The organism is Microbacterium sp. NPDC087868 (assembly GCF_044900755.1).
GTDB lineage: Bacteria > Actinomycetota > Actinomycetes > Actinomycetales > Microbacteriaceae > Microbacterium > Microbacterium galbinum.
On sequence record NZ_JBJDNO010000006.1, the window covers coordinates 1 to 56,164 of the forward strand.

54 protein-coding genes and 1 tRNA gene (1 of these 55 cut by a window edge) are annotated in these 56,164 nt (G+C 61.9%); 32 read left to right on the plus strand and 23 right to left on the minus strand.

Annotation, left to right across the window (positions count from 1 at the left end):
* Positions 1-218 precede the first annotated feature (218 nt).
* On the minus strand, positions 219-983 hold the full coding sequence (locus ACI2JZ_RS16990) for a hypothetical protein (RefSeq protein WP_105658967.1): 765 nt from the start codon (positions 981-983) through the stop codon (positions 219-221).
* A 113-nt stretch (positions 984-1,096) separates the two neighbouring features.
* Here ACI2JZ_RS16990 and ACI2JZ_RS16995 point away from each other — a divergent pair, with 113 nt between their 5' ends.
* Together ACI2JZ_RS16995 and ACI2JZ_RS17000 are read left to right on the plus strand one after the other, a co-directional pair.
* Positions 1,097-2,287, plus strand: a complete 1,191-nt coding sequence (locus ACI2JZ_RS16995) for an alanine racemase (protein WP_105658968.1) — start codon at positions 1,097-1,099, stop codon at positions 2,285-2,287.
* On the plus strand, positions 2,284-3,585 hold the full coding sequence (locus ACI2JZ_RS17000; RefSeq protein ID WP_404598664.1) for a D-arabinono-1,4-lactone oxidase: 1,302 nt from the start codon (positions 2,284-2,286) through the stop codon (positions 3,583-3,585). The genes ACI2JZ_RS16995 and ACI2JZ_RS17000 overlap by 4 nt, the downstream gene beginning before the upstream one ends.
* Here ACI2JZ_RS17000 and ACI2JZ_RS17005 read toward each other — a convergent pair.
* Both ACI2JZ_RS17005 and ACI2JZ_RS17010 read right to left on the minus strand, forming a co-directional pair.
* Positions 3,582-4,526: an endonuclease/exonuclease/phosphatase family protein gene (locus tag ACI2JZ_RS17005; protein WP_404598665.1), complete on the minus strand. Its 945-nt coding sequence runs from the start codon at positions 4,524-4,526 to the stop codon at positions 3,582-3,584. The genes ACI2JZ_RS17000 and ACI2JZ_RS17005 overlap by 4 nt on opposite strands.
* 166 nt (positions 4,527-4,692) lie before the next feature.
* The gene (locus tag ACI2JZ_RS17010) at positions 4,693-6,363 is read right to left on the minus strand and encodes a thiamine pyrophosphate-binding protein (RefSeq protein WP_404598667.1); all 1,671 of its coding nucleotides are present in this window, start codon (positions 6,361-6,363) and stop codon (positions 4,693-4,695) included.
* Positions 6,364-6,816: 453 nt separating this feature from the next.
* Here ACI2JZ_RS17010 and ACI2JZ_RS17015 point away from each other — a divergent pair, with 453 nt between their 5' ends.
* A complete protein-coding gene (locus ACI2JZ_RS17015) occupies positions 6,817-7,098 on the plus strand; it encodes a hypothetical protein (protein WP_105658972.1) in 282 nt (93 codons plus the stop codon).
* A 362-nt stretch (positions 7,099-7,460) separates the two neighbouring features.
* Here the strand turns inward: ACI2JZ_RS17015 and ACI2JZ_RS17020 are convergent, their stop codons facing one another.
* Genes ACI2JZ_RS17020 through ACI2JZ_RS17030 form a run of 3 tightly spaced genes read right to left on the minus strand, consistent with a single transcriptional unit; the run spans position 7,461 to position 10,464 of the window.
* On the minus strand, positions 7,461-8,456 hold the full coding sequence (locus ACI2JZ_RS17020; protein WP_133835099.1) for a tripartite tricarboxylate transporter substrate binding protein: 996 nt from the start codon (positions 8,454-8,456) through the stop codon (positions 7,461-7,463).
* A 39-nt stretch (positions 8,457-8,495) separates the two neighbouring features.
* Positions 8,496-10,001: a tripartite tricarboxylate transporter permease gene (locus ACI2JZ_RS17025; RefSeq protein ID WP_133835098.1), complete on the minus strand. Its 1,506-nt coding sequence runs from the start codon at positions 9,999-10,001 to the stop codon at positions 8,496-8,498.
* Between the two features lies 1 nt (position 10,002).
* Positions 10,003-10,464: a tripartite tricarboxylate transporter TctB family protein gene (locus ACI2JZ_RS17030; RefSeq protein ID WP_133835103.1), complete on the minus strand. Its 462-nt coding sequence runs from the start codon at positions 10,462-10,464 to the stop codon at positions 10,003-10,005.
* Between the two features lie 177 nt (positions 10,465-10,641).
* Here ACI2JZ_RS17030 and ACI2JZ_RS17035 point away from each other — a divergent pair, with 177 nt between their 5' ends.
* The 6 genes from ACI2JZ_RS17035 to ACI2JZ_RS17060 all read left to right on the plus strand — a co-directional run bounded on the left by ACI2JZ_RS17035 (position 10,642) and on the right by ACI2JZ_RS17060 (position 15,774).
* Positions 10,642-11,421, plus strand: a complete 780-nt coding sequence (locus ACI2JZ_RS17035) for an IclR family transcriptional regulator (protein ID WP_133835097.1) — start codon at positions 10,642-10,644, stop codon at positions 11,419-11,421.
* 318 nt (positions 11,422-11,739) lie between these two features.
* Positions 11,740-12,363, plus strand: coding sequence for a methyltransferase (locus tag ACI2JZ_RS17040; RefSeq protein ID WP_286172351.1), 624 nt, complete (start codon positions 11,740-11,742; stop codon positions 12,361-12,363).
* A 20-nt stretch (positions 12,364-12,383) separates the two neighbouring features.
* Positions 12,384-13,160, plus strand: coding sequence for an NAD(P)-dependent oxidoreductase (locus ACI2JZ_RS17045; protein WP_133835096.1), 777 nt, complete (start codon positions 12,384-12,386; stop codon positions 13,158-13,160).
* A gap of 33 nt (positions 13,161-13,193) precedes the next feature.
* Complete coding sequence (locus tag ACI2JZ_RS17050) at positions 13,194-14,531, plus strand: TRAP transporter large permease subunit (RefSeq protein ID WP_133835095.1); 1,338 nt, start codon at positions 13,194-13,196, stop codon at positions 14,529-14,531.
* Between the two features lie 17 nt (positions 14,532-14,548).
* On the plus strand, positions 14,549-14,797 hold the full coding sequence (locus ACI2JZ_RS17055) for a hypothetical protein (RefSeq protein ID WP_133835094.1): 249 nt from the start codon (positions 14,549-14,551) through the stop codon (positions 14,795-14,797).
* Positions 14,794-15,774, plus strand: a complete 981-nt coding sequence (locus tag ACI2JZ_RS17060) for a cyclase family protein (protein ID WP_404598671.1) — start codon at positions 14,794-14,796, stop codon at positions 15,772-15,774. Before ACI2JZ_RS17055 ends, ACI2JZ_RS17060 begins: the two co-directional genes overlap by 4 nt.
* Positions 15,775-16,373: 599 nt before the next feature.
* Here the strand turns inward: ACI2JZ_RS17060 and ACI2JZ_RS17065 are convergent.
* Complete coding sequence (locus ACI2JZ_RS17065) at positions 16,374-17,855, minus strand: amino acid permease (RefSeq protein WP_402741994.1); 1,482 nt, start codon at positions 17,853-17,855, stop codon at positions 16,374-16,376.
* A 333-nt stretch (positions 17,856-18,188) separates the two neighbouring features.
* On the opposite strand from ACI2JZ_RS17065, the gene ACI2JZ_RS17070 reads away from it, so the two are divergent.
* Complete coding sequence (locus ACI2JZ_RS17070) at positions 18,189-19,649, plus strand: HNH endonuclease (protein WP_404598674.1); 1,461 nt, start codon at positions 18,189-18,191, stop codon at positions 19,647-19,649.
* Between the two features lie 71 nt (positions 19,650-19,720).
* Here the strand turns inward: ACI2JZ_RS17070 and ACI2JZ_RS17075 are convergent, their stop codons facing one another.
* Complete coding sequence (locus tag ACI2JZ_RS17075; protein ID WP_404598675.1) at positions 19,721-22,552, minus strand: FAD-binding and (Fe-S)-binding domain-containing protein; 2,832 nt, start codon at positions 22,550-22,552, stop codon at positions 19,721-19,723.
* A gap of 156 nt (positions 22,553-22,708) precedes the next feature.
* Here ACI2JZ_RS17075 and ACI2JZ_RS17080 point away from each other — a divergent pair, with 156 nt between their 5' ends.
* The 8 genes from ACI2JZ_RS17080 to ACI2JZ_RS17115 all read left to right on the plus strand — a co-directional run bounded on the left by ACI2JZ_RS17080 (position 22,709) and on the right by ACI2JZ_RS17115 (position 28,683).
* The gene (locus tag ACI2JZ_RS17080) at positions 22,709-23,350 is read left to right on the plus strand and encodes a GntR family transcriptional regulator (RefSeq protein ID WP_404598676.1); all 642 of its coding nucleotides are present in this window, start codon (positions 22,709-22,711) and stop codon (positions 23,348-23,350) included.
* Positions 23,351-23,354: 4 nt separating this feature from the next.
* Positions 23,355-23,807: a hypothetical protein gene (locus ACI2JZ_RS17085; RefSeq protein WP_105658975.1), complete on the plus strand. Its 453-nt coding sequence runs from the start codon at positions 23,355-23,357 to the stop codon at positions 23,805-23,807.
* Positions 23,808-23,926: 119 nt separating this feature from the next.
* Complete coding sequence (locus tag ACI2JZ_RS17090; protein WP_105658976.1) at positions 23,927-25,312, plus strand: MBL fold metallo-hydrolase; 1,386 nt, start codon at positions 23,927-23,929, stop codon at positions 25,310-25,312.
* 53 nt (positions 25,313-25,365) lie between these two features.
* A complete protein-coding gene (locus ACI2JZ_RS17095; RefSeq protein WP_404598699.1) occupies positions 25,366-25,884 on the plus strand; it encodes a rhodanese-like domain-containing protein in 519 nt (172 codons plus the stop codon).
* A 3-nt stretch (positions 25,885-25,887) separates the two neighbouring features.
* On the plus strand, positions 25,888-26,757 hold the full coding sequence (locus tag ACI2JZ_RS17100; protein WP_133835054.1) for a sulfite exporter TauE/SafE family protein: 870 nt from the start codon (positions 25,888-25,890) through the stop codon (positions 26,755-26,757).
* On the plus strand, positions 26,754-27,098 hold the full coding sequence (trxA, locus tag ACI2JZ_RS17105) for a thioredoxin (protein WP_105658979.1): 345 nt from the start codon (positions 26,754-26,756) through the stop codon (positions 27,096-27,098). The genes ACI2JZ_RS17100 and trxA overlap by 4 nt, the downstream gene beginning before the upstream one ends.
* Before the next feature lie 27 nt (positions 27,099-27,125).
* Positions 27,126-27,404, plus strand: coding sequence for a metal-sensitive transcriptional regulator (locus tag ACI2JZ_RS17110; protein ID WP_105658980.1), 279 nt, complete (start codon positions 27,126-27,128; stop codon positions 27,402-27,404).
* Between the two features lie 295 nt (positions 27,405-27,699).
* Entirely contained in the window at positions 27,700-28,683 is a 984-nt protein-coding gene (locus ACI2JZ_RS17115; protein ID WP_332595311.1) for a diaminopimelate dehydrogenase, read from the plus strand.
* A gap of 20 nt (positions 28,684-28,703) precedes the next feature.
* Here the strand turns inward: ACI2JZ_RS17115 and ACI2JZ_RS17120 are convergent, their stop codons facing one another.
* The 7 genes from ACI2JZ_RS17120 to ACI2JZ_RS17150 form a co-directional block, all read right to left on the minus strand.
* Positions 28,704-29,156, minus strand: coding sequence for a pyrimidine dimer DNA glycosylase/endonuclease V (locus tag ACI2JZ_RS17120; protein WP_105658982.1), 453 nt, complete (start codon positions 29,154-29,156; stop codon positions 28,704-28,706).
* A 9-nt stretch (positions 29,157-29,165) separates the two neighbouring features.
* Complete coding sequence (locus ACI2JZ_RS17125; protein ID WP_013347532.1) at positions 29,166-29,591, minus strand: DUF779 domain-containing protein; 426 nt, start codon at positions 29,589-29,591, stop codon at positions 29,166-29,168.
* A 168-nt stretch (positions 29,592-29,759) separates the two neighbouring features.
* Positions 29,760-30,791, minus strand: a complete 1,032-nt coding sequence (gene adhP, locus ACI2JZ_RS17130) for an alcohol dehydrogenase AdhP (protein ID WP_105658983.1) — start codon at positions 30,789-30,791, stop codon at positions 29,760-29,762.
* Positions 30,792-30,940: 149 nt separating this feature from the next.
* A complete protein-coding gene (gene adh, locus ACI2JZ_RS17135) occupies positions 30,941-32,464 on the minus strand; it encodes an aldehyde dehydrogenase (protein WP_404598679.1) in 1,524 nt (507 codons plus the stop codon).
* 164 nt (positions 32,465-32,628) lie between these two features.
* The gene (locus ACI2JZ_RS17140) at positions 32,629-33,849 is read right to left on the minus strand and encodes a GAF domain-containing protein (protein WP_404598680.1); all 1,221 of its coding nucleotides are present in this window, start codon (positions 33,847-33,849) and stop codon (positions 32,629-32,631) included.
* A gap of 93 nt (positions 33,850-33,942) precedes the next feature.
* Complete coding sequence (locus tag ACI2JZ_RS17145; protein WP_404598681.1) at positions 33,943-35,721, minus strand: alpha/beta fold hydrolase; 1,779 nt, start codon at positions 35,719-35,721, stop codon at positions 33,943-33,945.
* Positions 35,721-36,320, minus strand: coding sequence for a TetR/AcrR family transcriptional regulator (locus tag ACI2JZ_RS17150; protein WP_105658987.1), 600 nt, complete (start codon positions 36,318-36,320; stop codon positions 35,721-35,723). Before ACI2JZ_RS17150 ends, ACI2JZ_RS17145 begins: the two co-directional genes overlap by 1 nt.
* A gap of 503 nt (positions 36,321-36,823) precedes the next feature.
* Between ACI2JZ_RS17150 and ACI2JZ_RS17155 the strand changes: the two genes are divergently transcribed.
* The 7 genes from ACI2JZ_RS17155 (at position 36,824) to ACI2JZ_RS17185 (ending at position 42,604) form a co-directional block, all read left to right on the plus strand.
* The gene (locus ACI2JZ_RS17155) at positions 36,824-37,162 is read left to right on the plus strand and encodes a helix-turn-helix transcriptional regulator (protein ID WP_105658988.1); all 339 of its coding nucleotides are present in this window, start codon (positions 36,824-36,826) and stop codon (positions 37,160-37,162) included.
* A gap of 11 nt (positions 37,163-37,173) precedes the next feature.
* Positions 37,174-38,145 (plus strand): SRPBCC domain-containing protein, encoded by a 972-nt coding sequence (locus tag ACI2JZ_RS17160; protein WP_404598683.1) that lies wholly within the window; start codon positions 37,174-37,176, stop codon positions 38,143-38,145.
* A gap of 59 nt (positions 38,146-38,204) precedes the next feature.
* Positions 38,205-38,906, plus strand: a complete 702-nt coding sequence (locus ACI2JZ_RS17165; RefSeq protein ID WP_105658990.1) for a demethylmenaquinone methyltransferase — start codon at positions 38,205-38,207, stop codon at positions 38,904-38,906.
* A 162-nt stretch (positions 38,907-39,068) separates the two neighbouring features.
* Complete coding sequence (locus ACI2JZ_RS17170; protein WP_332488541.1) at positions 39,069-39,851, plus strand: CPBP family intramembrane glutamic endopeptidase; 783 nt, start codon at positions 39,069-39,071, stop codon at positions 39,849-39,851.
* A gap of 212 nt (positions 39,852-40,063) precedes the next feature.
* Positions 40,064-41,671 carry an ABC-F family ATP-binding cassette domain-containing protein gene (locus ACI2JZ_RS17175; RefSeq protein ID WP_404598685.1) on the plus strand — a complete coding sequence of 536 codons (1,608 nt, stop codon included), beginning with the start codon at positions 40,064-40,066 and terminating at the stop codon, positions 41,669-41,671.
* A gap of 72 nt (positions 41,672-41,743) precedes the next feature.
* On the plus strand, positions 41,744-41,995 hold the full coding sequence (locus ACI2JZ_RS17180) for a hypothetical protein (protein WP_105658992.1): 252 nt from the start codon (positions 41,744-41,746) through the stop codon (positions 41,993-41,995).
* Between the two features lie 18 nt (positions 41,996-42,013).
* Complete coding sequence (locus ACI2JZ_RS17185) at positions 42,014-42,604, plus strand: dienelactone hydrolase family protein (RefSeq protein WP_404598687.1); 591 nt, start codon at positions 42,014-42,016, stop codon at positions 42,602-42,604.
* A 90-nt stretch (positions 42,605-42,694) separates the two neighbouring features.
* Here the strand turns inward: ACI2JZ_RS17185 and ACI2JZ_RS17190 are convergent.
* A tRNA-Lys gene (locus tag ACI2JZ_RS17190) sits at positions 42,695-42,767 on the minus strand.
* Between the two features lie 160 nt (positions 42,768-42,927).
* Between ACI2JZ_RS17190 and ACI2JZ_RS17195 the strand changes: the two genes are divergently transcribed.
* The 4 genes from ACI2JZ_RS17195 (at position 42,928) to ACI2JZ_RS17210 (ending at position 46,754) form a co-directional block, all read left to right on the plus strand.
* Positions 42,928-43,593, plus strand: a complete 666-nt coding sequence (locus ACI2JZ_RS17195; protein WP_105658994.1) for a hypothetical protein — start codon at positions 42,928-42,930, stop codon at positions 43,591-43,593.
* A gap of 63 nt (positions 43,594-43,656) precedes the next feature.
* Positions 43,657-44,868 carry an MFS transporter gene (locus tag ACI2JZ_RS17200; protein ID WP_400344123.1) on the plus strand — a complete coding sequence of 404 codons (1,212 nt, stop codon included), beginning with the start codon at positions 43,657-43,659 and terminating at the stop codon, positions 44,866-44,868.
* 237 nt (positions 44,869-45,105) lie between these two features.
* Positions 45,106-45,720 (plus strand): hypothetical protein, encoded by a 615-nt coding sequence (locus tag ACI2JZ_RS17205; RefSeq protein WP_286134404.1) that lies wholly within the window; start codon positions 45,106-45,108, stop codon positions 45,718-45,720.
* Positions 45,721-45,725: 5 nt separating this feature from the next.
* Positions 45,726-46,754 carry an inorganic phosphate transporter gene (locus tag ACI2JZ_RS17210; RefSeq protein WP_105658997.1) on the plus strand — a complete coding sequence of 343 codons (1,029 nt, stop codon included), beginning with the start codon at positions 45,726-45,728 and terminating at the stop codon, positions 46,752-46,754.
* Here ACI2JZ_RS17210 and ACI2JZ_RS17215 read toward each other — a convergent pair.
* The 6 genes from ACI2JZ_RS17215 to pstS all read right to left on the minus strand — a co-directional run bounded on the left by ACI2JZ_RS17215 (position 46,751) and on the right by pstS (position 51,752).
* Entirely contained in the window at positions 46,751-46,948 is a 198-nt protein-coding gene (locus tag ACI2JZ_RS17215; protein ID WP_105658998.1) for a helix-turn-helix transcriptional regulator, read from the minus strand. The genes ACI2JZ_RS17210 and ACI2JZ_RS17215 overlap by 4 nt on opposite strands.
* Entirely contained in the window at positions 46,948-47,412 is a 465-nt protein-coding gene (locus tag ACI2JZ_RS17220) for a hypothetical protein (RefSeq protein WP_404598688.1), read from the minus strand. The genes ACI2JZ_RS17215 and ACI2JZ_RS17220 overlap by 1 nt, the downstream gene beginning before the upstream one ends.
* Before the next feature lie 203 nt (positions 47,413-47,615).
* Positions 47,616-48,395, minus strand: a complete 780-nt coding sequence (gene pstB / locus ACI2JZ_RS17225) for a phosphate ABC transporter ATP-binding protein PstB (RefSeq protein ID WP_105659000.1) — start codon at positions 48,393-48,395, stop codon at positions 47,616-47,618.
* 47 nt (positions 48,396-48,442) lie between these two features.
* Complete coding sequence (gene pstA / locus ACI2JZ_RS17230; protein ID WP_105659001.1) at positions 48,443-49,582, minus strand: phosphate ABC transporter permease PstA; 1,140 nt, start codon at positions 49,580-49,582, stop codon at positions 48,443-48,445.
* Positions 49,582-50,517: a phosphate ABC transporter permease subunit PstC gene (pstC, locus tag ACI2JZ_RS17235; protein ID WP_105659002.1), complete on the minus strand. Its 936-nt coding sequence runs from the start codon at positions 50,515-50,517 to the stop codon at positions 49,582-49,584. The genes pstA and pstC overlap by 1 nt, the downstream gene beginning before the upstream one ends.
* Positions 50,518-50,636: 119 nt before the next feature.
* Positions 50,637-51,752 (minus strand): phosphate ABC transporter substrate-binding protein PstS, encoded by a 1,116-nt coding sequence (pstS, locus tag ACI2JZ_RS17240; protein ID WP_105659003.1) that lies wholly within the window; start codon positions 51,750-51,752, stop codon positions 50,637-50,639.
* 326 nt (positions 51,753-52,078) lie between these two features.
* Between pstS and ACI2JZ_RS17245 the strand changes: the two genes are divergently transcribed.
* From ACI2JZ_RS17245 to disA, 3 genes are read left to right on the plus strand one after another with little or no spacing between them, the layout of a single operon-like run.
* On the plus strand, positions 52,079-53,107 hold the full coding sequence (locus tag ACI2JZ_RS17245) for an aromatic acid exporter family protein (RefSeq protein ID WP_286134711.1): 1,029 nt from the start codon (positions 52,079-52,081) through the stop codon (positions 53,105-53,107).
* 35 nt (positions 53,108-53,142) lie between these two features.
* A complete protein-coding gene (gene radA / locus ACI2JZ_RS17250) occupies positions 53,143-54,537 on the plus strand; it encodes a DNA repair protein RadA (RefSeq protein WP_105659005.1) in 1,395 nt (464 codons plus the stop codon).
* Positions 54,538-54,571: 34 nt separating this feature from the next.
* Complete coding sequence (gene disA, locus ACI2JZ_RS17255) at positions 54,572-55,645, plus strand: DNA integrity scanning diadenylate cyclase DisA (protein WP_105659006.1); 1,074 nt, start codon at positions 54,572-54,574, stop codon at positions 55,643-55,645.
* A 6-nt stretch (positions 55,646-55,651) separates the two neighbouring features.
* Here disA and ACI2JZ_RS17260 read toward each other — a convergent pair whose 3' ends face one another.
* Positions 55,652-56,164 carry the 3' portion of a hypothetical protein gene (locus ACI2JZ_RS17260; RefSeq protein WP_105659007.1) on the minus strand. The gene runs 105 nt beyond the window's last position, so only the last 513 of its 618 coding nucleotides appear in the window; its start codon lies off the right edge, out of view — the gene reads right to left on this strand; its stop codon occupies positions 55,652-55,654.

Below are 56,164 nucleotides of genomic sequence, written 5' to 3' on the forward strand. Positions count from 1 at the left end.
TTTTGTTCTCGGCGACAAGGAAAAACTATACACAGGTTTTGGGGGTCCTGCAAATCGGGTGGGTGGTTTTTGACGGTGACCGTGCACACTTAATTTCGGAGCGCCGATTAAAGCCCGGGTTCATGCGGTTCGGTGCTCGCAAAAATCTGTAAAACGCATAAAAATTCGTCTTAAAAGCCGGTAGCCGACCACCTCAGTGGCCGGCTACCGCGATTCAGCTAGTCCTCGACGATCTCTGCGTCAATGACTCTAGGATCATCCAGGGGCAGAGAGCTTGGCGCCACCGTGGGGATGCCGGCGAAGGCCACTGCCGCATTCTCGATCACGCGCTTGGCCATATATCGATTGCCTACGCCACCGATGGCCGCGCCGACCCCAAACGGAACCAAACGGCCGATGGTGCTAGCCGCTTGGGTGCCAATGATCTTGCGCAGGAACTTCTTCTGCATGGTGCGCTGCATTGCAGAGTAGATGCTCGTGGACTTGCTGGCACCGAAGGACTTGGCCCATCCCTGGATTGGACCCCCACCGCGACCTGCGGCCTGGGAAGTCAATCCGGCAATCATCGAGCTGCCCTCATCGCCCATCATGATGCCCATAACCAGGACTCGTGAACGATCCGGATCGTCGATGGCTATGCCGTGCAGCTCTGCCAGGCTTTGCGCATACAGCGCCGAGGCTTCCAGGAAGCCCAGGGTCGCAGCTATGGATAGGCCCAGGGCGATACCGGTACCAACAGCGGGAACGGCTGCGGTTCCACCCACGGCTGCACCGGAACCGGTAACTACGCGCAGGTAATCGCGCTCGACAATAGCTGCCAGCTGGGCAGTAGTAGCGTCAGGGTGCTTTTTGCGCAGCCGCTTGATGTAGGCAAGCACCAGCGGGCGCTGCACGCCGATGCCCTTCATGATGGCGTCCTGCACGCCGGAGCGCGGCTTTCCATCTTTGCCAATCAAAGTCATTGAAATCGGATCGTTTTTCATGATGGCTCCAGCTTAACCGCAAGACCCTGAGAGTTACCTTGGTCTTTGCGCTTTCAAGCAAGCGTCTTGAAAAATTCCTTGAAACTCCCCGACGCTGGTGCAAGAGTTGGCCTATGAAGAACGCTCAGGCCAAACGGTATAACCACGCCTTGAAAAGCGCCGGGATCTCGGAGCATCCGGTCGCGCTGCTCGATCTGGATGCCTTCGATTCCAACGTGATCGCCCTGCGCGAACGGGCCGGAGGTCTGCCGATTCGCATCGCGTCCAAATCCCTGCGTGTACGCAAGGCATTGGAACGGGTCCTGGATGAGCCCGGTTTCCGCGGCGTTCTCTGCTTCACCTTGGCCGAAGCATTATGGCTGGCCAGCCATGGCTTGAAGGACTTGGTGGTTGCCTACCCGCAAACCGATGCCGAAGCGATCAGCCGGTGGGCCGCCAGCGAACAGGCACGCGAAGAGGTAACGCTCATGGTGGATACCCAAGAGCAGTTGGATTTGATCGACAGGATCGCACCGGGGCACGGGCCGCTGAAGGTCGCCCTGGAACTGGATGCTGCCTATTACCCCAGCAGCAACCTCCGTATCGGCGCCGCGCGTTCCCCGCTGACCCGGCCGGAACAGGTCGCCGAACTGGCCGCCCAGGTGCACCGCCGGCGCAACTTCATCTTGGACGGGCTGATGGGCTACGAATCCCAAATCGCTTCGGTCCCCGATGGGGGTTTCAGCCCCAGGGCACTGATCGCCCGCAAGCTGCGCCAAGCCAGCGCCGCCGAACTGGCGGACCGCCGGGCCGAAACCGTGGAATTGGTACGGGAGCTCGGCGACCTGCGGTTTGTAAATGCCGGAGGTACCGGTTCGGTAGAAAGCACCATCCAAGAACCAGCGGTAACCGAAATCGCCGCGGGCTCAGGATTATTCGCGCCCGCGCTCTTCGATTCCTACCGCGCATTCCGCCCCACCCCTGCCCTGTACCTGGGATTCCCGGTAGTACGCCGTCCCGATGAGCGAACGGTCACCATCCTTGGTGGCGGATGGGCCGCATCGGGCCCAGCCGGCAAGGACCGCTTGCCCACCATCGAGCATCCCAAGAAGCTTCGCTACCTGGCCATGGAAGGCGCCGGCGAAGTGCAGACTCCGCTCACTGGCCCCTCGGCGCATCGCATTGCCATTGGCGATACCGTGTGGCTGCGCCATGCCAAGTCCGGCGAACCGGCCGAACGCGTTAATAAGGCGGCGGTGTACTCCAAGGGCAGGATCGTCGAACAATGGCCTACTTACCGTGGAGAAGGGAAAGCATTCCTGTGAGTACTTTCAGGAATTTCGCACGCACCGTGGTCTCCCACCCAGCAGCTGTCCATTCTCCGCGCAGCATCGCAGAATTAGCACAGAGCCTGGAGCAGGCCGCCGACCAGCACCAGCCGGTGCGCACCGTCGGCGCAGGCCATTCCTTCACTCCGCTGGCAGATACCGACGGGATCTTGCTGAATCTGGATGGCTTTCGCGGCATCGAGGAAGTCGACGCTCGCACCCACGAGGTGACGTTCCGCGCCGGAACCCGGCTCTGGCAGATCCCCGCCCTGCTCAGGCCCTTCAACCTCGCGTTGGAGAATATGGGAGATATCGACAAGCAGTCGGTCGCTGGAGCAATCAGCACCGGCACCCACGGCACGGGCCTGGAATTCAGCGGATTCAGCGCAACGGTCACCGGAGTGCAGCTCATGCTGGCCGATGGGACCCATCTGCGCGCCAGCGCGCAGGAGAATAGCGAATTGTTCGAGGCGTCCCGGCTTGGCCTGGGAGTACTGGGGGTACTCACCCACGTCCGGCTGCGGTGCGTTCCCTACTACATGATGCGTGCGGCCGAATCCATCGAACCCATCGGGCAGATCGCCGAAAGCTTTGTTGATCGTGCCCGGCAAGAAGACCATCTGGAATTCTTCTGGTTCCCGGGCACCAGCAAAGCCCAGGTGAAGATCAATACCCGGCTCGACGGCCAGGTCCCTGCCGATCAGCCGCCTGCGGCGGCCCGCTGGCTGAACGATGAACTGCTTTCCAATGGCGCGTTGCAGCTGCTCAGCTCGCTGAGCGCAGCGGTCCCCCGGACCACTGCCAAATTGAATGAGGTGGCTTGCGCGGCCCTGCCGGAGCGCAGCAGCATCGCGCCATGGAATGAAGCTTTCACCAGTGCGCGACGGGTGCGCTTCACCGAGATGGAGTATGCGCTGCCGCTAGCTGGCTTCGATGAAGCTTTCGCGAAGGTGCGAGCGTACTTCAGGCGTTCGGGAGTTGGAGTTTCCTTCCCTGTCGAGGTGCGTACCGCGGCCGGGGACTCCACCTGGTTGGGTACCGCCAGCGGCAGGCAGACAGCGTACATTGCCGTGCACCGCTACATTCGGGATAAGGCTCCGGGATACTTCCCGGCCATGGAAGAGATCTTCCGTTCTTTGGGCGGCCGGCCGCATTGGGGCAAGGAACATAGCCTGCAAGCAGCGGATTTGGCGCAGCTCTACCCGAAATTCAGCGATTTCACGAGGGTGCGCCAAACTGCCGATCCGGAGGGACGATTCCTCAATCCTTATCTGCGGGGTTTGCTCGGCATCTAGAACTGGACATCGGTCCAGATCAGCGGGCTTGATGCTTTCACCAAGTCCGGCACCGTTCCTGGCAGGGGCTGGGAACTGCTTGGCGGATGCTCCTGGATGCGGCCCTGGCCCAATACCTGCCAAGTTGCGCTGGGGACCAGGTAGCTTCCGGAATCATTCAAAGCGTTCGCGCGCTTGAGCCCCTGGAGGAATGGTTCAACGCGATCTGCCGCGTTCTCCTGCAAGCCAAGTGCGCCGGCGATGACATAGCGGTCTTCGCCGACTCCTTCTGCTTGCTCGCCCTCATCGGTGCGAACGTAGTCCTCTCCGGACAGGTAGCCGGTGAGAACCTTCAACTCATCAGCCTGGCGTGCCTTGGCGAATTCCTGGTCCTGCGCATCTGGCTGGGTTTGGGTCGCAAGAATATGCACCGGCTCGCCACGGTATTGGATGGGAATGTCCCACAGCCCGGTGCTCATCACCGGAATGGAGGCGGCCAGCACACCAGAGAAGTCGGTGTGGTGCATCATGTCGTTGGCAACGTCCTGCCACTTGAGCTGGGAAACGCTGGTGACCTGGTCTTGTGCAATCGGGTACTTCGATAGCACGACAATCGAACCCTGCTCGGCGAATGCAGCCTGGCCCCACGCATCCTCGGCGCCGCCGATGACGCCATCAGCGTTCAGATCGGCACCGCTTTGCAGGCCCTTGGAGCCCACGGCCAGGTAGGAATACCCGTATTCCACATCGGCGCGGGCATCGTCGGGATTGTTCAGATACTGGTCGTTCAGTGCATCAACCGCGTCCTGGGTGGCGTCCATATCTGTCAGCACCACCACGTCCGCATTGGCGCTGCTGATCTTGTCTGCAACCTGCGCCGCCTGGCGGTCGGATCCGCGCATCAGGTTCGCGGGCAGCTCCTGGGGGGTTTCGCCGCTGAGATTTGCCTGAATGGTTGCCACGCGAAGCGAGGTTTCGGAAAGCTGCGCTGCGCTGGCACCCGCCGAGTCGCCAGGGCCAGTGGGTGCAGCAAAAGCGCCGGTTGAGGGGAACATCAAAAGTGCCCCTAGACCCAGACTTGCTGTTCCGACTAATAACTTGCGCACTCAACCACCCTACGACGTTCGGCTACCGCTTGCCACCACCTTTACCGGATTGTAATGCCGCAGCCGCGGCGGCCTTCTTGTTCGCAGAAAGGACCTCGTCCATATAAGGAGCACGCACATGCATCGAGACACGGGCATCCACCAGGCACACACCACGGGCTCCGGCATCCACCCACTGCTGGACCCTGGCGAGGTCTTCGAGCGTGTCAACGCGGATTCCAGTGGCTCCCATGGCCTTGGCGATACCGGCGAAATCCACCGTCGGGATCAGCATCGGGTCTTCGTGCAGGCCGACGGATCCGTACTGGTGGATTTCCGCTCCGTACGCGGAGTCGTTGTAGATGACGATTACGCCACTCTCCACGGTGCGAACGATCGATTCGAGGTCCGCCAGGCCCATCAGGAAGCCGCCATCGCCGGCGGCCAGCACGACCGTGCGCCCCTGCGCCGCTGGGCCTGCGCCCACCATGGAAGCGATGCCCAGGCCGATGGACTGGTACGCGGTGCCCACGCAGCTCAAGGAGCGTGCACCGGAGGTCGACCAGTACATGGGCCCCCAGCCGATGAAGTGGCCGCCGTCTTGCACCAGCACGCGATTGGCCGGCAGGATCTTCTCCAGTTCGCTGGCCACGCGGCGCGGATCAAGCTGCCCGTCGGCGGCCAGGTCGTCACCGGCCGGACGGGTGCGCAGATTGGACAGGTCCAGGCCTGAACGCCATCCGCCCTGCGCCTGCTCCACCGCACCGAGCAGGTCCGCGGCGGCCAAGGCCGCATCGGCGGTGGCGAAATAGTCCACGCGCGGGTTGGTGGCGGCGCACCCCAGGTCGATCTGGATCAAGCTGGCATCCTGCGCGACCAGATCGCCAAAACGCATGGTGAACTGGTTCAACGAGGCGCCGAGTACCAATACCGTATCGGCCTGCGCGATGATGCGGGCGTTGGCCTCGGTGGAGAAGCCTCCGGTGATGCCCAAATCGAACTCGTAGTCCAGCAGGTCGCGGGCCAGCAACGTACCCGAGGTGGTGGCGTCCAGCTTCTGCGCCAGCGACTGGACCTGCGCGGCGGCATCGATCGCGCCGCGGCCATAGAGGATGTGGGTGCGCTGCGAGGCGTTGAGCTTTCCAGCGATCTGCTCCAGCTGGGTGGAGTTCAGCTGCGGTGCCGGAGGGGTGCTGCGCAGGGAGGCGAAATCAGGCAGCTGCTCTTCGAGCGAATCCACCGCGGCCAAATCATAAGGGATCGCCAAAACAACCGGCATCTGTTCGCGCAACGCCCGGGCGGCCGCCTCCAGAGCAGTGGCACCCGGGTTGTCGCGGTCAACGACGTAGCGCGGCGCTCGCACTGCTGTGTCGATCGCGGCCTGGTCGACGTCCCAGCCACGCAGGCCGGAAGTTGGCGCGTCGCCGGTGACGAACAGCAGCGGGGTCCGGGCCGCGGCGGCTTCAGCCAGTGCGGTGATGGTGTTGGTGTAGCCGGCACCGTAAGTGGTGGAGGCGATGGCCAGCTTATTGGAGATGCGGAAGTAGGCGTCGGCGGCCGAAACGGCGGCCGATTCGTGGCGCACGGCGGTGTAGTCGAAGCCTGCACGCACTGCGGCGTCGAGGAAGTGGGCATTGCCGTTGCCCATCAATCCGAAGATCCGCGGGGCCAGCGGCTTGAGGGCGTGGGCAATGGCAGCTGAAACGCTAGACATTATGGACTCTTTTCAAGAAATCGTGCTGAAGAAATTCCATATATGTCTGCCGTTACCGGTTGCTGGACCGCAACGGGTATCGCCCCTTTTGAGAGCGCCGGAACCTGGCGGGGCCATGTTCCTGACTCACTGATGATAAGGCAGGAACCGCGCCTGGCGCTAGGCCGCTAGTGCGCCTTCCCATTAACACTTCCCCCGGGGGCGATCTCGCAGCGTTCCGAGCGATGCGTCCACGCACCTCGGTCCTGTCCCCGCGCTTGGCTGCACCGGACGCCGAATGGCGCCACGGCGCCGTGCACGGGGCCAAAAGTTTCACCCGGGCTCGGTGTTCGAGGTCGAAGTGTCATCCGAAAGTACCATGTACAGCAATTTTCAGATTCGATACTATCGAAATAACACTTAGTTGACTTGATCTTTATATGACAACTACCGGACATTATCGAGAAGGAACGCATGCTGAAGTTCTTGGGAATCACCTCTGAAGCACCTGCCGACGGATCAATCCCCGCGTGGCAGGGCGTCTCCAAGAAACACCGGGGCATCGCATTCGCCATTTCGCTTGCGCTGGGATTGGCCACGTTCCTGGTAACCCGCTGGCTGCTTTCCGACCTGCCGCCAGAAGGCTACTTGCCGCTCGTTCCCTGGAACGCGGCCGCCGCCATTCTGCTCATCAGCACGCTGGTGGCCGAGCGCGGATTGATCCGCAACGCGCCCGCCGAAACCTGCGAAATCTAGGCGCCAGAACTGGGGGCGGTACGGAGAGCCGCACTCGCCCCCAACTTCGCGGAACTTCGCTGCTGCTCATCAAGCGCGGCGAACGGCGAATTCAGCAGCGCGACGGGCATTAAGCGCCCGGTGCGATCCGCCAGCCATTCGTCATGGACGAGGCCAGCGACCTGCCCGGCTACGGCGAAACTGCCGATGGAGCGCTCTTCGACTACGGCTTCGGGCTCAGCTACTAGCCACAAACGTCCCATCAACGCAGGAGGGCTTTGGCTGGCAAATTTGCCATCCAAAGCCCTCCTGCTTATTTCATGGAACTCACGGCCAGCCCCGCTGCTGTCCTAAATTTCAGCTCCGCCCGTTCCGATCCACTGCTATTTAGCCTGGACTAATGGCAGGACAGCCTTGTAGTCCCCCTCCTGGCGAGTCCAGAATTCGTCATAGTCGGTCGCATTTTGGTAGCTAGTTGCCAATCCGAGGTTTTCCATCTTTTCAACTACTGCCTCGTCTTCAATCGCAGTTTGCAGGGCAGCTTCCAGCTTCTTGCCCACTTCCTCTGGCAGGCCTTCTGGTGCCGCATAACCACGGGCAGTCGTCGCGATCACGTCGTATCCTTCTTCAGCGAATGTCGGTACGTCCGGCAGCGCGTCGGTGCGTTCGGCATCCATCACCCCGAGCACTCTGGCTTTGCCCTGATTCGCCAAGTCAACTACCTCGCTGATATTCCCGACAAGCACTTCCACGTGCTTGCCCAGGAAGGCGGTAGATGCCTGGGAAGCTCCCTCAGAGAAGTGCACTGGGCTGAATGCAGAACCAGTGGCCTCGTTGATCTGGGCAATCGCGAAATGCTCACCGCCCATCTGCCCTGTGGTTGTTGCATTTAGCGCACCCGGGGTTGCCTTGCTTTCTTCGATCAGATCCTTGAGACTCGAATATTTGCTGTCCGGCTGAACCGCAATCACCATCGGATCCACAACCTGGCGGCCCAGGGGCTGCAGGTCGCTGCGGGTGAAGGCCGCACCGCGGGATTCGTCCATGGGAATGACGACAATTGAAGGCGACCCAACGGCACCAATGGTGTAGCCATCAGCCTTGGCATTGGCCAACGCCGTATAGCCAATCTGACCACCGGCACCTGGTTTGTTTACCACCTCAACGTTGGTCCCGAGCTCTTTTTCGAGTATGGGCTGGATCAGCCGGGCAGCTGTGTCCACAGGTCCACCCGGCGAGAACGCTACTACTAGTTCAACGGATTTGCCGTTTTTGGGGAACTCTTCCCCTCCGCCACCTGATGCTGCGTTGCTTGATCCGCAGCCTGCTGCAGCCAAGGTGAATGCTCCAACGGCAAGAATCGAGATCATGCGTTTCATTGTGTTTCCTTCGGGTTGAGTGAATAGATTTTGCGTTGTCTAGCTTTCGGGGTCTTCAGCTGCCAGCACAGCTGGCTTACGCAATTTCAAGAGCGGACTGCAGACGATTGCCAAGGCGACGAGCAGCAACACCATCGTGATAGGACGATCAAAGAAGATCGCGAAGCTGCCATGCGAAATATCCAATGATTCGCGAAGGGATCGCTCCATCAACGGACCCAGGACAAGTGTCAGGACCATTGGGGCAAGGGGAATATCCAGCCGGCGAAGACCGAGGCCCACCAGTCCGAAGATGATCATCACGAAGACATCGAAAACGGAAAAATTGATCGTGTACGCCCCCACGACCATGAACATCAAGATCAGGCCTGCCAGGATCGGGTATGGAACCTTCAAGATGGAAGTCCACAAGCCGACAAGTGGAACGTTGAGAATAAGCAGTAGTACGTTGCCGATGAAAAGGCTGGCGATAATTGTCCACGCCAATGTGCTATGTTCAGCGAACAACGTCGGCCCAGGAGTCAGGCCTTGCTGCAGGAAAGCTCCCATCAGTACCGCGATCGTAGGCGAGGCAGGAATGCCCAAAGTGAATAGCGGGATTAGTGCCCCGTTGGCGTGAGCGTTGTTGGCAGTCTCGGGACCGGCTACCCCTTCGATGGCTCCTTGCCCGAGCTGGTGGCGGTACTTCGAGAATTTCTTCTCAGCCCCATAGGAAAGCAGGGAAGAAACCGATCCGGTCATGCCTGGAATGAGCCCCATGGCAAAGCCAATGCCTGTACCTCGGGCAAAGGCCGGCGTGCTGCGTGCCCAGTCCGTGCGCGATGGGAGCAAAGCTCGCAAGCCCGGGGCCTGCGCAACGGATTGATTCTTTCCCGGGCGGTAAGACAAGATCTCAGACAAGCCGAAAATGCCTACGATCACGGCCACGAATGACACACCGTCGAGCAATCGATCCATGCCGAAGGTAAAACGCGGAGCGCCCATGACCGGGTCAATGCCCACCATCGAAATCAGCAGGCCCAACGCTCCAGAAATCAAGGCCCTGACCATCGACTTCCCCGCTAGCGCCACCAGCAGCGAGATCCCGACTACAACGAGTGCGAAGAATTCTGGCGGGCCGATGAGCAACCCCAAGCTTCCCAGCGGCTTGGCCGCAATGACCAAGCCGACGGTGGCGATTGTGCCACCGACGAATGATCCGACAGCAGCGATAGTCAGTGCTACACCAGCACGGCCAATCTTCGTCATCTGATAGCCATCGATGGCGGTGATCGCCGAGGCTGCTTCACCGGGCGTATTGAGCAGAACGCTGGTTATTGTTCCACCGTAGGTAGTGCCATAGAAGATAGCGCACAGCATGATGATGGAACCAGCAGGATCGAGGTTCAGAGTCAGCGGGATCAACAATGCGATTCCCGCGACCGGCCCGATACCGGGCAGAACTCCGATAACAGTGCCCAATAGGCAGCCGACAAATGCGAACAGCAGGTTTTGCCACGTCATCGCCTCGGCAAAACCCATCATGAGTTCGTTGAGAACATCCATCTCAAAGTCCAATCAAATTCAAGGGCGGAACAGATGCCAGAGGAAGCGAAACGTGCAGGACCTTTGTGAACAGGTAGAACACGCCTACACTCCCGCAAAGAGAAATCACTACTGCTCTAATCCACCCGATCCGAGCTCGGAAGTTCAGGTGGTACATCAGGAAAGCCAGCATGCTCAGCTGGAAACCGAGAAACGGCAACGCTGCCGCCAGTACAACCAGGCTGGCCACAACCGCAAATACTTGCGCCCGCTCGAAAGCCTCAGCCTCACCCGGCTCCTGTGGCGCGGAACGCTCCTGGATGAACCAGACAATGGCTAGAACAACGAGGAACGCGCCGAGCACCGCAGGAAAGAACCCGGCACCCGGCCCCATGCTGCTCCATAGTCCTAAACTCACCGAACCTATAAGCGCGTACAGACCGACAAGGCCGATGATTGCTTGGCCGGCCACTACCGGCCACACGCCAGGAGGGTTCTGCCTCTCCGTTAGATCGCTCGACACGACTTCCTCCGATTACATAGTTCGTTCAGAAATTTCATACAGTAAAATTGTTTAGCGCTCCATGAAATAGTGACATGATGCACAAGTGGCAGTCAAGGAAGTGTGCCAAATTACAAAATAATTGCGTAGAATGAAATCATGGCGGTAGAAAAAGATAAGTCTGAAGCTCCCAACGGCATGAGGTCACTCACCCGGGCCATTGCCGTATTCGAGCAGATCCAGCGCTACGAACACCCCCGGCGACTCAGCGCAATTGCCGCCGACATGGGGATGAGCTCGCCTACGACCCTGCGCATCCTCAGGGTGCTGCAGGAAGCCGGCCTGGTCAGCCAAACTGACAAGAGCTACCGATTGGGTCCAGCGGTATTGCCTGCTGCCCGAGTTTTCCTGGAGAACGACCCCCTGCCCCGGGTGGCCCAACCAATCCTCCAGCAGCTCTCGCAGGCAACCAAGCTGACAGCGTCGCTCTACACTCGCCTCGGCAGCGAGCGCGTACTGGTTGAACGCGTGGTAGGAGAGACTTCGCTTGGGTACAACTTGCCGCAAGGCCGCCGCCTGCCGCTTACTGCCGGTGCTGCAGGGCGCATCCTCCTTCGTGGTGCCGATGATGACGAACTAACCCGGATCGCCGAATCTTCAAGGCGCCTGCAGTACGAAGCGGAGAATTTCGATCTTGAGGCCATCAGGGTTCGGACACCCCGCCTCGATTCGAACTACGCTATTTCCGAGGATGAGCGCGCACTGGGAATTATTTCCATCGCCGTGGCCGTCCCAGCTCGCCAAGGCCTTCCCACCGAAGCCCTCTCGCTGACCGGACCCATAGCCACGATCCCCCGCGACACACTGGAAGCCAAGGCCCCCGAACTACTCCAGGCAGCTCGACGCCTGTCCGATTTGCTGGCAAGCAGCGTCTACTAGCCGCCCACCAGATAACATCGCGCAAATTCCGCCTTTCGCGTCCGTGCGCCGCCTCGATCCTGCGCGCCATTAAATACCGCGGCACAGGCGCTAGAACCCTCCCGGAATCGCTTTGCCTGGAGCCACGCGCAGCTTGCGCCCCGCTCCTGCAAGGCTGAACCTTCGAAACCTCCCCGCGAAATCCTCCTTGACACTGTGATGCAGAACATGTCATGATTCCATACATCATCAATTAATTGCGTAGTGTGAAATCTAAGAACATATAATGAAATGTTCTCTTGTGAAATTCTGCGCCACAGGCCTTGGAATAGGTGACCAGTGAACCAATCGACTGAATACATACAAGTCAGCCAATCTACGATCGACCGGCTCACCGAGCTTCCTGCTGCCAACATCGGCGATGCCATGCAACGACTTGGAATCGCTTCGGCGGAGATACAAGCCGTCTGGGAAGGAGCCAAGTTGGCGGGTCCCGCCTACACCGTCTGGGTAGCCCCCGGCGACAATGCCGGGATTCATGAGGCGCTCAAGCACGTTCAACCAGGTGAAGTCATCATGGTCAATGGCGGCGGCTACACAGACCGCGCGCTGCTCGGTGAGCTGATCGGCGAACGCGCTGTTTCAAAGGGGGTCGCCGGCTTTGCCATTGATGGAGCGGTGCGAGACGCAGTGGATCTCGGAGAAATCCGCCTGCCAGTGTTTGCCCGTGCTACTAGCCCTGCCGGCCCATACAAGAATGGCCCTTTCGAAATTAACGGCACCATCGCGTTCGGTGGCGTTGCAGTGAGCCCTGGCGATATTGTCATCGGCGATTCGGATGGTCTGGTAATCGTTCCAGCCAGCCGTGCCGAGGAAATCGCCACTGCCGCGGAAGCCGTGCATCTCGACGAGAGCCAGCGCCGCGCGGCCATTCTTGCTGACCGAAATATCTCCCATTCCTAATTATCTAAGGCCCTAACACTATGAAATGTGCACTCATCGGACTAGGTGAAGTCGGGCAGATTTACGCTGCCGCGCTACTCGAAGCTGGACATGAAATCACCGGCTATGATCCTTTCATCAGCGACGCTCCGCAACGCGTGGAACTGGCCCGGTCAGCCGCGGAAGCAGTCAAGGATGCGGACGTCGTTTTAGTTCTGACCGCCGCTGGCGCTGCATCGGAGGTAGCCCAAGAATGCTTGCCCGCAATGAAAGCGGGCTCTGGTTATGCGGATCTGACCAGTTCTTCCCCCAAGATCATGGAAAAACTGGGCTCCACGTCGGGCCAGGTCAACTTCATTGACGTCGCGATCCTCGGACCCGTCATTGCACAGGGGGCAAAAACACCGTTGATGGCCAGCGGCCAAGGAGCGGAGGACTTTGCTGATCTTCTTAAATCTGTGGGAGCACCGGTTGAAGTCGTGGAGGGTGGACCGGGCAGCGCCATGGCTCATAAGCTGCTGCGAAGCGTCTTTACCAAGGGCCTTGCGTCCGTGGTGATCGAGGCAGTTCGCGCTGGCGCCGCTGCGGGACTTGAACCATGGGTCCGAGCAGAGATCTCCAAAATGCTGGCCGGCGACGGCCAGGCAACTATCGACCGCTTCTTGACCGGTACGGCCAAGCACGCAGTACGCCGTGCAGCAGAAATGCGTTCCACCGGCGGATATTTGGAAGACTTGGGCGTCCCCCGTGAAATGACCGATGCCTCTGCCAGTGCAATGGAGCGTATGGCAATCGATAATAGGATGACAGCTGGCTAGCGGCGACGCGGGCGAGCATCGGAAGGAACCATCATGATTGGCATCTGGGCGCTGGGCGTCTACCTCGCGGTCATCATCATTTGGACGGTCTTGCTACGCCGTAACGTCGGTGAAGCAATGATTCTTGGCTTCATCGTCGCCGCAGCATTCAGTGGCAAGCAGATGATGTCCGTTGGCTGGGTTGCGCTCTATGAAGCGCTCACCGATGAAATTGTCTATGCAACAGTGATCTTTGTGTTCATGGGTTACCTGCTCGAACGCGCAGGGGTCATGGAACGCATGATCAACCTGCTGGACTCGTTGATCGGCGGCAGCAAAGGCGGCGCCGCCTACGTGTCCACGGTGTCCTCGGCCGGGTTGGGCAGCATCGTGCATAACCAAGCAGCCATCGCCGCAACTGTCGGTTCAATTACCATCCCATGGATGGAACGATCAAAGATCGACCGTCCTACGGCGGCGACCATCGTGGCTGGCAACGCGGGCATGGGAATCACTTTCCCATTCAGTGCCTCGATGTTCGTCCTGGTGGGTTCCTCAACCGTCGGCCCATTGCTATCAGCAAACGAGCTCATCGTTCCGCTGATTTTTGGCGGGCTCTGGTGCGTTGCGCACCGCCTGGTCGTTACCTATATCTTGGTCCGCCGGAGCGGCGCACAATCAACACCGAAGGAACAACGGCAGCAGCTATCGGTCGCATTCAAGCAAGGATGGACCACGCTGCTATTGTTCGTCGGTGTCGCTTTTCCAATGATCATCACCAGCGGATTCATGGCCGAAGTACTGAGCGAGCATACGGAAACTGATGTGTCCAAAGCTGTCAGCCCGATTTTCTGGATTCCTATCGTATTGATCATTATGGGTTTGCTGCTCGGATTCAGTAAGCTGCCGCGAACGGCCAAAGAATGGTCGCAGATGATCGAGGCTTCCATCCCCCGTTTCGGCATCGTAGGAATTACCGTGCTATTCGCTTTCGCCGGAGCTAATGCCCTGGCAAGCACCGGCTTGCCGGAGCAGTTGACTGCAGTGCTGAACCAGCTTGACTTGCCGGTATGGCTGCTTGCCCTGGTGATTGGATTGATCGTGGTTGCAGTGGCTGCTCCGCTGTCATCAACGGCGACGATGGCCGCCGTGGGAACCGTGGGTGTTGCAGCGCTGGTTGCCGCCGGTGTTCCAGCACCAACTGCGGCGGTCGCAGTGCTGGTGTTCTCCTCTTGTGAAGCAGCCGTACCGCCGGGAGGAGCCCCGTTATACGTCGCGTGCGGCATCGCCGGCGTCAACCCGTATAACACCTTCCGCCGCATGATGCTGTTCTATGCTCTTCCATTGTTGGCAATCGGCGTGCTGATTGCTTCCGGAATCTTGCCGGTCTAAACCCACAGGGGGCCAAAATGTACCGATCTATACTTCGAAAAACCTTCGTCGCTTCCTTGGCCGTGGCGTTGTGTGGCGGAATCGTCTTCGTCCTATTGCAGCTGGTGGGGATTATTGCAGGCAATGCAATGCTTCTGGCCGCACCCAACACGGTATTCAAAACGATACTTTGCATCAGCGCGTCCGTCTCTTCGATTGCCGCGTATCTGATGCTCCATGTGGGCTCCACCCCGCTGGAATACGCGCAGGAGAACTCGTCAAAGTGAGCGATCAGAAAAAGTATCCTACTCGTGCCGAACTGAAACAACGTCCGGGCGCCCTTGCAGGTACTTCATGGGACCTGTTCAGCCCTCCTTCTGCTGGCGTTCCCCAAAAAATCGATGCGGCCAAACGAATTCAGGCGGCTGCTTCAGTTCGCCTGGGTGAAACCTTCGGGCTTGATTATCCGATCGATGCCTTTTCACCTGGGATGTACAAAACACGTAGCGCGCCAAAGCACCATATTTTCGGCAACCATGTGGCCCATCGCGATGACTATCTGGACAGCTTTTACCTTCAGGGCTCGTCGCAGATCGATGGGCTGCGCCACCGGCGTTCTGATGAAGTGGGGTTTTACAACGGTGTGCCCGATGAGAAGATCATCCCCGGAACCACCGAACTGGGCATCCAGTACTGGTCGGATCAACCCATTGTTACTCGTGGCCTCTTGGTGGACGTTGACGGTTTCACTAGAGCTCAGGGCCAAGACCTGGACCATGCAAATGGTGTGCCGATCCCGCTATCCCTGCTCCTTGCTGCCATGGAGCACCAAGGCATTGAGCTGGAACAGGGCGATGCGCTGCTGATTCACACCGGCTGGAGCGAATGGTTCTTGGGTCTGTCCCCCGAAGAAAAATCCAGGCAACGTGATTCCGGCAAGGCGACCGGGTTGGCGCAGTCCGAAGAACTGCTGGACATGGCGTGGGACTCGGGGCTGAGCATCCTGGCGGCAGATAACTTTGCCGTTGAATGCCTCCCGCCTGTAGCCGATTCCCCCTTCATCACCACAGCTCCGAATGATCGCGGGATGATGCACCAAGAGTTCTTGGCAAAACTCGGGCTTCCGCTCGGAGAGTTGTGGCGCCTGGGGCCTTTGGCCCGCCGGATGAACCAGTTGCAACGTTGGGATTGTTTTCTCGCCATCAAGCCGCTCAACGTCATTGGCGGAACGGGATCTCCAGCAAATGCCACCGCGATGATCTAGCGGTAGAATCGCTATCCTTCCGCCGTTGCCAAGAAGCGCAGGCGGCCATCTCCAGATGGAGCTCAGGTCTGGAGCAGCTGTTCAATGTCTTCCGCCGGCCGATCTTGGCAATACTAGCTAGGATCCAGCCCAGCCCCGTGTAGATCTGCCCCAAGAAGTGCACGTCATTTCCATGCGGTGCCCGGCAGACAGCGACAGCCATTAGGAGGCATTGTCGTTTCCGTCGCAACTGCGCGGGATGACCGCCGACCAGCGCGCCATACCTTCAGGGTAGCGTCGCCAGAAGCGGAACTCACTTGGCCCAAGGCCTCGCGCCGCTCGTGCCCGGCTGCTTTAATGGGCTCCGGAGTAGCGATTTAACCGCAGAGGCTATGTCCTCGTGTTCTTCGAGCATCGAGTGTTACAGATACTTGAACGTTTCGCTCACGCGATCCCCGATGGCCTGTTGCACCTGCTTAAAATGCGCGTCCTCACGTTGAAACTGAGGAAAATCTGCCCCGTTCTCCCCCTCGATCTTCTGTCACACGAGCTCCGCCAACGGGGTTCCCGCGGGTCGGGGAAGTCCGAATTGAGCTACCTGATGCTGTTCAGGCGCGCAGCTACTTTTCGTTTCCGTGGCTGGCCGCGTAGTCCTGCGCGCTCATCTGGCCCAGGCGCGAACGGCGCCGGCCGTAGCCAAGGTAGAGCGCTGCGCCGACGATCATCCAGATGATGAACACCAGCCAGGTATGCCAACCGAGCTGGCTCATCAGGAACAGGCAAGCGAAGATGCCCAGGATCGGGGTGAGCGGGTACAGCGGCACGCGGAAGGTGCGCTCGGCCTTGGGCTGGGTTCTGCGCAGGTAGATCACCGAGGCGCCGACCAGCGCGAAGGCGAACAGCGTGCCGATGCTGGTGGCGTCGGCCAGTGCGCCCAGCGGGATGAACCCGGCAGTGACCGCCACCAGGATGCCGGTGATCCAGGTGCCGGCGACCGGGGTGCCGGTGCGGGCCGAGACCTTGCCGAACACCGCCGGCACCAGCCCGTCGCGCGACATGGCCAGCAGGATGCGGGTCTGGCCGTAGAGCACGGTGAGCACTACCGAGGCGATGGCCAGCACGGCGGCGACCGCGAAGACCAGCACGAAGGCCGGCTGCCCGGTCAGTTCGCCGATGATCTGCACCAGCGGCGCCTGTGCGCCTTCGAACCAGTTCCATTCGCGCGCGCCGATCGCCGAAACGGCCACTAGCACGTAGCTGATGGTCACGATCAGCATGGAGAGCATGATCGCCCGGGGCAGGTCGCGCTTCGGGTTCTTGGCTTCCTCGCCGGCCGTCGAGGCGGCGTCGAAGCCGATATAGGAGAAGAACACGCTCGATGCCGCCGCGGTCACGCCGGCGGCGCCCATTGGCAGCAGCGGCTCGAAGTTGCCCGCATTGAAAGCGCTGAAGGCGACGGCCGAGAAGAAGAGCAGGATGCCGGCCTTGATGGCCACGACGATCGAGTTCACGATGGCCGACTCGCGCGCCCCGCGCACCAGCAGCAAGGTGGCCAGTGCGACGACGATCAGCGCCGGCAGGTTCACCACTCCGCCGTCGGCCGGGCCGCCAGCCAGCAGCTCGGGCAGCTCCATGCCGAAAGTGCGCAACGTTTCGTTCACGTACTGGCCCGAACCCACGGCCACCGCAGCCACCGACACCGCGTATTCGAGCACCAGGCACCAGCCGCAGATCCAGGCGATGCCTTCGCCCATGGTGGCATAGGAATAGGAATAGCTGGAGCCGGAAACCGGAACCATGCCGGCCATTTCGGCGTAGGACACCGCCGAAAGCAGCGCGGTAATGCCCGCGATCACGAACGAGATCCAGATGGCCGGACCGGCGATCGGCACGGTATCGCCGAGGATCACCAGGATGCCGGTGCCCATGGTGGCGCCGACGCTGATCATGGTCAGCTGCCACATGCCCAAGGTGCGGCGCAGCTGGCCTGCCCCTGCATTGGTTTCCGCTTCGGCGATCATATTCGTGATCGACTTGCGGCGGCGCAGCTGCGCGCCCAGCAGGGTGGCCGGACTGGAGCTCACGGACGGTTTGCGGTTCATCGCGGATCCTCAAGGGGAATGGTGGTGCTGCCTCGCCCCTGCCTAGGATGCGGCCGGGCGCTGCGCGTGGAAGTTCTGAACTGGAATATCATGTCATAATCCAGCTGGCCCCGACTTTTCAGGAATCCGGCGGGTTCACACTAATTCCCGCTTCTTCTTGGCATTAGCCGTATTTGCGCATCGCTCGGCAGCCAGCTTTTGAGATGGATTTCATGATCGGGAATGCATATTTATGCATTTTATTCCGCTTCGCGCACTCTCGCCTATCGAAAACCCCTGAAGTTTTCCATACCATTAGAAGACATATTCGAACAAGCGAAGTATAATTAGAACATGTCCGAAGCAAAGGCGCACGGAAACAGCCTCACCCCACCAGCACCCCCCGAGGAATTCGACCTCCACGTCCAAACCGTGCAAAACGACCTCTCCGCCCTCGAAGAACACGGCAGCAAAGCCGACTGCGCCCACGGCATCGAACTACTGGAAGCCCTCATCTCCGCAGCACGCTGCAAACAGGCCGGCCTCGCCCACCAAATCGAAAAAGAATACGTCCGCGACCACGAAGAACGCGGCATCCACCTCGATGACCAAACCCGCGGCGCAGCCGCCTGCGTCGCCCTGGCCCGCAAGCAATCACCGCACGGCATGCGCAACTACCTGGTCAATTGCCGCATCCTCTTCGAAGACACCCCGAACCTCGCCGCCGCCTGCGCCCGCGGCGAATTCACCGAAGCCCAAACCCAAGCCATCCTCACCCCGCTCCAAGACCTCAAACCCCAGCGCCGCACCGAATTCGACCACCTCTACGCCCAGAACCCGCACATGTTCGAATCCATGGGCACCACCCAAATCAAGGAAACAGTCCGAAAATTCGCCCTGGCCTACATCTCCGACCCCGACTCCATCAAGCAGAAAACCGTCGAAGAGCAACGCAACCTCACCCTGAAAATCGACGACCAGCACGGCCGCATCATCATCCACGGCGAATACCCCCTGCTGCAGGGCATGTGCCTCAAACGCTACCTCGACGAAGAATCGAAAACCCTGCGCAAAAAAGGCGACCCCCGCACCCGCACCCAGATCCGCGCCGACCTGCTCTTCAGCTACATGATGGTCGGCGAACCCTCCAAAATGCCCATCGCCCTGCAAGTCGCAGTAGTCATGACCGACCGGGCCCTGTTCGCCGGCGAACGCGAACCAGCCTATCTGGAAGGCTACGGCTTCATCCCCGCCCAGAGCGTGCGCGAATGGATCAGCGGGCACCAGATCCCCAACAGCCTGACCTTCGACCAAATGGACGCCAAACCCACCACGGAGCTGATCGAACAGCTCGACGTGCGCACCGAACTCGCCCGCCTCTACACCGCACCCGGCGACCAGGACCTGATCGCCATGGACTCCAAAGCCCGGATCTTCCCGGAAAAGCTCAAGAAGTTCATCGCGATCCGCGACCGGCACTGCCGCACCCCGTTCTGCGACGGCATCGTGGAGGAAATAGACCACGTCAAGCAATACGCCCGCGGAGGCAAGAGCACCGTCTTCAACGGCGATGGCCGATGCGCTAGTTGCAACAAGGCCAAGGAAGCCGCCGGCTGGTACGAATACACGACCTACGGCAACGGCCACACCATCATGATCTGTCCCGGCTCGGCGATGTCCTACAAGTCCACCGCGCCACCAGCCACGGGCTACGCGCACAAGCCGTTCCCGCAATTGAGACGCGACTCGCAATGGATACAGCAACTCAAGGAACGGCTGAAGCCCAAGGACGGCCCCGAAGACCTCGCAGCCTGACTCCCGGCAAGCAACCATTGCGCGTACCCATGGCTTAATGCCGCTCGACGCCGCCGGCTTTGCTCCGACCTCTACTTGCTGGCGGCGTCTGCCAGCAGTTCAACGATGTGGCGGTATTCCTTGCCCGTCGCACGGGTCATGCCCAGTTCACAGGTGCGGTTGCACGAAGCGTGTTCCTGCGCATCCAGTTCACGAACCTCGGCAGCTTCGCGAGCGGTAGCCGACTCGGTCAGCTCCGGATGCAGCATGCCGCGGTCACCGGCAAAACCACAGCAGCCCCAGTTCACCGGGGTGTTCACGGTATCTGCCACAGCCTCTGCGATCTTCTGCATGTCCGGGTTCAGGCCCATCTGCGTGGACGAGCAGGTTGGGTGCAAGGTGACCGAGGAGATCTTCTCGAGCGCTGGCAGCTTCTCCAGCAGGTGCTGCGAAGTGAACGCCAGCAGGTCAACCACTTCGTAGCCATGCTCGGCCAGGGTATGCGCAAAGCCTTCGGTGCAGCTGGAGGCATCGGAGATGATCGGCAGGTCCTTGCCCGGCATGGCCGCACGGACTTCTTCCAGCACGCGCTGGCCCATGACCTCATGGCCCTGTTCGTAGCCCTTGGAAGTCCACGGGGTACCGCAGCAGGTGGATTCAATGCCCTCGGGAACGTAAACCGAGACGCCAGCAGCGTGCAGCAGCTTGGTGAACGCCGGGGCGACTCCTTCCCCGTCTCCTGCAGGGCCGAACATCGAATTCACGCAGGCTGGCAGGTAGATGGCCAGCGGCTCGGTGCCAGCTGCACCCAAGTTGCCGGCCATGGGCTTGCGCGCCTTGCCTCCACCAGGCAGGTCGGCATCGTAACGTGGCATGGTGTCGGTGCTGACCACCTTGCGCGCAGCATCGGTGGCACCGCGGACCAGCGAAGCAGGGAATTTATCGGCGATGCTCAGGGCCAGCGACCCAGCGCGCGTGGCAGGTCCCCATCCCTTGGCCGCGGCCTTGAAGCCGGCTTCCAGGACCGGGTGCGCGTCTTCGCGGCGCAGGCGCTTGACCAGCAGGCCCGTGTTGATGCCCACCGGGCAGGCGGTGACGCACATGCCGTCCACGGCACAGGTCTGCACGCCGTTGTATTCGTAGTCGCGCTCCAGTTCGGCCGCCAGCTCGGCGTTGCCCTCGGCTTCGGCCTTGGCGATGGCCCGGCGCACGACGATGCGCTGGCGCGGGGTCAGGGTCAGGTCCTTGGACGGGCAGACCGGCTCGCAATAGCCGCATTCCACGCAGTGGTCGGCCTCGATCTCGATGGTCTCGTTGAGCTTGATGTTGCGGATGTGCGCGGCGTGGTCTTCGTCGATGATCACCCCGGGGTTCATCATCAGGCGCGGGTCGCAGGCGGCTTTCAGCTCCAGGTGCACCTCGTAGAGCTCATCGCCGTACTGCGCGCGCACGAACGGCGCCATGGCGCGGCCGGTGCCGTGCTCCGCCTTGAGGTTGCCGTCCTTGTCCAGAATCAGCTGGACCATCTTGTCGTTGAAGGAGTTGTAGCGGTTCAACGCCACATCGCCTTCGAAACGGTCGGTGAGCATGAAGTGGATGTTGCCGTCCTTGGCGTGGCCGAAGATCACCGAATCAGCGTAGCCGTACTCGGTGAACAGCTCCTGCAGGCTGTCGCAGGTTTCGGCCAAGGACTCTACCGGGACCACGACGTCCTCGAGCAGCGCGGTGGTGCCTGTGGCGCGGGCACCGGCCACCGAAGCATACAGGCCCTTTCGGAACTTCCACGCGGCCTGACGGTTCTTCGCATCTGGGGACAGCACCGCTGGGGCGCGCAATGCCGATGCGTCGAGCAGCGACTGGCCAGCGGAGCGCAGCCCGGCCAGTTCCTCTTCGGTGTCCTCATGGTATTCGACCAGCAAGGCGGCCTGCTGGTCGACGTCGAAGCCCATGATGGCATCCGGCACGCCGGGCAGCGACTGGCCCACGCGCAGCGACGTGGAATCCATCAGCTCCAGGGTGGCGGCGCCGGAATCCACGAGTTCAGGCAGCGCCCGGGTGGCCAGATCCAGGTTATCGAAGACGGCCAAGGTGGCGATGGCCAGCTTGCGGATCGGCACGGTGCGGAAGACGGCCTCGGCGACGAAAGCCAGGGTGCCCTCGGAGCCGATGATCAGGTGTGCCATCAGCTCTGCCGGGGTGTCGTAGTCCAGGAAGGCATTGATGCCGTAGCCCATGGTGTTCTTCAGCGCGAAGTGCTTCTCGATCTTGGCGACCGAGGCCGGGTTGCTGCGCACGCGCTGGCCCAGCTTGTCCAGCGTGGCGACCAGTTGCGGTTCAGCGGCGGCCAGCTTGCGGTCGGCCTGCGGATCCGCGGTGTCGATCATGGTACCCGAGGGGAGCACGAAAGTCATGGATTCCAGGGTGCGGTAGGTGTTGAATTCGGTGCCGCAGGCCATCCCCGAGGAGTTGTTCGCGATCACGCCTCCGATGGTGCAGGCCGCCTCGCTGGCCGGATCCGGCCCCAGCTTGCTGCCATAGACGGCCAGGCGCGCGTTGACCTGGCGGACGGTGGCACCGGGCTGCACACGCACGCGCGCTCCGTTATCGAGCACGGTGATGCCGCGGAAGTTGCGGCGCACATCAATCATCAGTCCGTCGCCGCTGGCTTGCCCGGCCAGCGAGGTGCCGCCCGAGCGCAGGGTGACCGGCTGGTTGCCGCGCGCGGCCGCAGCCAGCAGGGCGGAGACTTCCGCGGCGTCCTTGGCCAGCACGACAGCTTGCGGCGTGTACAGGTAGTGCGAGGCATCCGAGGCGTAGGCAACGCGGTCGATGGATCGGGTCTTGACGCGATCCTGGTCGCCGACCAGATCGAGGATGCCGGATGAAACCGTCGTTTCTCCGAGTGCTGGCGTGCTCAATGCCATGGTGCGCTCCTGTGCAGTTGGCAAGCGGCGCTTGCCGAATACGAAAATTGTCTTACAAGTATACAAGCCATAGTAGTACTATTCATGGGATACTTGTTAGGTAAATTTCCGCGGCTCGAAAGGACCCTGATGGCGGCCCGTTTAGGTGTGGTTTCCGTGGTTCAGGCCGTCGTCAAGTCACTGCGTGCCCGGATTTTCAGCGGGGAACTGTCCCCCGGCACCCCGCTGGGCGAAGTGGACGTCGCCGCGCACTATGAAGTGGCCCGGCCAACCGCCAAGGCCGCGCTGGAGAACCTCGTTGCCAGCGGCCTGCTGACGCGCAACGCGCATCAGAGCGCGAAAGTCACGCTGCTCTCATCCGCCGACGCCCGCGACATCTACCGCACCCGCGCCATCATCGAAGCAGAGGCCGTGCGGCTGCTGGCCAGCACCGGACAGGTCCCGGAAGCTGCACGCGAGGCCAATGCCGAAATCACCGCACTGCGCGATGCTTCCCCGATCCAGATCGTCGATCCGGATGTCCGCTTCCACTCCGCACTGGTCCAGGCCCTGGATTCGACCCGTACCAGCGCAATCTACGGCCAGCTCAGCGATGAGATCCGCCTGTGCATGACCCACGTCCAGGATGCAACGCTGCTGAACACCGCGGACATCGCCAGCGAACATGAACGCCTGCTCGAATGCATCGCCGCCGGCGATGCCCAGGGCGCGGCAGAGGTTTTGGCCCAGCACCTCTCCCGCGCCAGCACCCGATTGGCCGAGCACCTCGACAGCCTTTCCCAAGGTAGGCGAAGATAGGAGCATGGGCATTTTCGCAAGCAGGAAAAGCATTGAGCAGGACTTCGCGCGCATGACACAGCGCCTGGATGCGGTAGCCGCCTTCCAGGCCGAGGGGCTCAGCGCGAAAGCGCGCGTCCTGGCCACGGGCCTGCGCAAGATTGTTCCCGAAGCCGGGTTCGAGCTGGCTGCCAAGGATGCCACCGCATGGATCCACGCGCACGAGGCCCTGCGCCTGCTGGAAGGCACCATCTCGATCCTCGAGGGTTGGAACGGTTCACCCGACGAGGTCTTCATCTCCAGGGCGGCGAGCGCATCGCCCGATTCCCCGGCTGGCGAGGCGATGTCCGATGTTCCAGCCGATCACCTGGGTATTCTGCGCCCCGCAGACGACGGCACCCTGCAGCTATTGGCAACCTTGGACCCCGCGGAGCAGCTGCGGCTAACCGGCTGGCTGCGCACTTTCACCCGGGCATAAAAACACCTTTCCCACCTAGCGGCATTGCGGGCCTCCGCACATACCCCCACCCGTATTTTTGACATACCCCCGGGGGTATAGTTTAGTCTGGTTCCAATCCACCTTGAAAGGAACCAACCATGCTGCTTGAACGCCTCTACGACGAAGATCTCGCGCAGGCCAGCTACTTCATCGGCTGCCAGGCCAAAGGCGAAGCTCTCGTGGTCGACGCGCGCCGCGACATCGCCGACTACCTTGCCCTGGCTGCCAAGCACGGCATGCGCATCACGGCCGTCGCTGAAACCCACATCCACGCCGACTACCTTTCCGGAACCCGCGAACTAGCCGCCGCCACCGGCGCCACCAGCTACGTTTCGGGCGAGGGCGGCAAAGATTGGCAGTACGGATTCGAGGCAGAACGTTTGATGGATGGCGATATCATCACGCTGGGCAACCTGCGCATCGCCGCCCGCCACACCCCGGGCCACACCCCGGAGCACCTGGCTTACGCCATCACCGACGGAGCCTTCAGCCAAGACCCTGGCTACCTGCTCTCCGGCGACTTCATCTTCGCCGGCGACCTAGGCCGTCCGGATTTGCTGGACGAGGCCGCCGGCGGTGTCGATACCCGCTTCGAAGGCGCCCGCGATCTCTTTGCTTCGCTGAAGAAAACCCTGGCAGAATTGCCCGATTACATCCAGGTGCATCCAGGCCACGGCTCGGGCAGCGCCTGCGGCAAAGCGCTGGGCGCGGTCCCTTCCACCACGTTGGGCTACGAACGCGAGTTCGCCTGGTGGAGCACCTACCTGGCCAACGACGACCAGGACGGCTTCATCGCCGAACTGCTCAACGGCCAGCCTGACGCCCACGCCTACTTCGGCCGCATGAAGCGGCAGAACCGCCTGGGCCCAGCCATCCTGGGCCAGCTCGACCCCCTAGCTGAAATACCCGTCCAGCAGCTCCTCCAGCAGCTGGAGGCGGGGGTCTCGGTGTTCGTCGATACCCGTGGGCACACCCAGATCGCCGCAGGCACCGTTCCCGGCGCGCTGTCCATCCCGGGTACGGCGAAGACCGCCAGCTTCGGCGCCTGGGCCTACGATCCGGAAAAGGACCAACGCGCCCTGATCGTGCTGGCCGAGACCGGCGAACACGCCGCGACGATCCGCGCCCACCTAATGCGCGTGGGCATCGACGCGGTCAAGGGTTTCACCACCAGCTTGGAAGGCCTGCCAACGGTGAAGCCGAAGTCGATCACCCCGGCACAGCTGGACGATTTCGAGTACGAGATGCTGCTGGATGTCCGCAACAAGACCGAGTTCGCCGCCGGGCATATCCCGGGCGCCAAGCAGCTGTCCGGCGGACGGGTGTTGTGGAATCTCGATCAGCTGCCCGCCGGCGGCACCATCGTCACCTACTGCCAAAGCGGCATGCGCAATGCCGTGGCCGCCAGCGCACTGCGCGATGCCGGCTACAACGTCGTCGAGCTTGAGGGCAGCTACCTCGGCTGGTCCTCCTTCGCCAACTAGCCACCCCCGCCACGAAAGCTGAACTGCATTCAATGACTACCCCTTTGACCACCATGGACGCCGAAGCACTTAAATGCCTGGTGGAAGCCCCCGACACGGACCTCGCCTTGATTGACGTGCGCACCGCGGGCGAATTCGAAACCCTCCACATTCCCGGCTCGTACAACGTGCCGCTCGAAGAATTCACCGCCAACGCCACCGAGGTGATCGCCAAGATTCCAGGCAAGCCGGTGCTGATCTGCCACAGCGGCAACCGTGCTTCCAAGGCGCAGCGTGCCCTGCAGGAGCAACAGATCGAGCACAGCACGGTACTGCTTGGCGGCGTCACCGCCTACGAAAATGCCGGCGGCACCATGGTGCGCGGCGTGCAGCGTTGGGCGCTGGACCGCCAGATGCGCATGACCGCAGGTTCCGTGGTGCTCGCCGGGTTGCTCGGAGCGAAGTTCATCTCCCCGAAGTTCGCCTATCTTTCGGCGGCCATCGGTGGCGGACTGGTGTTCTCAGCCCTGCGGGATTCTTGCCCGATGATCAGCTTCTTGGGCAAGATGCCCTGGAACAAAGTAAAGAAGTAGGCCATGGAGTTCGGACCGCTGCTGGTTCTGGCCCTTGCACTAGCGAGCATCGTCGGGCTGTCCCTGGGACTGTTCGGCGGCGGCGGTTCAATCCTGATGGTTCCCCTGCTCAGCTATGTAGCCGGGTTGCCCGCCAAGGAAGCGATCGCCACCTCCCTGCTGGTGGTCGGTGCGACCTCGGCAACGAGCCTGATCCCGCATGCCCGCAAGGCCAATGTGCGTTGGAAACAGGGGATGGTCTTCGCGGCCACCAGCATGCTTGGCGCCTTTGGCGGCGGGCTGCTGGCCAGCGGGATCCCTGCCCAGCTGCTGATGCTCGGTTTCGCGATCATCATGCTGGCCGGTGCCCGCGGGATGATCCGCGGACGGAAAAACACTGGCAGCGCAACACAGTCGTTGTGGCTGTCCGCCCCGGTCGGCTTGGGCATTGGCATGGTCACCGGCCTGGTCGGTGCCGGAGGCGGTTTCCTGCTCGTCCCTGCACTGGCTTTGCTGGCCGGGCTGTCCATGCAACAGGCGGTGGGCACCTCCCTGCTGGTGATCACCCTGAATTCGATCACTGGCCTGGCCGGGCAGTTGAATTCAGTTGCACTGGATTGGCCGCTGGCCGCAGGGCTGGCGACCACCGCGATCCTCGGTTCGTTGATCGGCGCACGGCTTTCGCGCAGGATCGACGAACGCGCTTTGCGCAAGGGTTTTGGCTACTTCGTCTTGGCCATGGGCGTGTTCGTGCTCAGCCAGGAACTGCCGGCTCCCGGCGGGCTGGTCGTAGTTGCGGTTGCAGCCCTCGCGGGCGCATTGGTGCTGCTGTGCAACAAAATTCCGGCGATGGGGGCGCGCTGCCCGCTCGTTCTGAAAGGAGAAACCCGATGAAGCCGCTTGAATTGTCAGCTTCGAACTTCGCTGGGTTCATCGCAAGGAACCGGCTGGTGCTCGTGGATTTCTGGGCGCCTTGGTGCGGTCCTTGCCGCGGCTTTGCCCCGATTTTCGACGAAGCATCCGCGGCGCATCCTGAAATCGCCTTCGCCAAGGTGAATACCGAAACCCAGCCGGATTTGGCGCAGGCAGCCCGGATTGCATCCATACCGACGCTCATGGCGTTCAAGGATGGGATACTTGTACATTCAAAACCCGGAGCGTTGAGCTCTGGCGCTATGGAGCAGTTGCTCGTCCAACTCAAACACCTGGATGCCGAAATTGCAGAAGACGACTAACCCGCTACCCGTACCAAGGAGAAATTGATGCGTACTGCTGACGAAGCGACCCGCAAGCGGATCCTCAACCGCCTTAAGCGTGCCCGAGGCCAGCTTGATGCGGTGATCAACGCCGTGGAAACCGATGGTTCGTGCAAAGAGGTAGTCACTCAGCTGGCCGCCGTCTCCACCGCGTTGGACCGCGCCGGATTCGCCATTGTCTCCACCGCGATGCAGTACTGCATCGCCGATCCCGAGAAGGCTTCCGAGGAAGAAGACGGCCTGAGCGTCGAAGAACTCGAAAAGCTCTTCCTCTCCCTGTCCTAACCACTACCCCAAGGAAAAAATTATGTGCCGCCAGGTTCAATGCAAGATCTGCCAGAAGACCACGTGGGCTGGCTGCGGCCAGCACGTTGAAGCAACTATGCGCAATGTCCCCAATAAGGACCGCTGCCAGGGCCACGAAGCCGAACCGAAGAAGGGCTTCTTCAAGCGCCTGTTCGGCTAGACCGGGGTCATAGAGGGTCAAGGGTTTCACTGCCCCGGGATTCGTTGGCATAATCCGAAGTATTTAGCCCATCCGCGGCTGAGCAAACTTCACTCCCCCAAGGAAACGGCAGGCATGACTTCAAAGATCCGCATCGGTATTGCTGGCTATGGGAATCTGGGACGCGGCGTCCAAGCCGCGATCGCCAAGAATCCGGATATGGAGCTGGTGGGCGTCTACACCCGCCGTGACCCGCAGGCCCTCCAACTGGCTCAGCCAGCACGGCGGTTCGGCATCGATGAGCTGGAAAAGCACGCCGCACAGATCGACGTATTGATCCTTTGCGGCGGCTCGAAATCGGACTTGCCGCAGCAGGGCCCGAAGTTCGCGGCGCTGTTCAACACCGTGGACAGCTTCGATACCCACGCCCGCATCCCCGAGTACTACGCGTCCATCGACGGCCCGGCGAAGGCAGCTGGCAAGACCGCGTTGCTCTCCGTGGGCTGGGATCCGGGCATGTTCTCGATCAACCGGGTCTTCGGGGAGGCCTTGCTGCCCGACGGCGAAACCTACACCTTCTGGGGCCGCGGGCTGAGCCAGGGGCATTCGGATGCGATCCGCCGCGTCCCGGGCGTCGCCGCCGGCGTGCAGTACACCATCCCGAGCCAGGAGGCTATCGACCGGGTCCGGGCCGGCGAGCGCCCTTCCTTGAGCACCCGCGAGAAGCACCAGCGCGAATGCTTTGTCGTGCTCCAAGACGGTGCCGATCCGGAGTCGGTGCGCGAAGCCATCGTGACCATGGAGCACTACTTCGACCAGTACGACACCACGGTGCAGTTCATCGACGAGCAGACCCTGGCCGCCGAGCATTCGAATATGCCGCATGGCGGGTTCGTGATCCGTTCGGGCAATACCAGCGACGAGCAGAAGCAGGTCATCGAGTATTCGCTGGCACTTGGCTCCAACCCGGAATTCACTTCCAGCGTGCTGGTGGCTTACGCCCGGGCCGCCTTCCGGATGAACCAGCGCGGCATCACCGGTGCGCAGACCGTTTACGATGTGGCCCCGGGGCTGCTCTCGCCCAAGTCCCCCGCACAGTTGCGCGCAGAGCTGCTCTAGGATTTTGCCGGGCCAGCAGCTCATCCGCTGGCGAGCGCATCCTTCTCCCAGGCCTCCACTGGCCCCGGGACCTGCACGAACAGCGGATGCAGGGCCACCTGCCCTGCCGGTTCCAAGCGGGCGATGCGCGCGGGATCCCGGACGGAGAGCTTGCGCAGCAGGTGCTCGCGCTCGAAGTGCACCTGCCCCTGGGTGACCGGGATCTTTTCCAGCTGCGCGGCGGCTGCCGGATGCAGGATCTTCGCGGCGTCGAAGCGATAGCCCCGGACAGCCGCTTCGTCCCACAAGCCCTGCAGGTAGCCGCCCATATGCACCAGCGGGGCGGGCTGCGCCTTGAACCGGAGAAGCTGCGGGTGCCCGGTATAGCCCTTGGTCTGGCCTGCGAGCACCTTCTGGGCCAGCAGTGTTTCACGCCAACAGGCAACGAGCCCTTTGGCGTCGAGCAATGAGGGGTGCAGGGACCACAGTCGCATGGGCCAAGCCTAGTCGGGGTTCGGGCCAGCCGGGAACTCGATGATCTCGCTGCGGATCAAGAAGCGCTTGCCCTCCGGGGCTTCGACGGAGAAACCGGATCCCCGCCCGTTGACCACGTCCACGGTGAGCTTGGTGTGCTTCCAGTATTCGAATTGCTCCTTGGACATCCAGAAATCGATGTCGCCCAGGGCGGTGCCATCAGCGCCGTCCAGGGAAAGCACGCCGAGCCGGATGTCCGATCCCCCGGTGCGGAACTCGCCGGCCGGATAGCACATCGGCGAGGACCCGTCGCAGCATCCTCCGGACTGGTGGAACATCAGCGGGCCGTGGATCCCCCACAGCTTGCGCAGCAGGTCCAGGGCTTCGGAGGTGAAGGCCACCCGCGAGAACTCTTCGCCCTCGATTGCGGCGCGTGTTTCGGTTACGGTGCTCATGTCCTGCTCCTGCCTCGTTGTCCACGTCCGGATTTATCTCGTTGTGGCCAGTGTCCTCTTTTTGGGCCGCACCGTCCATCGCTCGGCCAGGGCGGCCAGGGCACCGGTACTGGATGCCGCTTCGAAAAGCCGCATCCGGTACCGTGCCATCAACCGTTGCGGATCCGGCTACGCCTTGCCGGCGTAGTCGATGACAACGCGCCCATCGATCTTGCCATGGCGCATTTCGTCGAATACGGCGTTGATGTCTTCCAGCGGGCGGGTATGGAAGGTCGGCTTGATCTTCCCTGCCGCATAGAATTCCAGCGCCTCGATCATGTCCTGCCGTGTTCCCACGATCGATCCGCGGATGGTCAGGCCCTTGAGCACGATGTCGAAAATGGGTGCGGGGAAATCACCGGCGGGCAGCCCGTTGAACACGATCGTTCCGCCGCGCCGGGTCATGCCGATCGCTTGCCCGAACGCCTTTGGATGCACCGCCGTAACCAGCACGCCGTGCGTTCCGCCAACCTTCTGCTGGATGATCTCGGCCGGGTCCTGGGCGAAGGCATTGACGGTGATTTCCGCTCCATGCTTCGAGGCCAGCGCCAGCTTGTCATCGGCCACGTCAATGGCGATCACCCGCATGCCCATGGCCACCGCGTACTGCACCGCGATATGGCCCAGTCCGCCGATACCCGAAATAGCCACCCACTGGCCGGGCTTGACCTCAGTCATCTTCAGGCCCTTGTAGACAGTCACTCCCGCGCACAGCACCGGCGCGATTTCATGGGGATCCGAGCCCTCCGGGATGTGCGCGGCATAGCGGGAATCCACCAGCATGTACTGGCCGAAGGAACCGTCCACGGAGTACCCGCCATTGGACTGGGCTTCGCACAGCGTCTCCCAGCCGGTGCGGCAGTACTGGCAGTGCCCGCAGGCGCTAGCCAGCCACGCGTTGCCGATCATGTCCCCGAGCGCGACCTCGGTGACTCCTTCGCCGAGCTTTTCCACGATGCCCACGCCTTCATGCCCGGGAATCAGCGGAAGCTTCGGCTTGACCGGCCAATCGCCTTCGGCGGCGTGCAGGTCGGTGTGGCAGACGCCCGAGGCGATCAGCTTCACCAGCACCTGGCCGGGGCCGGGCTCGGGGATCGCGGCGTCCTTCACCTGGAACTCTTCGCCGAAGCCCTCGACTATTGCAGCTTTCATCTTGCTCATGTACTTTGTCCTTTGCATGGCATTCGAAGGTGCGGGGTGCCGGCTGGCGTGCGGGGGATGAGGCCAATCGATCCCCGGACGCTGTCCCGGCTGGCCCCGTACCTTCGAGGTCTGTTGTCATCTCATGCTGCTCGTGGCAGCTACTGCTCCTAGAAGAAGCCCAGCTTGTCTTCCGAGTAGGAGACCAGCAGGTTCTTGGTCTGCTGGTAGTGGTCCAGCATCATCAGGTGGTTCTCGCGTCCGATGCCCGAGGACTTGTAGCCGCCGAAGGCCGAGTGTGCCGGGTAGGCGTGGTACTGGTTGACCCACACGCGTCCGGCCTGGATGGCGCGGCCGGCACGGTAGGCCACGTTGCCGTTGCGGCTCCACACGCCAGAACCCAATCCGTACAGGGTGTCGTTGGCGATGGAGATCGCGTCGTCGTAGTCCTTGAACTTGGTCACCGCGACTACCGGCCCGAAGATCTCCTCCTGGAAGATGCGCATGTCGTTGGTGCCCTCGAAGATGGTCGGCTGCACGTAGTAGCCGCCGGAGAGCTCTCCGCCCAGATCCGCCCGTCCCCCGCCGAGCAGCACCTTGGCGCCCTCGGACTTGCCGATGTCCATGTAGGAGAGGATCTTCTCCAGCTGGTCGTTGGATGCCTGGGCACCCATCATGGTGTCGGTATCCAGCGGGTGTCCCTGCTTGATGGCCTTGGTGCGGGCCACCACATCGCCCATGAAGCGGTCGTAGATGCTTTCCTGGATCAGCGCACGCGATGGGCAGGTGCAGACTTCGCCCTGGTTCAGCGCGAACAGCGTGAATCCTTCCTGCGCCTTGTCGTAGAAGGCGTCATCCTTGGCAGCGATGTCCTCGAAGAAGATGTTCGGGGACTTGCCGCCCAGTTCCAGGGTGACCGGGATCAGGTTTTCCGACGCGTACTGCATGATCAGCCGGCCGGTAGTGGTTTCGCCGGTGAAGGCGATCTTGCGGATGCGCTTGTTGGAGGCCAGCGGCTTGCCCGCTTCCACGCCGAAGCCGTTGACCACGTTCAGCACGCCTGCCGGCAACAGGTCGCCGATCAGTTCCATGAGAACCAGGATGCTGGCCGGGGTCTGCTCGGCGGGCTTGAGCACGATCGCATTGCCGGCAGCCAGGGCCGGGGCGAGCTTCCACACGGCCATGAGCAGCGGGAAGTTCCACGGGATGATCTGCCCGACCACGCCCAGCGGCTCGTGGTAGTGGTACGCGGTGGTGTCCTCGTCGAGCTGGGAGAGGCTGCCTTCCTGGGCGCGGATAGCGCCGGCGAAGTAGCGGAAGTGGTCAACTGCCAGCGGCAGGTCGGCATTCAGGCACTCGCGGATCGCCTTGCCGTTATCCCAGGTCTCGGCCACGGAGAGCATTTCGAGGTTTTCCTCGATGCGGTCCGCGATCTTGTTCAGGATGACTGCGCGTTCGGCCGGGCTGGTCTTGCCCCAGGCGCCGGCCGCCGCATGCGCCGCGTCCAGTGCTACTTCGACGTCCTCTGCGGTGGAACGGGCCACCTCGCAGAAGACCTTGCCGGTGACCGGGGTGATGTTCTCGAAGTACATGCCCTTGACCGGGGCTACCCATTCACCGCCGATGTAGTTCTCGTAGCGCGGCTTGAAATTGACCAGTGCTCCATCGGTATTCGGGTTTGCGTAAACCGCCATTGCTCCACGTCTCCTTAATCGGATGTCCTGGCCGCGACGGCATCATCGCGGAACCATGCTTGTGACTCTAGTCACACGAAGGTTGCAGTCAGGTTGCAACGGGATCCCAGATGACCGCAATGGCATGTTCGTGCCTGGCGGGAGGAACGGCAATGGCAAGGAACCTAGTTCTCGAGGGCCTGGACCTCGGCGACGACAAGTGAGCGCGCTGGCGATTGCGCAGGCAATTCGCGCAAGGCAGCTCGCAAGAGGCCAGGGTCAGCCAGCTGGCGGCCCAGGTTCAGCAGCTGATGCGCAGTTCCTCGATCCAGCACCATTTCACGCAGCGCGGCCTCGGTCCGGTACAGCAGCGAGACGATGCCTGGCGCCTGGGAGCGGGCCAGCAGGCCCGGGGAGTACAGCGGCAGGGCGGAATCGAGATCGCCCTGCTCCAGTGCACGCCATAGGCGGCCAAGGGTCGTACGCAGGTCCCACTGAAGGCGGTACGGGCGTGAAGTCAAGGCACGCCCGCCTGGGCCCGCGAGTACCTTGCGCAGCCTGACGATTTCGGCGCGGACCGTGCCCTCGGCCGCGGAATCGGGACGCTCGAACAGCTCTTCCACCAGCTGGGCAGTGCTCAGGCCTTCCCGGTAGTGCGCCAGAAGGGTCAATATTTCTGCATGGCGAAGGGAAATCGGCACTGATCCCAGATGGGCCCCATCAGAGCGCCCCAAGTCCAGGTAGTCGGGATCGGCCACGACTCCGGCACCCGGCAAGAGCAGCTGCGTTTCCGCAGCCATGACCGCCGCTTGCAGCAGCGGCAAGGAGTGCGTGGCAACGGCTTCCGGGCCACCGGTCAGGTCGATTGCGCCAATTACCTGACCAGTGCGCGGATCGCGGATCGGTACCGCCGAGCAGCTGTACTGCTGGGCTTGCTCATAGAGATGCTCAGCCCCCGAGACCTGCGAACCGGCCCCGGTTGCCAGCGCCATTCCCGGCGCGGATGTGCCAACACTCTTTTCTGCCCAGTCGGCACCTGCCATGAAGCCCACGTGCTCGGCTTGGCTCATCGAACTGGTGCTTCCCGCAACCCACAACAAGGTTCCGCCGGCATCCGCAAGGGCGACCAAGAGATTGGCGTCGGTTGCGGCGGGAACAAGGAGCTTTTCGAAAACAGGCCAAATCCGCTGGAGCTCGCTGCGCTCGCGGGCAAGGCGCAACCGGTCGTTGCTCAGAACCGGCGGTTCTTGAACCGAGCCTGTTTGGGCCAGCGACCGTTTCCAGGATTCGCGCACGTCATTGCGCAATGGGAGGTCGCCCAGTCCGGTTTCCTGCGAGGAGAGCAGCTCGCGGGCTTTTTGTGCGCGGCGAGTTGCGTTGGACCAGTCGATGGCAGATGTGCTCACGCTCCCCCTTCACCCCGTCGGAAAGATGGTTCTGTGCAGTTCCAACCAGACTAGGCGAAGAGGGGATGCTTGAGAAGAGGCGTGCTCCAACCCCTACTTCAACAGTTCAATCAGGGCATCCTCGTGGGTCAGCTGCGGGTGGTGCCCCGCGGAGGGAATGGAGTGCAGTCCAGCCTCGGGCCGGGACTCCAGCTGCCGGATTGCGGCGGGGTCCAATGGGTCTTCGGCTCCCCAGATAATTCGGAGCGGACCGTCATAGCGATCGAGCATCTCCCGCAACTGCCGGCGCCACTGCTTGGAACTCGCCAGGGCGAGATGGCCAGCTACCGCGGCGGCGGTACTTCGCTTCAGATCGCTGACGCTGGAGACCAAGGCAGTTGAGCTCGCCTCGTTGCCGGTCAATTGACGTGAGAGTTGCTCCGCGGTCGCATGGCGCAAATAGCCGCGGACCAGCGGCTGGAACCTTGGCGCCTTCCCTGCGGGCCCTTGCAAGAAAAACGGCGCAACCAAGGTCAGCGAGCGGACCTTGCCCGGCAGTCGACCCGCGGCGAGCGTGGCGGCGGCTGCCCCGATGGAGTGCCCGATCAGATCCACCGGGCCGCCTGCCAGGAGAGCGGGAAGCCACCGGTCCCAATCCGGGACGCCCCGTCCGCCGCTGAGCCCAAGCCCTGGCAGGTCAACGGCCCGTCCGCCAATGCCCTGAGCTACTGCGGCCCAGGTATCGGCATTTACCGGAAGGCCAGGGAAGATCAACCGGCGTTCCTCGCGGTCGCCCAGCTCAAAAGTTCTCACTCCCCCGACATCTACATAGCGGCGTGCCCCAGATGCCGCGGCCCCGAATCGGTGGGCGGCCAGATAGTCGGCCCAGCGCTCCAGAGAGGAACCAACGTCAGGCATCTGGATTCCGTGCCGGTTGGCGAATTCGATCGCGGGCCCGGTCGGATAGCGGTCCGCGGACATGAAGTGGAGCGTTTCCGGATCGGCTTTGGTGATCCACGAAGGAAGAGCCTTGATTAGTCCCACGGGCAAGCGCAGCTTGGGGACTTTCGCGCCAAGATGCCGGCCAGTTTCGGCCAGCAAGCGCCCCAGTGGCGCAGTGGCGTCATCCAGCAGCCAGTAGGATTTGCCTATCGCCTCCGGCGCAATGGCCACGGCCGCCATGAACGCAGCCATATAGTCGACCGTGAGCACCGGTAAGAAAGTCGAGTCACCTGCGGGAAGAGCTGCGGTTTTCCCTTCCCAGAGCTGCTCAATGGTGCCGGCCAGCCCGATGTGCTGGTCGGATTCCCCGGTAATGCTGTGGCCGATGACGCTGGCCGGATTGACGATGGTCCAAGGGATTCCGTGTTCTTTGCCGAGGGCTTGGAAGACCGCGTCGGACTCCACTTTCGAGGCTTCGTAAGCGCCTAGTTTCCGGTAGAGATGATCGCGGTAGTCCTGCGGCCACGGAACCTTCGAGGGATCCTGCCCGCCGACTCGGTAGCCGGAAATATGCACAATGCGCTGCAGCTCTGGCAGCGCTGCAGCAAAATCCACCAGCTTCTCGACGATGCCAACATTAGCGCTGCGGGCTTCCTGCGCGCTCATGCCGAATCGGTAGGTGCCGGCGCAATTGTGAATTTCGGTGACGCTGGTGAAGGCCGCAGGTCCGCCAGCCAGGATTTCGGGGGCGTCGAAGTCGACGATCGCGGTATTGATCTCTTGTTCCAGTCCGTGCTGGCTCAGCCAATTCTTGACCTTCGCTGCGGATTCAGCATTCCGGACAGCTGCTGTTACCTGCGTTCGGGCGTCGAGGAGAGCAAGGATCAGATGCCTGCCGATTAGTCCCGATGCCCCGAAAACCAGCGCATGGCGAAGGTTGGCTCCGTGCATCAATTCTGGTCCCCTTCGCCCTGTTGGCGCAGGCCAATGAGGTCGGCTACCGCGTCGGCGGCGGCGAGAAGCGGCCGGGTGCTTTTCATCGCCCGGGAAACGATGGCGGCCCCTTCGATGGTCGAGACGATAACAGTTGCCAGGGACTTCGCTTGGGCATTGCCCACGCCATCGGCTTCGAGCAGGGCAGTGGTCGGAGTGATCCATGACTCGAATGCGGTGGCGCAGGCTTGCCGCAGGCGTTCACTTGAGTCTCCCATTTCCAAGGTCACCACTGACACGGGGCAGCCTAAGCGGAAGCCGCTATCGCTGATGATGGCGGCCAACGCTTGGATAGCAAGCTTGGCGGCTTCGGCAGCACCTCCTGCGCTCTGGGCGACCTGGATAATCATGGTCTCGAATTGCTTGGCGGCCAGTTCTACTGCGGCCACGCCCAGCCCCTCTTTCCCATCGGGGAAGTGGAAATAGACCGACCCCTTTGGTGCTGCAGCGTGCTCGATCACTGCATTGAGGCCGGTGCCGCTGTATCCGCTGGTCTGGATGAGTTCAAGCATGGACTCTGCGAGCCGTGCCTTGGTCAGGTCTCCTTTGGAAGTCATACAATTAAAAATAGACCAGTCTATATATTTTTACAATCCGGCCTCTCGAACGCCCCGGGCAGCGCATCCACTTGCCACGCGCGCCCAAGCAATCCTGGGCGCGACGCTGCAGAAGCGCTGAATCATGATCACCGGAGCCATGGATGATGCTTGCCCCGTCCAGGCTTTGCGCAAGCAGTCGCCTCAGGGCGCACTGGGGAATTCGCTCCGCTCATGCCCGACGCGTCGCCGAGGCAAGGGATGCGATCGCATCGGCCACCGCCTCGGATTCGGCAAATCGGAAATCCGCGCACGATGCGCATCAGCACCCTGTTCCCGACATGGGAACGGCTGCTCGCGAGTGGCATGGGGGCGGCCCCGCGGCGCGCAATCCCAAGGCTAAAATTCGCAGGTGACATATCACCTATACAATGTCGATTGTATAGGGGATAAGTACACTACCCTCCAAAAGTTTTGATCCACCTCTTTACTTCCAGCCCATTCCGGGCGTAACATACAACCAAATGGTTGTATATGAGTTGAGCGAAGAACAGGCAAACAAGGTCTTCCGCGCCTTGGCAGATGCCACACGACGAGACATCGTGCGGCGGACGCTAAACGCCGAGGTGAGCGTTTCGGAAATTGCTGCAAGCTATGACATGTCTTTTGCGGCAGTTCAGAAGCACGTCGCGGCATTGGAATCCGCTGGTCTGGTCACAAAAATCGCACGTGGTCGCGAACGCATAGTTCGCGGGCAGCCGGATACCATCCGGCACGCGCAAGAGCTACTCTCTTCCCTCGAAGACATCTGGCGCCAACGCATCAGCCGGCTCGATGATTTCCTCGCCGATGGGGACAAATAAGGAGCATTCCCATGCCTGTCACATCCGTTGTCAAAGATTCCGAAGCACTCTCACTGACTGTCCACGCAGAATTTCCGGTCAAGGTTTCCCGCCTGTGGGATGCTTACCTGGACGCCCGGCAACTTGAAAAATTCTGGGGGCCGGTGGAATACCCGGCAACTTTCACCCGGCACGATGCCACCCCTGGTGGCCGCTCGAACTACCACATGACTTCTCCCGAAGGCGAAGAATTCCACGGTTACTGGATCTGGAATGAAGTCGTCGAGCACAAATTCTTTGAGGTCAGCGACGGCTTTGCGCACGCCGACGGCACTCCGAACCCCGACCTGCCCCTCAACCGCATGGTTTTCTCCTTCGACCCGACGCCTGAAGGATCAAAACTGACGATTACAGCAGTTTTCGATTCCGTTGAGGAGCTGGAACAAGTCGTCTCCATGGGCATGATCGATGGCACCCGTTCGGCCATGAGCCAGATCGAGCAAGTCCTCATCGACCTGCGCAATTATGCCGAAGATTTCATCACCGACGCACAGATCCTGTCGGACACCCAGGTGCGCATTACCCGCTTGGTTCGCGGGTCAGTGGAGCAAGTCTGGCAGGCCCACCATGACCAGCGGCTCATGAAGCGTTGGATGCTCGGCCCCGACGGATGGCAGTTGGCTGAATGCGTGACGGCGCAAGAGGCCGGCGAGACCTACCGGTACTGGTGGGAACCGCTATCTGCCGATGACGGCTCCGGTTTCGGTTTCACTGGAACCGTACTTGAAACGCTGCCCCAGTCCTACGAGCGGACCACGGAGCAAATGATCGGCACCGATTACCCGGCCACGGTGAATGAATTAACGCTGACATCCAACCAGGGCGGCACCCTGCTGACGATCCTGATCACCTACCCAGATGCGCAAACCCGCGACATGGTGCTCGCCACCGGAATGACCGACGGGATGGAGGCCAGCTACGCCCGGCTCGAATCGATTCTCTAAAGGGCGATTCGCCCCACATCCGGCGCCTTGGCGCGCGCAAATATGGAAGACTTAGACCCATGAGTTCTCAGAATGCGCGCGCAGGCCTGGACAAGAAGGCCGAACAGGTTCAGGAAATGTTTGACAAGCTGGCTCCTCGCTACGACTTGCTCAATACCTTGATGACCGGCGGCATCGTGAACTACTGGCGCAAGATCACCACCGAAGCGATCGCGCCAAAGCCCGGCGAGCGCATTCTCGACCTCGCCGCAGGCACCGGCACCTCCTCGGTCCCGCTCGCGGAAGCCGGCGCTGACGTCACCGCTTGCGACATGTCCCACGGCATGCTCGATGAGGGCCGCAAGCGCTACCCGCAGCTGAACTTCGTCTACGGAGACGGAACCGACCTGCCGTTCGAAGACAACACCTTCGATGCAGTGACCATCTCCTACGGTCTGCGCAATATCGCGGATACCGAGAAGGCCCTGTCCGAAATGCGCCGCGTGGCCAAGCCCGGCGGACGGATCGTCGTCGCCGAGTTCTCCACTCCGACCGTCGCCCCGATCAAGACGGCCTACAAGCAGTTCCTGCCGCGCGCCATTCCTGCGCTGGGCTATCTGGTTTCCCCTAACCCGACCGCTTACGCCTACTTGGCTGAATCCATTGCGGCTTGGCCAGACCAGGACGAACTGGGTGCCAAGTTCGTCAACGTTGGCTGGAAGAACGTGGAATACCGCAACCTGACCGGTGGCATCGTCGCCGTGCACCGCGCCTGGAAGTAGCACTTCTCCAGAATTTTCCTTCTGGCCCGCAGCCGAAATGACGGATGCGGGCCAGAAGCTTTAAAGCACTGGTTCCGCGGCGGCGGGCTGTGTCTTTCTGCCGGCCCAGCTGGCATGCTTGTGTCCGTGAGCCAGATACCAACCGAATCGCACCGCCCCGCGATGAGCTGGAAGCTGCTGCCAGCCTCCCTGCTCTCGGGTTCCGCAGTGTTCCTCTTCGGCGCCGAAAACGACCTGTTGGGCTACGGCCTGCTGGCGCTGAGCCTGCTGTGCGCGGGGTTCATCGACCGCAGGCTTGCACGGCATCTGGGACTCATCGCAACCGGTTTGGTGGTCATCAGCCTGGTTCCATTGAATGCCGACCTGAGCCTGGGGCATATGGCATTAATGGGTGGCGCGCTGGCCGCGGCAGTCCTGCTGCCCTGGCTGATCTCGCGCTTCGCCTTGCGCGAGCAGATCATCAAGTTCCCGGTGAACACCGGCCGCAAGTGGCCGCTGGCAGCGAAGCTGTACTTGCTGGGGGTGGTGGCGCTGGGCTTCTTCATCCTCCCGGTGTACCTGATCAGCACCGGCGTCTACCAGAACTGGCCGGATGCCTCGGACCCAGTCATCTTCTGGCGGCTCTTCCTCGGAGTTAATTCGGTGGGCATCTGGGACGAGCTGTTCTTCATCTGCACGGCATTCGCATTGCTGCGCCAGCATTTCCCGGACTGGCAGGCCAACCTCCTGCAAGCGGTGATCTTCTCCTCCTTCCTGTGGGAGATCGGCTACCAATCCTGGGGGCCGTTGCTGACCTTTCCCTTCGCCCTGCTGCAGGGGTATACCTTCAAGCTGACCAAGTCCTTGTCCTATGTAGTTAGCGTGCATCTGATCTTCGACTTCGTCCTGTTCCTCGCGCTGGTCCACGCGCAAAACCGGGAATGGCTCCCGATCTTCTTGTACTGAGGGGGTTAACACCCCAATTCCCCCCTGCTACACTCGTTGGCATGGATACCTACTGAGCCAGCCGATGACCCCGCATCGATTCCCAACGGTGCATCTTGTTCATTTCGGCTACCGGCTTCGGTATCCTTTTCCTTTCCGGCTCCCCTGCGGGGTTGAGCCAATTCTGCGATCCCCCAAGCCGGCAGCCCCTTCGCATTCGCGGGAGGACCTGCATGTCTTTGACACCACCAATTACCCTGAACAACCTCAGCTTTTCCTGGCCCACGGGAGAAAGCGCCCTGGCCAATCTGGACGGCACGTTTCCATCCGGGCGGACCGGGTTGATCGGCGCCAACGGCAGCGGCAAATCGACGTTGCTGAAACTGATCGCCGGGCAGCTGCGCCCAACGAGCGGAACGGCAGAAACGAACGCACCGCTGAGCTACCTGCCGCAAACGCTGGCTCTGGAACAGGACACGACCGTCGCCCAGCTGCTGGGGGTGCATCAGGTCCTGGCGGCTTTGGAAGCTATCGAGTCCGGCAGTGTCGACCCAGCGGATTTCGATGCGGTGGGCGCGAACTGGGATGCCGAAGCCCGGGTTCGAGCTGAACTGGCGCCGCTGGGCTTCGACGGGCTGGATCTGGGCCGCCAAATCACCACCTTATCGGGTGGGGAGGTCATGCTGCTGGCGGTACTGGGCCTGCGACTGGCCGATTCGCCGATCACGCTGCTCGACGAGCCGACGAATAACCTCGATCGCCCTGCCCGTGAATTGCTCTACGACCTTGTACGTGCTTGGAAGGGCACACTGGTTGTGGTGAGCCACGATATCGAGCTGCTCGAGCTCATGGAGCATACGGTGGAGCTGTACGGCGGGAAGCTCAGCGTTTTCGGAGGGCCCTACAGCTCATACCGCGAGCAGCTTGAAACCGAGCAGCAGGCGGCCGAGCAGGCAGCCAGAACTGCCCAGGCCTCCCTGAAAGTGGAAAAGCGCCAACGGGCAGAAGCCGAAACGAAGTTGGCGCGGGCCAAGCGCAAGGGGCGGGCCACCCAGCTTTCCGGAGGCATGCCGAAGATCCTTGCCAACCACCTTCGCCAGAAATCCGAGGCGAACGCCGGGAAGATGCGTTCAAACCTGGATGGCAAGGTCGATTCGGCCCAGGCCAGGCTCGACGATGCCGATCGGCGGGTTCGGCAGGCCGAGCACATCAGCATCGAGCTGCCCGATCCCCAGTTGCCCTCGGGCAAGCAGGTCGCGGCGCTAGGTGCAGAAGATCACCAGTTCATCATCCAGGGAGCCGAACGCGTGGGCCTTGTCGGCCCCAACGGTTCCGGGAAGACCCGGCTGATCCAGCAGATGCTCGCCGGCGAAGCTCCCGGCCCCGGAGTTGGAGGAACGGTCTTCGTGGACCGGGTCGGGTACCTGCCCCAGCGCCTGGACGGCCTGGATGGCCAACTAAGCGCGATCCAGAACGTGGCGCTGGTGGCGCCAGCAGCAACCGCGAACGACGTGCGCAAGATGCTTGCCCGGTTGCTGCTGCGCGGGGCCAGCGCAGACCGGCCAGTGGCGGCGCTTTCCGGCGGCGAGCGTTTCAGGGTCCATCTGGCGACGTTGCTGCTGGCAGAACCAGCCGCGCAGTTGCTCATCCTCGATGAGCCCACCAATAATCTGGATATGGACAGCGTGCGCCAGCTCAGCGAAGCACTGGGCGCCTATAAGGGCGCGTTGCTGGTAGTCAGCCACGATCAGCATTTCCTGTCGCAGCTGGAGCTGGACTATTTGCTGGAGCTGGATGCGCAGGGAACCTTGGCGAAGTCCTACCCGAATCCAGTTTGCTAACCCCATGGCGGTGCGCTGCCGGTTTAGACTTGTTCAAAGCACACCGCCAAGGACCCCGAAAGCAAGTTGAGTATGTCCTACCCCCAGCGCACCGTCGAAGTCGTCAAAAGCGGCCTCGTGATCGACCAGTCCGCAACCCTGCTCTGGCAGGACATCAAACGTGCCTTCATCTATGAAACGGGTTCCGGCCAGGAAATCCTTACCTGCGCAGAATTCATGCTGGTCGAAGGGTACAGCGTGGAGATCAATAGCCAGATGCCCGGCTGGGACATGGCCATTGAGCACTTGCCGCAGCGCATCGAGAACCTGGTCGACGAACGCTAGAAACCGCTAGGAGCACCCATGGCTACGATTGTTCTTTTCCATCACGTCCAAGGCCTGACCCCCGGGGTGCAGGAGATGGCCGCAGAATTGCGCGCCGCTGGCCACACCGTGCACGCACTGGATCTGTACGCCGGCAAGCTGCCCAAGGATTTCGATGCCGGGATGCGCATGGCAGGCAAGCTGACCGCGGACAAGATCCAGGAACGCGTCGACAAGCTATTTGGCAAACTGCCCGAAGAGCTGGTCTACATCGGCACTTCCTGGGGCGCGGCCCTGGCCCAGCAGTGCGCGCAGCAACGTTCCGGCGCCATCGCCGCGATCCTGCTCGAATCCTTCGTGGATCTGGACGCCGACTGGAGCTTCGGGCCGTGGCCGGAAAATGTCCCGGTGCAGATCCATGGCATGGACCAGGACCCGTTCTTCGCGAAGGAAGGCGACCTGGAGGCAGCTCAGCGCTTCGTTGAAGCAGAGGGCGGCGATATCGCCCAGCTCTTCACCTACCCTGGCAAGCAGCACCTGTTCACCGACAGCTCGCTTCGCTCGCATGATCCAGAAGCTCGCGCGTTGGTGATGGAACGCATGGTCAAGTTCCTTCAGCCCTACGTCTAGCACGAGGGCAGTCCGCTGGTTCCATGCCGGACAATAAATCGAAAAACCGGACCCGGCTTGCGTTAGCAAGCCGGGTCCGGTTTCATTTTGTGCGCCCTGCGGGGATCGAACCCGCGACCAATGGATTAAAAGTCCAGTGCTCTACCAGCTGAGCTAAAGGCGCACGGCACAAGGCCAAAATCCATACTACCTGATGGACCGGCATGAGTATTAATCGGCGTATTCCGCAATTCGGCAGCCCGTAATTTCCGCTGGATCTTGGGGTTTGCAAGCTAAATCACTTGTTGGCGCAGAACTCAGGATCAGCGAGTATTCTGGAGCGCATGAGAGGTGCACGTGCAGGATCAAAAGTTGCCCAGGATGCGGGATTCCGCCATCACAAACCACGCCCCTTCGCCCCGGCAGATTTCGAGCCCTACGAGGGAGGCGCTGATCCGGCGCGCGTATCCGAGGCAGCCCATCTGTCCGCCCAGGCTTTCGTGCAGCGCGGCATTGCCAACAACGACCCCGAAGTTTCACGCCGGCTGATTGCGGTGGCCGAAGAAGAAGGGCTGGAGGTGCTCGCGCAGCTGTGGAGCGAGGCTCCGGCCCGCTCCCTGCCAGGTGCCCTGTGGCGCTTGTATGCGGTTCGCGCGGCAACAATGAGCAAGCCCGAGGTGCATTCTGCACGCTTCCAGGCTGGAGCCCATCGTGCCCAGGTCGAACGCATCGTCGCCGGAGTGGCCGAGCCGCCGACCGCCGAGGAGATGAAGAAGATGACCGGGTCGATTCTCTCCGGCGCCTTCGACGGCGACTTCGCCCACGCCTTGGAACGCACCGCCGCCTATTGCCGGGTACTGGCGCTGGGCATGACCGAGCATGCCGATGCCGCGGATTTTTCCAGCAGCGATCGGGGAACCAAGCTGACCCAGCAGGCCAAGGCCCTGATGGGCACCGCCGTGGATCTGGAAGCCTGCGCCCGGCTTTGGCGCCAGGACGCATTGGACTGAAACATGATCCCGCGCCCTTAGGATGGGTTGAGGAAGTTGCCCCTCAATTTTAGGCAGGTGGGTGTGGGCGCCGCATCGAGGACCAACTCTTCAGGGCTCGTACGCTGGTTGCTGATCCTGATCGCAACGGCGTTGCTTTCCCAAACGGCGCTGAACCTCATTCGTCCGGTGACCACCTATAAGCTCATCTCTTTTGGCTCCGGCGAGTTCACCGTCGGCGTGGTGACCGCCGCCTATGCCATCCTCCCGCTGTTCACCGCAATGATGCTGGGCCGGGCCAGTTCGCGGATCCGCAGGATCCGGTTCCTGATGGTTGCCGGCGTGGCCTTGCTGGCCGCGGGCGGCATCGGCATCAATTTCTCCCCGAATGCCTTGACCGTGGCGCTGGCCAGTGCCGTGCTCGGGCTCGGGCATCTGATGTTTACCATTGGCGGGCAATCTTCCATCGCCCGGTTCTTCCCCGACAGCGATCTGGACAAGGGCTTTGGCTGGTTCACGGCCGCCTACGCGGCTGGGCAATTCATCGGGCCGCTGATTGGCGGAGTGGTGCTCGGCTCCGGTACCGATGCCGCCTCCCCTGAGCGCATCGCCGGCATCAGCCTGTCGCTGTGGATTGCGGCCGGGTGCTCACTGCTAGCTGTCCCCTTCTTGCTTCCGAGCTGGCAGCCGAGGATTTCCAAGACGGCGCCGCAAACCCGCCCGGCGAAGTCCGAAGCCTCCATTCCCTCGGTCTTGCGCATCAAGGGCATGGCTTCGCACATGTTCGCCTCGATGACCTTGCTGGCCATGCTGGACATCCTCACGGCCTTCTTGCCGCTGGTGGCGGAGAAACATGGCGTCACACCCGAAGATGTTGGTGTGCTTTTGGCCATTCGAGGTTTCGCTTCGGTAGTTTCCCGGCTGTTCATCCCCAAGCTCTCGGCCCACTTCGAACGCAACCACCTGCTAGTCACCAGTTTGTACATTTCGGGCATAGCCATCGCGCTGGCCCCGATCTTCATCGATTCGCTGTGGGCCTCCGGGGCCGCGTTGCTGGTCGGCGGCTTCTTCCTGGGCCTGGGCCAGCCGATGACCATGACTATGATTTCCACCTCGGTACCGGCGGTGGACCGCGGTGCCGCATTGGCCGTGCGGCTCATGGGAAACCGGGTCGGACAAGTAGCTTTGCCGATCATCTCGAGTACGGTCGCCGCGGGTTTGGGGCCGGCGGGAGCGATCTGGTTCTGCTGCGCACTGCTCTGCCTGAGCGGAGCGGAGAAGAGCGTGCGCCGCTAGCGTGAGAAAACGCACGAGCGCCGCCCTGCGGTTGACAGCACACCGGTAGGGCGAGAACACTAGGTAACGGTGCCGGGCCGCTGGTAACCCCGGGCTCCAAAATTCTGCCGCTTCGAGCGGCCTTCCGCCGAGAGGCGTTCCCGGTCCGGCACCTTCAAATACCCGGTGTTAACTTCCACGTCGTAAACTGTTCTGCGTTGGTACCAATAGCCGTCGAATCGAATGGTGCGCCGTAAAGTGAAGTTCCAGATCTTTCCCTCCGCCTCGCGCGGCATCGAGTTGCTGTGCGGGTTGACGACGACCATTCGCACCTCCGTTGCCAATGTCGCCGAGATGATCGGCTCACCCGATACCCGTGCGGACCAGCTGCGGGATCTGGCCTCCGCGGAAGCCGAGGCCTCCGATCTGGTGCACGCGGTGCTCACCCACCTGCGAACCAGCTATATCAGCCCGCTTCCCCGCGAAGACATGTACACGCTTTCGCGCTTGCTGCACGAAACCATGGAACAGCTGCGCGGCACCGGCGAACTGATCATGACCGTTGGCTCCACCCCGCTTTCCGAGCGTTCCTCGGAGCAGCTTGAACTCATTTCGCAGCTGGCCGAGCTGGCCTCCGATTCGGTCCAGCGCCTGCATAACCTCGATGACCTGGAAGACAACTGGCTGCAGATGCTGCAGTTCTCCAAGCGCGCGGCCCGAACCCACCTGGTGTGGGTCAATGAGATCGCGAAGTTCGCCAAGCCAGGGACCATCCACCGCCACCAGCGCGTGGCCGACCACCTGATGCTTACCGCCAACACCCTGCGCCAGTTCGCCGACCACCTGGGTCGCGTGCTGGTGAAGGAGTCCTAGGGGAAATGACCATCCTTTCGGTCCTCACCGGATTCGCGATCGTCCTGACCCTGGGCTATGGCGTGCTCAACGGCTTCAGGGATTCCTCTACGGCCGTTGCGGCCTCCGTCCGCACCAGGGCGCTGCGCCCGGCCATTGCGGTCTCTGTGGCGGCGGTATTCGCCTTCCTCGGCACCTTGGCGACCTCGGGGCTGAGCGTGGCGCTGGTGGACAAGCTGAACTTCAATCTCCCCGATGGCGTCGTCGGATTGAAGCTGCTGATCTGCGGCCTGCTGACCGCCGGCGCGTGGGGCCTGTATTGCTGGTGGCGCGGCCTGCCGGTCAGTTCCACCCATGCGCTGTTCTCCGGCTTGGTGGGCGCCAGCGGCGCCTCGGCTTTCATGGGCGACCTGTCGATGTCCGGGGCCTGGGGTCTGCTGCTCGGCTCGGTGCTGCTGCCCATGCTGATCACCCCGGTCATCGCCTACCTGTTGTCCTATGCGCTGGTGATTCCGGCGACCTGGCTGATGCGCCACAACTCCTCGCGTTCGGTCAACAACGGCTCGCGCGCAGGCCAGGCCATCACCGCCTGCGCCGTGGCTCTGGGACTGGGGCTGCAAGATGGCCAGCGCACCGGCGCGATGATCGCACTGGTGCTGATCACCGGTCATGCAATGGACCCGGGGCCCGTGACATGGGCTATCCAGCTGGCCGCGGCCTCGGCACTGGGGCTTGGCGTGCTCCTGGGCGGATGGCGCATCACCTATACGCTCGGCCGCCGGCTGGTGAACTTCGATCCGCTGCGCGGCATGATCGCCCAGGGCGTAGCCGCGGCAATGCTGTTCCTCGGCTCGCTCGTCTTGCACCTGCCGCTGTCCACCACGCAGGCGGTAACCAGCGGCATCGTCGGTGCCGGCAATAACCAGTCTTTCGAATCGGTGGTGTGGCGCAATGTCACCAAGGTGCTGCTGCACTGGGTGCTGACCCCGATTGCCTGCGTTGCCTGCGGCGCGATTCTCACCCTGGCGGTGCACCCGCTGCTGGGCAACGCCTAGTCTTCGCCCGGAATGAAGAGGTCTTCGATCTTGCAGCCGAAGACCGCCGAGAGCTTGAATGCCAGCGGCAGGGACGGGTCGTAGCGGCCTTTTTCAAGCGAGATGACGGTCTGCCGGGAGACGCCCAGCAGGTCGGCCAATGCTTGCTGGGAGAACCCGCGTTCCCTGCGGTATGCACTGAGATTGTTCTCCACTAGCTTTCTGCCCGCTTAATGATGAAATAGCGGATTCCGAAGTCAAGCAACGCCAGCAGCACGACACCAGCCAGAACGAGGCCAAGTGATGCTTGGATCTGAATGAAGGAGAACACTGCGCCACCGAGGCCGCAAACTAACAGCAAATCCTGGAACACTCCGATGGCAGCTCTGTCATACCACTGGCTCTCCACCGATATCTCGGGGTTCCTTGTGGCACCGCGCAGGGTGTCGCGATCCAGCAGCAACGCCCAGCAAGCTGTAGAAAGCACCGGCAGCAAGCCAGCGGCCATGAGCAACGCTGCCAAGACGAAATTCTCCGGGGCGTTCAGCCGGGCGAAGAGCACACCTGCACCGGCTGAAAGCACTGCCCCTGCGCTGAGGCTGACGGCAATCAGGGCGCCCGACCCGCCACCGAAGCGCGAACGGCCCCATTTGCTCTGGTCAACTGCTTTTGAATCCATCGTTGTCCCCTATCCCTATTGATGTAAACCACACTTTACTGACAAGCGTGCTTTACAGTCAAGGGTGCTTTACATGAATAGTTAAAGTGCAGCGGCGCACCGTAATCGGTGCGCCGCTGGCGGTGATCCCCTCCAGGATCCCCGGAAGACCCCCCTTCCGGTCCGTCTACCGCCAGCTCAAGGAGCGGCGGTATCCGAAATCTTTATCCGAAGCGTCCGGAGACGTAATCCTCGGTGGCCTTCTGCTCCGGGTTGGAGAAGATGGCTGCAGTGTCGTTGTACTCGATGAGCTTGCCCGGCTTGCCGGTGCCCGCAATGTTGAAGAACGCGGTCTTGTCGCTCACGCGTGCAGCCTGCTGCATATTGTGGGTCACGATCACTACGGTGTAGTCGTTCTTCAGCTCGTTGATCAGGTCCTCGATAGCCAGGGTGGAGATCGGGTCCAATGCCGAGCAAGGCTCATCCATCAGGATCACGTCCGGCTTGACCGCAATGGTGCGGGCGATGCACAGGCGCTGCTGCTGGCCGCCGGAGAGTCCCGAGCCCGGCTTGTCCAGGCGATCCTTGACTTCGTTCCACAAGTTGGCGCCGCGTAGCGACTTCTCGACCAGGGCATCGGCATCGGACTTGGAAATCCGCTGGCCGTTCAGCTTCACTCCGGCGAGCACGTTGTCCTTGATGGACATGGTCGGGAACGGATTCGGACGCTGGAAGACCATGCCGATCTGGCTGCGCACGGTGACCGGGTCGACGCCGGCGCCGTACAGGTCATCGCCGTCCAGCAGGACCTGGCCCTCGACGCGGCCGCCCGGGATGACCTCGTGCATGCGGTTCAGGGTGCGCAGGAAGGTGGACTTGCCGCAGCCCGAGGGGCCGATGAAAGCGGTGACGGACTTCGGCTCGATGTTGATCGAGACGCCTTCAACGGCGAGGAACTTGGAGTAGTAGACGTTCAGGTCGTTGACGTCAATGCGTTTTGCCATGATGTAATCCTTGAAAAGTTCGGGTTTGTCCGGACCGGAGCCTTAGCTCAACGGCCCTTCTTTGGGGCGAAGATCGAAGCGACCAGGCGGGCGATGAGGTTCAAAGCCATGACCATGAAGATCAGCAGCAGGGCAGCAGCCCAGGCGCGCTGCACCGACGGGTCGATGTTCGTCGGGCTGGTCGGAGTCAGGATCTGGTAGTAGATGAACGTCGGCAGCGTGGACATCCAGTTTGCGAAGACGTTCATGTTGATCTGGCTTGCGATGCCTGCGGTGACCAGGATTGGCGCGGTCTCGCCGATCACGCGGGCGATGGCCAGGGTGACGCCCGAGGCGATGCCGGAGATCGCGGTCGGGATGACGACCTTCAAGATGGTGCGCCAGCGGCGCACGCCCAGCGCGAAGGAAGCTTCACGCAGTTCGTTGGGAACGATCTTGAGCATTTCCTCGGTGGAGCGGACCACCGTTGGGATCATCAGCACGCTCAACGCGACCGCCGCGACGATGCCCATGCGGGCGTTCGGACCCAGGATCATGCCGAAGAAGGCCGCTGCGAACAGGCCGGCAACGATCGAAGGAATGCCGGTCATCACGTCGACGAAGAAGGTGATCGCCTTGGACAGCGCCTTGCCCTGCCCGTATTCCACCAGGTAGACAGCGGTCAGCATGCCCACTGGAACGGAGATCAAGGTGGCCCACAGGGTGATCAGCAAGGTGCCCATCACCGCGTGGTACGCGCCGCCGACTACCGGGGTGCCATTGGCGACGGATTCATTGTCCACCGCGCCGGTCACGCCGTTCATGGAGCTGAACAGGAAGTGGCTATTCAGGCCCGGCATGCCCTTTTCCAGCACCGTATAGAGCACGGATACCAGCGGGATCACGGCGACGATGAACGCCGCGTAGATCAGGTAGGTCCACATCGCGTTCTTGCCGCGGCGCTTGCCTTCAGCTGCGGTGGTGATCACGGAGGCGGCCACCAGGAAGATGAGCGCCGAGTAGATGGCGAAGGAGGCAACGTTGAAGCCGGTCAGCGTGGACGCTGCCGCGCCGACAATGATGGCGCCTGCGGCGATCGCCCAGATGGCCCACTTCGGCAGCTTGCCCTTGGCCAAGGAGTTGCGCTTGCGCACCGGTGGAGTCGGGGCCCCGGGCCTGTTGCTCTGGTTAGTAGTCATGGTGCTCATCAGTTAGCTCCCGAGAATTCCTTGTGGCGGGCGATGATTCCACGAGCGATCATGTTCACGACCAGGGTGATCAGGAACAGGACCAGGCCGGCGGCGATCAGCTCTGCCAGGCGCAGGCCGAAGGCCTCAGGGAAGTTCAAGGCGATTTCCGCGGCGATAGTCTGGTTGCCGGTCTTGATCAGCGATGGGATCAGGTTGCCGGTGGAGAGCACCAGCGCAACGGCCATGGTCTCTCCCAAGGCGCGGCCCAGACCCAGCATGACGGCGGAAATGATGCCCGGACGGGCGAACGGGATCACCGCGGTGGTGATCATTTCCCAGCGGGTTGCGCCCAGTGCCAGCGCGGCTTCCTCGTGCAGCTTGGGAGTCTGCAAGAAGATCTCGCGGCTCAGCGAGGTGATGATCGGCAGCACCATCACGGCCAGCACGATGCCGGCGGTGAGCATGGTCTTGCCGGTCTGGCTGGCGGGGCCTTCGAAGATGGGGATGAAGCCCAGATTCTTGGCCAGCCATTCGTAGCCTGGAACCAGAGCCGGAGCGAGCACCATGTAGCCCCACGCGCCGTAGATCACCGAGGGGATCGCGGCGAGCAGATCGATCAGGTAGCCCAGCGGGCCTGCGACCTTGCGTGGAGCGAAGTGCGAGATGAACAGCGCCACGCCGATGCCGATCGGGGTGGCGATCAGCAGCGCGATAGCCGCTGCGATCACGGTGCCGATAACAATCGGCCAGATGTAAGCGAAGAATCCTGCGCCGCCGGAAATCTCCGCCGGATCGGCGAAGAACGTCGGCAGGGCTTGGATCAGCAAGAAGACCGCGACCGCGAAGAGCGTGATCAGGATCAGGACACCGGCGCCCAGGGCGGCACCGGAGAAGATCTTGTCACCAGCGCGGCCGGAAGTCGATGACTTGCTTGTCAAAGCATTGGTAGTCATGGCTAGAGCCTTTACGAAACGGGGGTGGTGCAGTTTTCACTGCGGGGGTGGAGGGGTACTGCTGGTGCGGGTGGGTGAGTTCGTCCACCCGCACCTGGTGCCGGTTGCCCGGCGGGGTACTACTCGGCGACGGTGATGCCGTCGATCGACTTCTTTGCCTTCTCGGCAATGGCTGCCGAGATCGGGGCGTTGCCTGCCGAAGCCTGCGCGGTCTTCTGGCCATCTTCGGAGATGACGTAGTTGCCGAAGGCCTTGACCAGATCGGCTGTTGCCTGGTCCTTGTAGCTGCTGCAGAAGATGTGGTACGAAACCAGGACGATTGGGTAGGTGCCCGCTTCGGTGGTGTCGCGCTCCAGGTCCAGAGCCAGGTCGTTCTCGGCTGCGCCTTCAACTGGGGTTGCGGTCTCCAGGGCCTTGGCAGCTGCTTCAGCAGAAATCTTGGTGTATTCCTCGCCGACCTTCACGTTCACGGTGGACAGGCCGCCCACTGCGGAGAAGTCGGCGTAGGTGATTGCGCCGTTGGTGGAGGTGGTGGTCGAAACCACGCCAGAGGTGCCCTTGGCATTCTCCGACTGGATGTCGCTTGGCCAGTCGCCGGAAACATCGTAGCTCCAAACGTCAGCCGCTGCGGCCTTCAGGTACTCGACGAAGTTCTCGGTGGTACCGGACTCATCATTGCGGTGCACCACGGTGATTGCGGTGTCCGGGAGTTCAACGCCTTCGTTCTGCTTGGCGATAGCCTCATCGTTCCACTTGGTGATTTCCTTCTTGAACACCTTGGCGATGGTGGCTGCGTCCATGTTGATCTCTTCAACGCCTTCGAGGTTGAAAGCGATCGCGATCGGCGAAACGTAGGCCGGGATGTTGAATGCGCCTTCTGGGCCGCAAACTTCCTTGGCCTTTTCGGCTTCGTCTTCCTTCAGGTATGCATCCGAGCCGGCGAACTGCGCGCCACCTGCCAGGAATGCTTCGCGGCCTGCGCCGGAGCCATCTGGCGAGTACTGCACGTTGGCTTCCGGGTTGGCGGTCTTGAAGCCGGTGGTCCATGCTTCCATGGCCGAGTTCTGGCTGGATGCGCCGATGCCGGTCAGGGTTCCGGTGACACCGGATGCTGCCGACGCCTCGGCACCTTCAGAACCTGCTGCGGCGGTTGGGTTATCCGAGCCGCAAGCGGTCAGCGCGAGTGCCGCTACGGAAAGAACAGCAGCTGCGCTGCCAAAGCGATTGAGCTTCACGAGATTTACTCCCCATGTTGGTAGATCGATGTAAAACCTTCAGCGGCGTCTTCCCGCTTCATCTACGACGTTAAAGATCGAAAGTAACCAGCTCCCCCGGCAAAGGTGAACATAAGGTTAACAACATACCCGAAGCCAAGTGATCCTGCTCACCAGCGCAATATCCCGGCAGCTTCTGCCACCTGCCGCCGAACACGTGGAAGACTGAAGCCATGGCAACTGGGCGGAAAGTGAAGCGCATGCCAGCGCATCTATTCGGATTCATAGCGCAGCGCAATCGCGCTGGGCTGATACGCTCGCGCAACTCCCTGCCTAGAATCCTGCGCATGACGCTTGGCGCAATCGGAGCCTTTTGGATCGCCGAAAGCATCTGGGGACATTCCCAACCGATTTTCGCAGCCACCAGCGCGCTGGTTTCCCTGGGCTTCGGCGCCTCCACCACCGTGCGCAAAACCGCCGAAGTCGCCCTGGGGTGCACCCTGGGGGTGGCGCTGGGCGATACCCTCATGCACTGGTTCGGGCAGGGGATCTGGCAGGCCGCACTGGTGATGTCGCTGAGTCTGGTCATTGCCCGCTATTTGGATTCCGGTGCCATCTTCTCCACCCAGCTGGGCATGCAATCGGCACTGGTAGTGCTGCTGCCCATCAGCGCGGATGGGCCATTTGCCCGTTCCATCGATGCCCTGACCGGGTCCCTGCTTGCCCTGCTGGTGATTATTTTCTGGCCTACCGACCCGCGGCGCAGCCCGGTGTCCGCGTTATCGGATCTGTTCAAGGAGCTCTCCGAAGCGCTTTTGGAATGCGCCTGGGCCATCCGCGACGATGACCGGCGCGCAGCCTTCCACGCACTGATCAAGGCTCGCGGAACCCAGAAGTACCTGGATATGCTGCCAGCCGCCTTCCGCGCTTCGAAGGAAATCGCAACGATTTCCCCCACCGGGCGTCGCCACCGCCATGAACTGAACCGGCTATCCAAGCGTTTCAACCACTACGACTGGGCCGCCCGCAACTCGCGGGTCTTCGCCCGGCGCCTTGCTTCCGTGCTCAGCAACAGCGCACTGACCCCGGAAGGCGCGCAAACCTTGGCTCCCCTGATGCGCGAGCTATCCGAGGCGGTCAACACCTTGGCGCACTCGGTGCGCGAAACCACGGTGGCTGGCCAACGCAAATACGAGAAGGCCGCCCAGCTGCAGCTCGAAGGCGTCGCCGCCCAACTGGATCCGCGCGCCCTGGGAGTTGAGGGGCTCCAGGGCGAAGGCCTGGTCTTGCTGCTGCGCCCGATGGTGGTGGATCTGCTCGAAGCGGCAGGCCGCGAACACGAAGAAGCCATCGAAGTGCTGCCCAAGCTGTCCTGAACGAAAATGTCCGCATAGCTCGATAGCATTGAGCCATGGCCAAAACCTCCACTCGCAGCAAGTCTTCCGCATCGTTCAAATGCTCTGAATGCGGGTGGACCACGATTAAGTGGGTGGGCCGCTGCGGCGAATGCCAGGCCTGGGGCACTGTCGAAGAAGTGGGTGTCGTCTCCGCCCGTACCGTAGCCGCGGCCAAGGTGGCCCACCCAGCCAAGCCGATCGCGCAGATTGACGGCTCCGAAGCGGCCTTCCGCCCCAGTGGCGTCTCCGAACTTGACCGCGTGCTCGGTGGCGGCCTGGTTCCGGCAGCCGCGATCCTGCTGGCCGGCGAACCTGGCGTGGGCAAGTCCACGCTGCTCTTGGACGTTGCCGCGAAAGCCGCGCAAACCGGCTTGCGCGTGCTCTATCTAACCGGTGAAGAGTCCGCCGCGCAGGTAAAGTCCCGCGCCGAACGCATCAACGCCATCGCCGATACGCTGTTCCTGGCCGCCGAAACCGACCTGGCTCTGGCCTTGGGCCAGATCCAGGAGATCGATCCGCAGCTGCTGATCCTGGACTCGGTGCAGACCTTCTCCTCGGCAGAGGTGGACGGCGCTGCCGGCGGCGTTTCCCAGGTGCGCGAAGTCGCTGCCTCGATCATCAACGCGGCCAAGACCCGAGCCATGTCCACCATCATGGTCGGCCACGTGACCAAGGAAGGTTCGGTCGCCGGCCCACGGCTGCTCGAGCACCTGGTGGACGTGGTCTGCCAGTTCGATGGCGAGAAGCATTCGCGGTTGCGCATCCTGCGCGCGCTGAAGAACCGCTACGGAGCCACCGACGAGGTGGGCTGCTTCGATTTGAATGAAGACGGCATTGAATCGCTGACCGATCCTTCCAAGCTTTTCGTCACCCGAACCCGCACCCCGGTGCCGGGCACCTGCATCACCGTCACGATGGAGGGCCGCCGGCCGCTGGTTGCCGAGGTGCAGACCTTGCTCTCGCGCAGCAATGCCCCTGCTGCCCGCCGGGCCACCAGTGGCTTGGATGCCGCGCGGGCGCAAATGGTTGTGGCGGTGCTGCAGGCCCGCGCGCATATGGATCTGTCGTCCATGGACTCGTATATCGCCACCGTGGGTGGCGTGAAAATTGCCGAACCCGCCTCGGATCTGGCCTGCGCGCTGGCATTGGCTTCTTCGATGAATGAATTCCCGCTGCCGCAGGACTTCGTGGCCTTCGGCGAAGTCGGCTTGGCCGGCGAAGTTCGGCAAGTACCGGAAATCTCACGGCGCATCACCGAGGCGCAGCGTCTGGGCTTCTCTTTCGCGATGGCTCCGGCCACCCCGGAACCGTTGAAGAATATCCCCGAGGGCATCCGCGTATTCCAGGTGGAGAACATCGCGCAGGCGCTGGATATTGCGTTTAACCAGCGACAGAAGCCCGCAGGATAAACTTGATTGTTGCTGCCCGCCGAAAGGACGCAAGTTGAAAGCGCACCCAACCCCCGGATTCCTTGCCGTTCTGGCCCAGATTGCCCCGGGTACCGAGCTCGCCCAGGGTCTTGAACGGATCCAGCGCGGCCGTACTGGCGCTCTCATAGTGCTGGGCCATGACAGGCTCGTGGAGTCGATCAGCTCCGGCGGCTTCAGGATCAACACCGAATACACGCCTACACGCATCCGCGAACTGGCCAAGATGGACGGCGCGATCATTCTGGACGGCACAGGACGCCAGATCCAGCAGGCCGGCGTGCAGCTGATGCCGGATGCGCAGATTGAAACCCAGGAGTCCGGCACCCGCCACCGCACGGCAGAACGCGTAGCCGCGCAAACCGGGTTCCCGACGATTTCGGTTTCGCAGTCCATGCAGACCATCACCCTCTATGCCGACGGCGAGCGCCATGTGCTCGAGCCAGCCGAGCGCCTGCTGGCCCGCGGCAACCAGGCTATTGCTACCTTGGAACGGTACCGCCACCGCCTGGACCAGGTCACCAGCGCCCTGTCAGCTGCGGAAATTGAAGATGTCGCCACCGCGCGGGAAGTGCTCGCTGTCTTGCAGCGCACCGAGATGCTGCGCCGTACCAGCGAAGAAATCTCCCGCTACGTGCTGGAGCTGGGCATCGATGGGCGCCTGCTGGCGGCCCAGCATGCGGAATTGCTCTCCGGCATCCAGGCGGATAACCAGTTGCTCCTGCGGGACTATTCCGACGCGGAAGGCCAGGAGCTGGATATCGAGCGTGCCCTGGAGACGCTGCATGAAGTTTCCGATGCCCAGCTCATTGAGCTTGATGGCCTGACCAAGATCCTGTTCCCGCACTCCACCATTGGCCAAGACGACCAGCTGACCCCGAAGGGCTACCGCCTGCTTTCGCAGATCCGCACGGTGCCCAAGCTGGTCGGGGACCGCCTGGTGGCGTCCTTCGATAACTTGCAGCTGCTCATGGCAGCGTCCACCAGCCAGCTCATGGAAATCGAGGGCGTCGGCGAGCAGCGTGCACGCTCCATCCGGGAAGGGCTGGCCCGCATGGCCGAATCCTCGTTGCTGGATCGCTACATCTAGGCGTTTTCACTCCAAGGTGAAGGTGACCGGCTCCGAAACGAAGTCGCCGATAGCGGCGGTGAACTTGTAGGTTCCCGGACGCGGCTGCACGCTGACCGACTTGCACCCGGGAGCCGAACGCTCGCGGTTCCAGGTGAAGCGCGCGTTCTCCTTCTGCCCCGGCTTGAAGGCCAGGTTCACATCTTCTGCGCCATCCAGGCAATCGATGGTGGAGAAGATGCGGTCCGCGCCGCTGGAAACCAGGAACTCCTGCTGCGTGGTTCCGACGTTCAATTCGCATTCGCGCTTGGAAACATTTTCGATGCCCAGCAGCAAGGTCGGCTTCTTGTCCGAGGCGTAGCTTTTCGCATCGGTAGTCGCAGTAATCTCGACCTCGTCGCTCTTGCACTTCTTGGCCGCAGCTTCGTCGTCTTCCGGCTCTGGCGATGGCGAAGGAACCGACTGGGTTTGCTGGGCGCTTGGCTCATTGCCTGCAGTTTTCTTCTCATCAGGGGAGAACAATCCGGCCAGCGCAACGAC

Coding starts and splice junctions, on each gene's coding strand:
- ACI2JZ_RS16990 (WP_105658967.1), bottom strand. CDS start 983: ATGAAAAACGATCCGATTTCAATGACTTTGATTGGCAAAGATGGAAAG.
- ACI2JZ_RS16995 (WP_105658968.1), top strand. CDS start 1,097: ATGAAGAACGCTCAGGCCAAACGGTATAACCACGCCTTGAAAAGCGCC.
- ACI2JZ_RS17010 (WP_404598667.1), bottom strand. CDS start 6,363: ATGTCTAGCGTTTCAGCTGCCATTGCCCACGCCCTCAAGCCGCTGGCC.
- ACI2JZ_RS17015 (WP_105658972.1), top strand. CDS start 6,817: ATGCTGAAGTTCTTGGGAATCACCTCTGAAGCACCTGCCGACGGATCA.
- ACI2JZ_RS17020 (WP_133835099.1), bottom strand. CDS start 8,456: ATGAAACGCATGATCTCGATTCTTGCCGTTGGAGCATTCACCTTGGCT.
- ACI2JZ_RS17025 (WP_133835098.1), bottom strand. CDS start 10,001: ATGGATGTTCTCAACGAACTCATGATGGGTTTTGCCGAGGCGATGACG.
- ACI2JZ_RS17035 (WP_133835097.1), top strand. CDS start 10,642: ATGGCGGTAGAAAAAGATAAGTCTGAAGCTCCCAACGGCATGAGGTCA.
- ACI2JZ_RS17045 (WP_133835096.1), top strand. CDS start 12,384: ATGAAATGTGCACTCATCGGACTAGGTGAAGTCGGGCAGATTTACGCT.
- ACI2JZ_RS17050 (WP_133835095.1), top strand. CDS start 13,194: ATGATTGGCATCTGGGCGCTGGGCGTCTACCTCGCGGTCATCATCATT.
- ACI2JZ_RS17055 (WP_133835094.1), top strand. CDS start 14,549: ATGTACCGATCTATACTTCGAAAAACCTTCGTCGCTTCCTTGGCCGTG.
- ACI2JZ_RS17065 (WP_402741994.1), bottom strand. CDS start 17,855: ATGAACCGCAAACCGTCCGTGAGCTCCAGTCCGGCCACCCTGCTGGGC.
- ACI2JZ_RS17070 (WP_404598674.1), top strand. CDS start 18,189: ATGTCCGAAGCAAAGGCGCACGGAAACAGCCTCACCCCACCAGCACCC.
- ACI2JZ_RS17075 (WP_404598675.1), bottom strand. CDS start 22,552: ATGGCATTGAGCACGCCAGCACTCGGAGAAACGACGGTTTCATCCGGC.
- ACI2JZ_RS17085 (WP_105658975.1), top strand. CDS start 23,355: ATGGGCATTTTCGCAAGCAGGAAAAGCATTGAGCAGGACTTCGCGCGC.
- ACI2JZ_RS17090 (WP_105658976.1), top strand. CDS start 23,927: ATGCTGCTTGAACGCCTCTACGACGAAGATCTCGCGCAGGCCAGCTAC.
- ACI2JZ_RS17095 (WP_404598699.1), top strand. CDS start 25,366: ATGGACGCCGAAGCACTTAAATGCCTGGTGGAAGCCCCCGACACGGAC.
- ACI2JZ_RS17100 (WP_133835054.1), top strand. CDS start 25,888: ATGGAGTTCGGACCGCTGCTGGTTCTGGCCCTTGCACTAGCGAGCATC.
- trxA (WP_105658979.1), top strand. CDS start 26,754: ATGAAGCCGCTTGAATTGTCAGCTTCGAACTTCGCTGGGTTCATCGCA.
- ACI2JZ_RS17110 (WP_105658980.1), top strand. CDS start 27,126: ATGCGTACTGCTGACGAAGCGACCCGCAAGCGGATCCTCAACCGCCTT.
- ACI2JZ_RS17115 (WP_332595311.1), top strand. CDS start 27,700: ATGACTTCAAAGATCCGCATCGGTATTGCTGGCTATGGGAATCTGGGA.
- ACI2JZ_RS17120 (WP_105658982.1), bottom strand. CDS start 29,156: ATGCGACTGTGGTCCCTGCACCCCTCATTGCTCGACGCCAAAGGGCTC.
- ACI2JZ_RS17125 (WP_013347532.1), bottom strand. CDS start 29,591: ATGAGCACCGTAACCGAAACACGCGCCGCAATCGAGGGCGAAGAGTTC.
- adhP (WP_105658983.1), bottom strand. CDS start 30,791: ATGAGCAAGATGAAAGCTGCAATAGTCGAGGGCTTCGGCGAAGAGTTC.
- adh (WP_404598679.1), bottom strand. CDS start 32,464: ATGGCGGTTTACGCAAACCCGAATACCGATGGAGCACTGGTCAATTTC.
- ACI2JZ_RS17145 (WP_404598681.1), bottom strand. CDS start 35,721: ATGCACGGAGCCAACCTTCGCCATGCGCTGGTTTTCGGGGCATCGGGA.
- ACI2JZ_RS17150 (WP_105658987.1), bottom strand. CDS start 36,320: ATGACTTCCAAAGGAGACCTGACCAAGGCACGGCTCGCAGAGTCCATG.
- ACI2JZ_RS17155 (WP_105658988.1), top strand. CDS start 36,824: ATGGTTGTATATGAGTTGAGCGAAGAACAGGCAAACAAGGTCTTCCGC.
- ACI2JZ_RS17160 (WP_404598683.1), top strand. CDS start 37,174: ATGCCTGTCACATCCGTTGTCAAAGATTCCGAAGCACTCTCACTGACT.
- ACI2JZ_RS17165 (WP_105658990.1), top strand. CDS start 38,205: ATGAGTTCTCAGAATGCGCGCGCAGGCCTGGACAAGAAGGCCGAACAG.
- ACI2JZ_RS17170 (WP_332488541.1), top strand. CDS start 39,069: ATGAGCTGGAAGCTGCTGCCAGCCTCCCTGCTCTCGGGTTCCGCAGTG.
- ACI2JZ_RS17175 (WP_404598685.1), top strand. CDS start 40,064: ATGTCTTTGACACCACCAATTACCCTGAACAACCTCAGCTTTTCCTGG.
- ACI2JZ_RS17180 (WP_105658992.1), top strand. CDS start 41,744: ATGTCCTACCCCCAGCGCACCGTCGAAGTCGTCAAAAGCGGCCTCGTG.
- ACI2JZ_RS17185 (WP_404598687.1), top strand. CDS start 42,014: ATGGCTACGATTGTTCTTTTCCATCACGTCCAAGGCCTGACCCCCGGG.
- ACI2JZ_RS17195 (WP_105658994.1), top strand. CDS start 42,928: ATGAGAGGTGCACGTGCAGGATCAAAAGTTGCCCAGGATGCGGGATTC.
- ACI2JZ_RS17210 (WP_105658997.1), top strand. CDS start 45,726: ATGACCATCCTTTCGGTCCTCACCGGATTCGCGATCGTCCTGACCCTG.
- ACI2JZ_RS17220 (WP_404598688.1), bottom strand. CDS start 47,412: ATGGATTCAAAAGCAGTTGACCAGAGCAAATGGGGCCGTTCGCGCTTC.
- pstB (WP_105659000.1), bottom strand. CDS start 48,395: ATGGCAAAACGCATTGACGTCAACGACCTGAACGTCTACTACTCCAAG.
- pstA (WP_105659001.1), bottom strand. CDS start 49,582: ATGAGCACCATGACTACTAACCAGAGCAACAGGCCCGGGGCCCCGACT.
- pstC (WP_105659002.1), bottom strand. CDS start 50,517: ATGACTACCAATGCTTTGACAAGCAAGTCATCGACTTCCGGCCGCGCT.
- ACI2JZ_RS17245 (WP_286134711.1), top strand. CDS start 52,079: ATGACGCTTGGCGCAATCGGAGCCTTTTGGATCGCCGAAAGCATCTGG.
- radA (WP_105659005.1), top strand. CDS start 53,143: ATGGCCAAAACCTCCACTCGCAGCAAGTCTTCCGCATCGTTCAAATGC.